Origin of the sequence: Sinimarinibacterium arenosum (genome assembly GCF_005047655.1) — a bacterium.
Classification (GTDB): Bacteria; Pseudomonadota; Gammaproteobacteria; order Nevskiales; family Nevskiaceae; genus Solimonas.
Genome location: NZ_SUKF01000002.1, coordinates 552,273 through 606,152, shown reverse-complemented (window position 1 = coordinate 606,152; position 53,880 = coordinate 552,273). Strand labels below are relative to the sequence as shown.

The 53,880-nt window shown below is 63.2% G+C and carries 51 protein-coding genes (1 of these 51 cut by a window edge); 28 read left to right on the top strand and 23 right to left on the bottom strand.

What is annotated here, in order from left to right; genetic code table 11:
* Positions 1-118: 118 nt before the first annotated feature.
* Together E4T66_RS06315 and E4T66_RS06310 are read right to left on the bottom strand one after the other, a co-directional pair.
* Positions 119-685, bottom strand: coding sequence for a hypothetical protein (locus tag E4T66_RS06315; protein WP_136848042.1), 567 nt, complete (start codon positions 683-685; stop codon positions 119-121).
* Positions 686-791: 106 nt separating this feature from the next.
* On the bottom strand, positions 792-2,225 hold the full coding sequence (locus E4T66_RS06310) for an aminotransferase-like domain-containing protein (protein WP_136848041.1): 1,434 nt from the start codon (positions 2,223-2,225) through the stop codon (positions 792-794).
* Between the two features lie 68 nt (positions 2,226-2,293).
* Between E4T66_RS06310 and E4T66_RS06305 the strand changes: the two genes are divergently transcribed.
* The gene (locus E4T66_RS06305; RefSeq protein WP_136848040.1) at positions 2,294-2,911 is read left to right on the top strand and encodes a LysE family translocator; all 618 of its coding nucleotides are present in this window, start codon (positions 2,294-2,296) and stop codon (positions 2,909-2,911) included.
* Positions 2,912-3,095: 184 nt separating this feature from the next.
* On the opposite strand, the gene E4T66_RS06300 is transcribed toward E4T66_RS06305, so the two are convergent.
* The gene (locus E4T66_RS06300) at positions 3,096-3,689 is read right to left on the bottom strand and encodes a TetR-like C-terminal domain-containing protein (RefSeq protein WP_136848039.1); all 594 of its coding nucleotides are present in this window, start codon (positions 3,687-3,689) and stop codon (positions 3,096-3,098) included.
* 123 nt (positions 3,690-3,812) lie between these two features.
* On the opposite strand from E4T66_RS06300, the gene E4T66_RS06295 reads away from it, so the two are divergent.
* Positions 3,813-5,309, top strand: a complete 1,497-nt coding sequence (locus E4T66_RS06295) for an OmpP1/FadL family transporter (RefSeq protein WP_136848038.1) — start codon at positions 3,813-3,815, stop codon at positions 5,307-5,309.
* 148 nt (positions 5,310-5,457) lie between these two features.
* On the top strand, positions 5,458-6,537 hold the full coding sequence (locus tag E4T66_RS06290; protein WP_136848037.1) for a TPM domain-containing protein: 1,080 nt from the start codon (positions 5,458-5,460) through the stop codon (positions 6,535-6,537).
* Positions 6,538-6,586: 49 nt separating this feature from the next.
* Here the strand turns inward: E4T66_RS06290 and E4T66_RS06285 are convergent, their stop codons facing one another.
* A complete protein-coding gene (locus tag E4T66_RS06285; RefSeq protein WP_136848036.1) occupies positions 6,587-7,528 on the bottom strand; it encodes a DMT family transporter in 942 nt (313 codons plus the stop codon).
* A gap of 85 nt (positions 7,529-7,613) precedes the next feature.
* On the opposite strand from E4T66_RS06285, the gene E4T66_RS06280 reads away from it, so the two are divergent.
* Complete coding sequence (locus E4T66_RS06280) at positions 7,614-8,528, top strand: LysR family transcriptional regulator (RefSeq protein ID WP_136848035.1); 915 nt, start codon at positions 7,614-7,616, stop codon at positions 8,526-8,528.
* 16 nt (positions 8,529-8,544) lie between these two features.
* On the opposite strand, the gene E4T66_RS06275 is transcribed toward E4T66_RS06280, so the two are convergent.
* Together E4T66_RS06275 and E4T66_RS06270 are read right to left on the bottom strand one after the other, a co-directional pair.
* Complete coding sequence (locus tag E4T66_RS06275; protein ID WP_136848034.1) at positions 8,545-9,327, bottom strand: hypothetical protein; 783 nt, start codon at positions 9,325-9,327, stop codon at positions 8,545-8,547.
* Positions 9,328-9,464: 137 nt separating this feature from the next.
* The gene (locus tag E4T66_RS06270) at positions 9,465-10,208 is read right to left on the bottom strand and encodes an SDR family oxidoreductase (protein WP_136848033.1); all 744 of its coding nucleotides are present in this window, start codon (positions 10,206-10,208) and stop codon (positions 9,465-9,467) included.
* Between the two features lie 97 nt (positions 10,209-10,305).
* Here E4T66_RS06270 and E4T66_RS06265 point away from each other — a divergent pair, with 97 nt between their 5' ends.
* Positions 10,306-11,232: an AraC family transcriptional regulator gene (locus E4T66_RS06265; RefSeq protein WP_136848032.1), complete on the top strand. Its 927-nt coding sequence runs from the start codon at positions 10,306-10,308 to the stop codon at positions 11,230-11,232.
* A 23-nt stretch (positions 11,233-11,255) separates the two neighbouring features.
* On the opposite strand, the gene E4T66_RS06260 is transcribed toward E4T66_RS06265, so the two are convergent.
* Complete coding sequence (locus E4T66_RS06260) at positions 11,256-11,522, bottom strand: DksA/TraR family C4-type zinc finger protein (protein WP_136848031.1); 267 nt, start codon at positions 11,520-11,522, stop codon at positions 11,256-11,258.
* Between the two features lie 145 nt (positions 11,523-11,667).
* Between E4T66_RS06260 and E4T66_RS06255 the strand changes: the two genes are divergently transcribed.
* Entirely contained in the window at positions 11,668-12,324 is a 657-nt protein-coding gene (locus E4T66_RS06255; protein ID WP_169577502.1) for a DUF305 domain-containing protein, read from the top strand.
* Positions 12,325-12,390: 66 nt separating this feature from the next.
* Positions 12,391-13,806 carry an LVIVD repeat-containing protein gene (locus E4T66_RS06250; protein ID WP_136848029.1) on the top strand — a complete coding sequence of 472 codons (1,416 nt, stop codon included), beginning with the start codon at positions 12,391-12,393 and terminating at the stop codon, positions 13,804-13,806.
* Between the two features lie 113 nt (positions 13,807-13,919).
* Here E4T66_RS06250 and E4T66_RS06245 read toward each other — a convergent pair whose 3' ends face one another.
* From E4T66_RS06245 to E4T66_RS06230, 5 genes are all read right to left on the bottom strand, one after another.
* Positions 13,920-14,579 (bottom strand): DsbA family oxidoreductase, encoded by a 660-nt coding sequence (locus E4T66_RS06245; protein ID WP_136848028.1) that lies wholly within the window; start codon positions 14,577-14,579, stop codon positions 13,920-13,922.
* 100 nt (positions 14,580-14,679) lie between these two features.
* The gene (locus E4T66_RS06240; RefSeq protein ID WP_136848027.1) at positions 14,680-15,093 is read right to left on the bottom strand and encodes a GFA family protein; all 414 of its coding nucleotides are present in this window, start codon (positions 15,091-15,093) and stop codon (positions 14,680-14,682) included.
* 137 nt (positions 15,094-15,230) lie between these two features.
* Positions 15,231-15,635 (bottom strand): MOSC domain-containing protein, encoded by a 405-nt coding sequence (locus E4T66_RS06235; RefSeq protein WP_136848026.1) that lies wholly within the window; start codon positions 15,633-15,635, stop codon positions 15,231-15,233.
* Positions 15,636-15,687: 52 nt separating this feature from the next.
* Complete coding sequence (locus tag E4T66_RS21840; protein WP_367396748.1) at positions 15,688-16,113, bottom strand: putative iron-sulfur cluster-binding metallochaperone; 426 nt, start codon at positions 16,111-16,113, stop codon at positions 15,688-15,690.
* A gap of 240 nt (positions 16,114-16,353) precedes the next feature.
* A complete protein-coding gene (locus E4T66_RS06230; protein ID WP_211242778.1) occupies positions 16,354-17,376 on the bottom strand; it encodes an AraC family transcriptional regulator in 1,023 nt (340 codons plus the stop codon).
* 137 nt (positions 17,377-17,513) lie between these two features.
* On the opposite strand from E4T66_RS06230, the gene E4T66_RS06225 reads away from it, so the two are divergent.
* Positions 17,514-18,431, top strand: a complete 918-nt coding sequence (locus E4T66_RS06225; protein WP_136848025.1) for a fatty acid desaturase family protein — start codon at positions 17,514-17,516, stop codon at positions 18,429-18,431.
* Positions 18,432-18,551: 120 nt separating this feature from the next.
* Here E4T66_RS06225 and stpA read toward each other — a convergent pair whose 3' ends face one another.
* Positions 18,552-19,820, bottom strand: coding sequence for a glucosylglycerol 3-phosphatase (gene stpA, locus E4T66_RS06220; protein WP_211242777.1), 1,269 nt, complete (start codon positions 19,818-19,820; stop codon positions 18,552-18,554).
* Positions 19,821-19,969: 149 nt separating this feature from the next.
* On the opposite strand from stpA, the gene E4T66_RS06215 reads away from it, so the two are divergent.
* From E4T66_RS06215 to E4T66_RS06185, 7 genes are all read left to right on the top strand, one after another.
* A complete protein-coding gene (locus E4T66_RS06215; RefSeq protein WP_136848023.1) occupies positions 19,970-20,356 on the top strand; it encodes a DUF488 domain-containing protein in 387 nt (128 codons plus the stop codon).
* Positions 20,357-20,708: 352 nt separating this feature from the next.
* Positions 20,709-21,221, top strand: a complete 513-nt coding sequence (locus E4T66_RS06210) for a YeeE/YedE thiosulfate transporter family protein (RefSeq protein WP_169577500.1) — start codon at positions 20,709-20,711, stop codon at positions 21,219-21,221.
* A complete protein-coding gene (locus E4T66_RS06205) occupies positions 21,212-22,081 on the top strand; it encodes a DUF6691 family protein (RefSeq protein WP_136848021.1) in 870 nt (289 codons plus the stop codon). The genes E4T66_RS06210 and E4T66_RS06205 overlap by 10 nt, the downstream gene beginning before the upstream one ends.
* Positions 22,075-24,273 (top strand): molybdopterin-containing oxidoreductase family protein, encoded by a 2,199-nt coding sequence (locus E4T66_RS06200; RefSeq protein ID WP_136848020.1) that lies wholly within the window; start codon positions 22,075-22,077, stop codon positions 24,271-24,273. The genes E4T66_RS06205 and E4T66_RS06200 overlap by 7 nt, the downstream gene beginning before the upstream one ends.
* A gap of 1 nt (position 24,274) precedes the next feature.
* The gene (locus E4T66_RS06195) at positions 24,275-24,817 is read left to right on the top strand and encodes a 4Fe-4S dicluster domain-containing protein (RefSeq protein ID WP_136848019.1); all 543 of its coding nucleotides are present in this window, start codon (positions 24,275-24,277) and stop codon (positions 24,815-24,817) included.
* A 9-nt stretch (positions 24,818-24,826) separates the two neighbouring features.
* A complete protein-coding gene (nrfD, locus tag E4T66_RS06190) occupies positions 24,827-25,822 on the top strand; it encodes an NrfD/PsrC family molybdoenzyme membrane anchor subunit (RefSeq protein WP_136848018.1) in 996 nt (331 codons plus the stop codon).
* Between the two features lie 22 nt (positions 25,823-25,844).
* Positions 25,845-26,510, top strand: a complete 666-nt coding sequence (locus tag E4T66_RS06185; RefSeq protein WP_136848017.1) for a rhodanese-like domain-containing protein — start codon at positions 25,845-25,847, stop codon at positions 26,508-26,510.
* Between the two features lie 43 nt (positions 26,511-26,553).
* On the opposite strand, the gene E4T66_RS06180 is transcribed toward E4T66_RS06185, so the two are convergent.
* Complete coding sequence (locus E4T66_RS06180) at positions 26,554-28,188, bottom strand: hypothetical protein (RefSeq protein ID WP_211242776.1); 1,635 nt, start codon at positions 28,186-28,188, stop codon at positions 26,554-26,556.
* A 257-nt stretch (positions 28,189-28,445) separates the two neighbouring features.
* Here E4T66_RS06180 and E4T66_RS06175 point away from each other — a divergent pair, with 257 nt between their 5' ends.
* From E4T66_RS06175 to E4T66_RS06165, 3 genes are all read left to right on the top strand, one after another.
* The gene (locus tag E4T66_RS06175) at positions 28,446-29,936 is read left to right on the top strand and encodes a flavin-containing monooxygenase (protein WP_136848015.1); all 1,491 of its coding nucleotides are present in this window, start codon (positions 28,446-28,448) and stop codon (positions 29,934-29,936) included.
* Positions 29,937-30,021: 85 nt separating this feature from the next.
* Positions 30,022-31,191: a serine hydrolase domain-containing protein gene (locus E4T66_RS06170; RefSeq protein ID WP_136848014.1), complete on the top strand. Its 1,170-nt coding sequence runs from the start codon at positions 30,022-30,024 to the stop codon at positions 31,189-31,191.
* A gap of 251 nt (positions 31,192-31,442) precedes the next feature.
* The gene (locus E4T66_RS06165; protein WP_136848013.1) at positions 31,443-32,849 is read left to right on the top strand and encodes an alkaline phosphatase family protein; all 1,407 of its coding nucleotides are present in this window, start codon (positions 31,443-31,445) and stop codon (positions 32,847-32,849) included.
* Between the two features lie 105 nt (positions 32,850-32,954).
* Here E4T66_RS06165 and amrA read toward each other — a convergent pair whose 3' ends face one another.
* A complete protein-coding gene (amrA, locus tag E4T66_RS06160) occupies positions 32,955-33,530 on the bottom strand; it encodes an AmmeMemoRadiSam system protein A (RefSeq protein ID WP_136848012.1) in 576 nt (191 codons plus the stop codon).
* Between the two features lie 4 nt (positions 33,531-33,534).
* On the bottom strand, positions 33,535-34,308 hold the full coding sequence (gene amrB, locus E4T66_RS06155) for an AmmeMemoRadiSam system protein B (protein WP_211242775.1): 774 nt from the start codon (positions 34,306-34,308) through the stop codon (positions 33,535-33,537).
* Positions 34,309-34,366: 58 nt separating this feature from the next.
* On the opposite strand from amrB, the gene amrS reads away from it, so the two are divergent.
* Complete coding sequence (gene amrS, locus E4T66_RS06150) at positions 34,367-35,440, top strand: AmmeMemoRadiSam system radical SAM enzyme (protein WP_136848010.1); 1,074 nt, start codon at positions 34,367-34,369, stop codon at positions 35,438-35,440.
* 41 nt (positions 35,441-35,481) lie between these two features.
* Here amrS and E4T66_RS21315 read toward each other — a convergent pair whose 3' ends face one another.
* The 3 genes from E4T66_RS21315 to E4T66_RS21775 all read right to left on the bottom strand — a co-directional run bounded on the left by E4T66_RS21315 (position 35,482) and on the right by E4T66_RS21775 (position 37,132).
* Positions 35,482-35,646, bottom strand: a complete 165-nt coding sequence (locus tag E4T66_RS21315; protein ID WP_169577499.1) for a hypothetical protein — start codon at positions 35,644-35,646, stop codon at positions 35,482-35,484.
* A 68-nt stretch (positions 35,647-35,714) separates the two neighbouring features.
* A complete protein-coding gene (locus E4T66_RS21530; RefSeq protein ID WP_211242774.1) occupies positions 35,715-36,200 on the bottom strand; it encodes a hypothetical protein in 486 nt (161 codons plus the stop codon).
* 797 nt (positions 36,201-36,997) lie between these two features.
* Positions 36,998-37,132, bottom strand: a complete 135-nt coding sequence (locus E4T66_RS21775) for a hypothetical protein (RefSeq protein WP_282706987.1) — start codon at positions 37,130-37,132, stop codon at positions 36,998-37,000.
* 214 nt (positions 37,133-37,346) lie between these two features.
* Here E4T66_RS21775 and E4T66_RS06135 point away from each other — a divergent pair, with 214 nt between their 5' ends.
* From E4T66_RS06135 to E4T66_RS06115, 5 genes are read left to right on the top strand one after another with little or no spacing between them, the layout of a single operon-like run.
* On the top strand, positions 37,347-37,784 hold the full coding sequence (locus E4T66_RS06135; protein ID WP_136848007.1) for an acetone carboxylase subunit gamma: 438 nt from the start codon (positions 37,347-37,349) through the stop codon (positions 37,782-37,784).
* The gene (locus E4T66_RS06130; protein ID WP_136848006.1) at positions 37,781-39,910 is read left to right on the top strand and encodes a hydantoinase/oxoprolinase family protein; all 2,130 of its coding nucleotides are present in this window, start codon (positions 37,781-37,783) and stop codon (positions 39,908-39,910) included. The genes E4T66_RS06135 and E4T66_RS06130 overlap by 4 nt, the downstream gene beginning before the upstream one ends.
* An 11-nt stretch (positions 39,911-39,921) precedes the next feature.
* Positions 39,922-42,183, top strand: a complete 2,262-nt coding sequence (locus E4T66_RS06125; protein ID WP_136848005.1) for a hydantoinase B/oxoprolinase family protein — start codon at positions 39,922-39,924, stop codon at positions 42,181-42,183.
* Positions 42,184-42,237: 54 nt separating this feature from the next.
* The gene (locus E4T66_RS06120) at positions 42,238-44,226 is read left to right on the top strand and encodes a hydantoinase/oxoprolinase family protein (RefSeq protein WP_136848083.1); all 1,989 of its coding nucleotides are present in this window, start codon (positions 42,238-42,240) and stop codon (positions 44,224-44,226) included.
* A gap of 47 nt (positions 44,227-44,273) precedes the next feature.
* Positions 44,274-45,113 carry a hypothetical protein gene (locus tag E4T66_RS06115; protein WP_136848004.1) on the top strand — a complete coding sequence of 280 codons (840 nt, stop codon included), beginning with the start codon at positions 44,274-44,276 and terminating at the stop codon, positions 45,111-45,113.
* 155 nt (positions 45,114-45,268) lie between these two features.
* Here the strand turns inward: E4T66_RS06115 and E4T66_RS06110 are convergent, their stop codons facing one another.
* From E4T66_RS06110 to E4T66_RS06095, 4 genes are all read right to left on the bottom strand, one after another.
* Positions 45,269-45,796 (bottom strand): REP-associated tyrosine transposase, encoded by a 528-nt coding sequence (locus E4T66_RS06110; RefSeq protein ID WP_136848003.1) that lies wholly within the window; start codon positions 45,794-45,796, stop codon positions 45,269-45,271.
* A 153-nt stretch (positions 45,797-45,949) separates the two neighbouring features.
* The gene (locus E4T66_RS06105; RefSeq protein WP_136848002.1) at positions 45,950-46,222 is read right to left on the bottom strand and encodes a DUF4242 domain-containing protein; all 273 of its coding nucleotides are present in this window, start codon (positions 46,220-46,222) and stop codon (positions 45,950-45,952) included.
* 196 nt (positions 46,223-46,418) lie between these two features.
* Positions 46,419-47,231 (bottom strand): class I SAM-dependent methyltransferase, encoded by an 813-nt coding sequence (locus E4T66_RS06100; protein ID WP_136848001.1) that lies wholly within the window; start codon positions 47,229-47,231, stop codon positions 46,419-46,421.
* Between the two features lie 282 nt (positions 47,232-47,513).
* Positions 47,514-48,455 carry a LysR family transcriptional regulator gene (locus E4T66_RS06095; protein WP_136848000.1) on the bottom strand — a complete coding sequence of 314 codons (942 nt, stop codon included), beginning with the start codon at positions 48,453-48,455 and terminating at the stop codon, positions 47,514-47,516.
* 137 nt (positions 48,456-48,592) lie between these two features.
* Between E4T66_RS06095 and aceE the strand changes: the two genes are divergently transcribed.
* From aceE to E4T66_RS06075, 4 genes are all read left to right on the top strand, one after another.
* A complete protein-coding gene (gene aceE / locus E4T66_RS06090) occupies positions 48,593-51,256 on the top strand; it encodes a pyruvate dehydrogenase (acetyl-transferring), homodimeric type (RefSeq protein WP_136847999.1) in 2,664 nt (887 codons plus the stop codon).
* A 3-nt stretch (positions 51,257-51,259) separates the two neighbouring features.
* Positions 51,260-52,963 carry a dihydrolipoyllysine-residue acetyltransferase gene (gene aceF, locus E4T66_RS06085; RefSeq protein WP_136847998.1) on the top strand — a complete coding sequence of 568 codons (1,704 nt, stop codon included), beginning with the start codon at positions 51,260-51,262 and terminating at the stop codon, positions 52,961-52,963.
* Between the two features lie 41 nt (positions 52,964-53,004).
* Positions 53,005-53,445 carry an acyl-CoA thioesterase gene (locus E4T66_RS06080; protein ID WP_136847997.1) on the top strand — a complete coding sequence of 147 codons (441 nt, stop codon included), beginning with the start codon at positions 53,005-53,007 and terminating at the stop codon, positions 53,443-53,445.
* Between the two features lie 130 nt (positions 53,446-53,575).
* Positions 53,576-53,880: the 5' portion of a fumarate reductase cytochrome b subunit gene (locus tag E4T66_RS06075; protein WP_211242773.1), read on the top strand. 466 nt of this gene lie beyond the right edge of the window; the window shows 305 of its 771 coding nt (coding positions 1-305); it begins with the start codon at positions 53,576-53,578; its stop codon lies beyond the right edge, outside the window.

Here is a 53,880-nt window from a genome sequence, read left to right as displayed (position 1 = left end):
ATCTCCAGCACCAGCGCGCTTTTGCGCTTGGCCGTCCACCGCTTGATCTCTTCGTCCATCACCTTGCCCATGCTTAACTCCTTTCAAAGTATCGCCTGAGCAGATTTTCAGTGGGTCATTACACGACATCGCCGGTCTGCCTCAGCGTCTTGAGGGCGCTCAGTGCGTCAGTTTTCCAGCGGATGACGAGAATCAGCAGTTCACCTTTCAGTGAGCGGTAGACCGTATCGGGATCTTTGGTGTTGCCGGTCCGGTCCGCCCAATCGTTCGGAAAGTAATTGCCGAACTGCAGCGTTCCGGCGCGATCTGCAATGACGGAGTGACTGTCGCGCGAGGCGCTGATGAGTTCACCGTCATTGCCGATCCGGCTCCAGACCTGGACTGCCGGCGAGACCCAGACGTCCAGCGGCTTCGAGGCCCAGGTGCGGCCGCAGATGAACCAGCTGACGGCGTCGTCGGGTGCGAGCCTGACGCCGCTGTCCAGCCACGGTGCGGCATTGGCGGGCAGGTCGATCCAGCGCGCTTCGGCAATGAGCCCGGCCGGTGCCTGATCCAGTAGCGCCTGCATCTGTTGCCTGAACCGTTTGCAGTCTGGTGCGGATTCAATGTGCCCGGCGCGGCGGCGGCGCCATGTCTCGACGAAGCGTCGACCTGCGACGGACAGCTCGGTCAGTGCACCGGCCATGAATGGCTCCCCCGTTGGTTTGCGGGGGATCATCCATCAAATGCCTGGCGTTTCCAAAATCGGGGGCGGTTCAGCGCACCCTCACGGCCGGGGCGCTGGCTGTCTGCTATGCAGTACGCGCCAGTTTTCCCAGCCGTCGGAACGCGCCTTCGATGCGCGGGGTGATGCGATGACCGCAGTTGAGCCGAAGTGAATCGCCGAAGGCACCACGGCTGCTGAACAGGGGGCCGGGTGCGAACTCCACGCCTTCCGTCGCAGCGCGCCGGTACAGGTCGAGCGTGTCGGCGCCTTCCGGTAATTGCACCCACAGCAGAAAGCCGCCGCTGGGCTGGACGATGCGGGTGCCGTCCGGAAACGATTCGAGAATGCAGCGCATCGCCTGTTGCACCTGCTGTTCGCAGGCGGCGCGCAGACGCCGCAGGTGACGGTCATAGAGACTGCCATCCAGCACGTCGGCCAGTGCCTCCTGCATCAGCGGTGCGGTGCTGACCGAGGCGGCGAACTTGAGCGCGCGCACGCGTTCGGTGTGTTTGCCGGCGGCGATGAAGCCGACACGGGCGCCCGGTGCCAGCGTCTTCGAGAAGGCGCTGACCAGCATGACTTCACCGTGCGGGTCGAAGTGCCGTAGCGGCAGCGGACGGCGCTCGGTGTATTGCAGCTCGCCGTAGAGATCGTCTTCGATCAAGGCCACGTTGCGGCGGCGGCACAGTTCCACCAGCGCCGCCTTGTCCGCGTCCGGCATCGTCGCGCCCAGCGGATTGCTGTGCGTGGGGCACAGCAGGCAGGCTTTGATCGTGCGTCCGGTCGGGCTGGTCAGCACGCGCTCCAGCGCCTCCACCGACAGGCCGCTGCGTGGATGTGTCGGGATTTCGCAGGCTTTCAGATTCAGGGTTTCGAGCAGCTGCAGGAAGCCGAAGTAACACGGCGACTCGACGGCGACGGCGTCGCCGGGCGCGCACACCGCATGCAGCGCGAGCTGCAGCGCTTCCATGCCGCCGTTGGTGATCAGCAATTCCGATACGTCGATGGCGGTGCTGCTGCGCAGGTAGCGCGCGACGATCCACCGGCGCAGTCGCAGGGAGCCTTCCAGCGTGCCGTAGCCGGAGATCAGGCGCGGTGTGGTTCTGGCCAGGCGCGCGGTGGCACGTTGCAGGGACTGCGTCGGTAACAGCTCCGGGTCCGGGAACGCCGCGCCCAGCGGCACCGCGTCTGGCGCGCGTGTGGATGCGGCCGAGAACATCTGCGCGATGATGTCGCTGACCTTGACCGAACGCATACGTGCGGGCGGACGGCTGATCGGCGGCTCCGGTGTCGTCAAGCGTGGCAGGCGTGCGAAGTAGCCCGAACGCGGGCGGGCTTCCACCAGCTCGCGGAATTCCAGCGCGCGCAGGGCGCCGACTGCGGTTGCGATGCTGACGTTGCGCTGGGCTGCGAGCTCGCGCACGGACGGCAGGCGACTGCCGGCCGCAATGCGGCCGCTGTGGATCAGGCCGGCGATGTCGTCGGCGATGCGTTGGTAGGCCGGAATCATGGCGCTCATCTGTACCGATCAAAATTCCATTTCATTGTATCTGTGCTGATCGGGGCGTGGTGGGTAGATTGCGCCGCATGAACACCGAATTGTCTCTCGATACGACCTGGCAGGCGCTGGCGTTGCTCGCCTTCAGCTCGGCAATCACTCCTGGGCCGAACAACCTGATGCTGCTGGCGTCCGGCGCGCGCTTCGGTCTGCGACGGACGCTGCCGCATCTGGCCGGCGTGATCTTTGGCACTGCGAGTCTGATCGCGTTGAACATCGCTGGTTTGGGCGCCCTGATGCTGGCGTGGCCGGCCGCCATTCCCGTGCTGAAAGTCATCGGCGCTAGCTATCTGTGCTATCTGGCGTGGCGGCTGACGCGCGCCGCGCCCACGGCGACCACGCAGGGCGGTGTGTCTGGCGATGCTCGACCGATCGCGTTCACGCAGGCGGCGAGTTTCCAGTTGGTCAATCCCAAGGTCTGGATGATGGGGCTGGCTGCGGCAACCACGATCGGCAGTGTCGACACCGCGCGCGCCGCGTTCGGTGTGGCGCTGTTCATGGCGGTGGCAATGCCATGCATCCTGCTCTGGGCGACGTTCGGCGTGGTGATGCTGCGCGTGCTCAGGACCCAGCGCGCGCATGCCGTCTTCAACGTGACGATCTGCGTGATGCTGATCGCGACCGCGGGACTGATGATGCTGGCATGAATTTGTGGCGTAGCCGGATGAAGCAGCGCGCTCGCGACTTGCGACGGGTCTCGTGATCTCGCGTCGTCCGCAGTGCCGGTCGGGTCGATGTGCCCGGCGCGGCGGCGACGCCATGCCTCCAGAAAGAGTCAGCCTGAGACGGACAGTTCAGTCAGTGCGGGCCGGAGGCTCGATCCTGTCGGCCTCACGACGCGCCAATCAGACGGTCCAGCATCGGCTCCAGCAAGGTTTCCACGCTCCGGCCATGCACGAGCTGTCGCCCCATGTGCAAGCTCACAATGCCATGGACACCGGCCCACAGCAGTTGCGCCAATAGGTCGGCGTCGCCGTCAGCGTCACCACGTTGCACGGCTTGGGCGGCGATGCCGGCCACATGCTCGAGCAGGGATTGGCGAACGGCGAGCAGCTCAGGGAACTGATCGGGCGACGATTCCTCCAGCGAGAAGATCAGTTCGTATTCCGCCGGGTGCTCCAACGCAAAGCGGACCATTGCGCGCGCCAGCAGGCGCAGGCGATCCGTCGGTCGGCGGCGCGGTTTGTCGGCCGCAGTGACGAAGGCAACGAAGCGCTGCGAGCTCAAGGTTCGCAGGGCAAGCAGCAGCGCGGCCTTGTTGTCGAAGAAACGGTACGGATAGGTGTGACTCAGGCCGCCGCGGTCCGCCAGCTTCCGGAATGTGACCGCCGCCAGGCCTTCCTCCAGATACAGATCCAGCGCCAGTTGGGTGAGCCGGGCAGCTGCCGATTGCTCTGTCTGTTTGGAGTGTCGTGGACGTGGCATAGGCCGTCATGATAGTTTCGTTAACACTGTAAAGAAATCAGTTTCACCGGTGGCTGTGCTGTGGCGACGAAGATTGTGGACACTCAATGGGGTAACGGTCAGGGGTTGACGCGGCGCCGATGGGTGAGACTGCTGGCGACCCTCATGGTGACCTTGAGCGCCGAATCGGGGCAGGCCTTCAATGGCTTGTCGATGCCGGGACTGGGCGTCAATCAGGTTGGGATGGCGGGTGCGGGAACGGCGCTGCTCAGTGACAGCGCGGCGACGCTGCGCAACCCCGCCGCCGGTGCCTTCCTGCAATCGGGCAGCACCTGGGACCTGCTTCTGGGCTTGCCCACAGCCGGTTACTCAGCGTCCGCAACGGCGGATGATTCGAGGTTTTCGCTGTTTGAATTTCGCCCCGGAACGTATCGCTCGGTCTACATGGCCGCCGCCGCGCCAACGCTTTCCAGCATCCGGCGCGTGTCCGATCGGTGGGCTTGGGGCCTGGGGCTTTACGGGGCCGGTCTCGGGAGTACGTTGATTGACGGCTCCGCCAATATCGGACGCGGCATTCCTACATTGTCGTCCGAGTGCCAGGGGGATTTTGCCGGCGGAATGGCGCTGACCCCGACCAGCGGCTCCAGCCAATGCGGACTGGGGACGGAGAACGCGGGCATTCAGGCAACACAGGTCATCAGCAGTGCGTATCTGAGCTTTCGCCCGTGGTCGTGGATGGCGGTTGGGGCCGCTCCGCTGGTTGTCACGGAGCAGTTGCGGATTCGAGGCCTGTCCGCTTTTGCGCCGTACGCGGTCGAGGAAGATCGCGTCACCGATCGCGGCTATGAATTTTCGTGGGGCCTCGGATACCGGCTCGGGCTGCACCTGCGCCCGATTGATGAGCTGGATTTTGGCATGTCGTATCAACCCCGCGTGCAGATGACGACGTTGGAGCGTTACCGTGGCGTGATCCAGGGCGGCAATCTCGACGTTCCGAGCAACCTGAACTTTGGATTGCATCTGAAGCTGTCGCCGAACCAGAGCGTGATGGTCGACCTCGACGAGATTCACTACAGCGAGGTGCAGGTCCTGCGCTCGTCGCCGGACCTGCAGGAATTCGTCAATCGCTGTCTGTTGCCGCGGTTGATTCGGTTGAGCGTTGCGGGCCAGGAGGACAGTGCGTACTGCCTGGGCGGCAGCCAGGGGCCGGGATTCGGCTGGGGTGACACCACAATCTTCAAGATCGGCTACGAGATGCGCGCGGACCGCTGGAGCTGGCGCGCCGGTTACAGCGCCGGGGGTTCCCCGGTCCGCATTCCGGATGCGGTGATGACGACGCTGGTCCCGGCCGTAGTCGACAAGCACCTCGCCGTGGGTGCCTCGTGGGCGTATTCGCCGCGCCTGAATATCGGCTTGGCGCTTTCCTATGCCATCCAGGGACATGAACGGGTGCGTAACGGCCTGAGCAATATCCAGCTGGAGACGTCGGGCGTTTCCGGGATTGTCGGTGCGCTGCTGGGCGACGGTGCACTGCTTCAGGCGGATGTCGGCCGGGATGCGTCAGATCAGACGGTCGACATCTACATGGACACCTGGGAGCTGCAGCTGGGGCTGAGCTGGACACTTCCGGGCGCTCGTTGACGCGGCGTTCGACACGCGAAATGTGCGTGCGCGCCTGAGCACGCGGTGCGCGGCGGATGTTGGCCATCGCCGCCCCAAGCCTGTGTATCCCCTTCGTTCGCTCGGTGCCACAATCGGTGACTCAAGTGCATTTGTCGGGAGAGTGCTGATGCGCGCGCTGCGATACTGGGCCCTCACCGTGGTTGTGATGCTCGCGGTGCCCGTGGCCGCTCTGGCCTATGAGATTCCGGAGTTCACCCCGAACGTGGTTGACCCCAGCGGCTTTCTGACGCCGTCGGAGCAGGAAGCGGTCAATGCGGAGCTGCAGCGGATTCGCGAGTCCAGCCATATCTGGGGGGCGGTTTTCATCGTCGGAACGCTGGATGGCGAGCCGATCGAGAACGTTGCAGTGCAGGCGTTCGAGAAATGGCAGCTCGGGCAGAAGGATGTCGATAACGGTCTGCTGCTGGTCCTGGCCATCGATGACCGCAAGTCGCGATTTGAAGTCGGCTACGGCCTGGAAGGCAGCATCACGGACGTGGCGGCGCTGCACGCGCTGGACGACTATCTGGCGCCGAAAATGCGTGGCGGCGATACCGAGGGTGCGATCGTCGATGCGTTTGGTTTTCTCTCGCGCATTGTCGAGCAGGATCCCGATGCGGTGCGCGAGCTGGAACAGGCCGACGCAGGCGATCCGTTCTACTGGCGACTCGGGCTGATTGCCTGGGGTGTACTGCTGATTGCGATCTGGTTCGGTTTTCCGATTCGCAACCGCTGGGTCGCGCATCAGCGTGCGCGACTGCAGGCGATTGACCCATCGCTGTCGATTGATGACGAGGAGATCGTCAAGACTTCGGGCCCGAAGCCGCGTTGGAAGGGCAGTCTGTTCGTGCAGGCGTTCCTGTCGATCAATCCGGGCGTCTTCGTGTTTCTGCTGGCGGCGCTGTCGATCGTGGGATTCGTCGTCGCCATCATTTCGATTCCGGCGTTGATGGTGCTGGTCGCCTACTTCTCAGGGCGGCGTTATGCGTCGCCGGAAATCTATCGGCAGTTTCTCGAAAAGTTGGCGCGGCGGCGTGCCGAGATGATTCGCATCGGGCACCTGAAGGAAAAGTCCCCCGGCGTGTTCGAGTACACGCCGGCGTATCACGCCAGCCAGCGCTCATCGTCTTCGTCAGGAAGCTCGAGTTCGTCCTCGTCCTCCGGCGGCGGGCGCTCCGGGGGCGGCGGCGCCAGTTCGAGCTGGTAGGCCCGGGGCGACCGGGCCTGCCAGGATGACTGCTGTGACGTGAGCGGCGCTAGCCGGGCTCGCCACAGCGCACTGCTGTGGTCATCCCTTGTTTGCGGGCGCCCGGCATTCGCGGCGTCCAGCCACTCGCCACCAGCACGCCGCCGAGGACCAGCACCAGCCCCGCGAACTGTTCCGGGTGCGGCCAGGTGCCCATCGCGAGATTGATCAGTAACGTGAACACCGGCACCAGGTTGAAGGCGATCGCGGCACGATGCGGACCCAGCGCGTGGACGCCGTGCAGCCAGAAGATATACGCCAGCACGGTGCCGCACAGCGCCATGTAGAGCAGGATGCTCCACGCCTGCGGACTCTGGGTGCTGATCAGCGTCACCGAATCGTCGCGCCACAGTGCGATGGCAATCAGCGCGAGGGCACCCGCGGAAATGCTCCACCGCGCCTGCTGCGAAGCCGGCACATGCGCGGCATGGCGCTTGAGCAGCACGCTGTACAGGCTCCAGGTCAGGCACGCGGTCAGCATCCACAGGTCACCGATGGCGACATGCACGGCGCTTAGATGGCCGCCGGTGATCACCAGCGTGACGCCGGCAAAGGCAATGCCGATGCCGGCCAGCTGACGCAGCGGCAGCGGCGTGCGCAGTAGCCAGGACGACAGCAGTGCGGTCAGTAGCGGCGACAGCGACATGATCAGCGCGGCGTTGAGTGCCGAGGTGGTCTGCAGCGCCGTGAAGAAAGCGTAGTTGAAGCCGAACACACCGAGCAGACCCAACAGGCCCAGATGCAGCATGGTGGTGGGTGACAGCTGTGATTCCGGCCGTCGCCGCCATGCGCGCATCAGCAGCAACAGCAGGACCGCGATGCCGAAGCGCTCGCCGGCCGCCGTCAGCGGCGGTAGCTGCGATGCGATGGCGTGACCGGCGTTGAAGTTGCTGCCCCAGAAAAAGGTCGCAGCGACCACGAGAGCCCAGACGGTGGTTTCATTGCGTGCCATGAGCGGCCTCCAGAAATGATGGGGGCAGCTTATAGATTTCATATATGCTCAGTAAGCCACAAAAGTGGAGGGTGTATTTCCATATATGAAATCAAAACCATCCCTCGATGATCTGCAGCTGTTCCATCAAGTGGTGCAGCTCGGCAGCCTGAGTGCGGCGTCCGCAACCATCGGCGTGCCCATCGCCACGCTGAGCCGACGGCTGCAGGCATTGGAACGTACGCTCGGGTGTCGCCTGCTGGAACGCAGCGCCCACCACTTCGCCCTGACCGAAGCGGGGCAGCAGTACTTCGCAGCCTGCGGTCCGCTGCTGGAGGATCTGGTGGCGGTGACGGCCAACCTGGACGACGCCCGCACCAGTCTCGGTGGCTCGTTGCGGATCACCGCGCCGGTGAATCTGACGCAGCAATGGATGGGGCCGTGCTATTTCGACTTCATGCGGCGCTACCCCGGTGTGCGCCTGCAACTGCAGGTCTCCAATCACTACGAGGACATGATCGAGCAACAGCTGGACGCCGCGATCCGCGTGGGCGAGCCGCAGGACAGCCGCCAGTGGATTGCGCGTCCCATCGGTCAGACCCGGCTGGCCTTGTGCGCTGCGCCGGCGTATCTGCAGCAGTCGTCGCCGCTTGTGCACCCACGAGATCTGGTGGCGCACTCGCTGGTGGTGGCAAGCCCCATGAGCCGCTGGAACCTGACGCATCGGACGTCCGGCGAGCAGTGCATGATTCAGCCGCAACCGTATTTCCAGAGCAACGATATCCAGGTCGCGCTGGATGCCGCTCATACCGGATTCGGCATCGTGCTGGTGCCGGACTACTACTTTCTGGCGCCGTCACCGACGCGGCGTGAGTTGGTGCCGGTGCTGCCGGACTGGTACGGGCAGCCGCGACCGATCTACTTGATGTACCGCGACCGCAACGTCATGTCAGCGCGCCTGCGCGCGTTTGTCGATCACGTGGTGGAGTGGATGGCCCGATACGGGCCACCCGTCGTCTAGCCGGACGCCAGAAGGCTCAGCGCGCGTACTTCACCAGATAGTCACTGATGGCCTTGAGTTCATCCGCGGTCGGAACCTGTACGCACACTGGAAAGCCGCTGTCGGAGGTCGTGATGTGACGGGCCATCGTCGGCATTACGGCGGCCCATTCCTCGGCCGTGTGCAGGCGCGTATTCGGTACTGCATGGCACAGCGAGCAGTAGGCCTGCATCGTTTGCGCGCCTGCTGACCTCGGATCCGGCAGCGTCTGGTCGCCAGGGCTCGCCGGGGTCCAGCCGCTGAACATCCAGTCGAGGCCGCGCATGCCCTGCAGGAACTGGTAGTTCGACTGCCAGTGCGTCTGCAGCGCCGTGTTCAGCGCTGCGGGATCGTTCGCTGCCGCATGCAGTCCGACGAGGTCTTCGCGCATCTTGCCGAGCCGGGCCTGCATCGCCTTCAGGTAGTCGTCGGAGCGGATCTGTCCGGGGAATGCCAGGCCGGACCAGGTGCCGCTGACCACGCGGCAGCCTTCGGCGCCGCCGGACTTGCCGACGACCATGCCCAGCGATGCCGCCATGTAGTCCTGCATCTCCTTCCAGTGCTGCTCCATTGCGCCCTGACGCTGCGCCTCACCCTGTGCGTCGCGTACGGTATTGAGCTGGCTCTGCAATTCATCGAGCCGGCCGTCCAGATCGGTCAGCACGGTTTTGGCTTTCAGGGCGGGCGGCGCGGATGGCGCGCTGCTCGCTGCCTGTGTCGTCAGCGGCAACACGAGGGCGGACAGCAGAACCAGCGAGCGGCGTAGCGTGGCGTTGAACATGGTCGGTATTTCCGGCGTGGACGAGCTGGACCGAAGACTGAAAGAAGGCGGCCATGGCCGCATTGACCCGAGTCAACCACTGCCTCGCACGCCGGTTGCGTTCAGGACGTGGCAGACCGACCGCTACGACCCAGCTCTTATCCAGCCTGCGCCAAAGCAACCGCGTCGGCGCCCGCCGGATATCGGAGTTGTTCCAGACCATCGGTGGCGGCGCGCCAGATCGCGTCCGCGACATCGGATTCGGTGGTGACTGCATCGGGCTGCGTGAACGCTGCCAGTACGGATTGCGCGTAATCCGCATAGGCCGCGGGAATCAGGCCTTCGAGGCGCGGGCCCGAGTTCTGCGAAAAGCGCGTGCTGGGCCCATAACCGGGCTCGACCAGCTTGGCGCGCACGTCAAAGCTTGCGAGCTCGTGTGCGAGCGAGGCGGTCAAGCCCTCGATCGCCATCTTGCTCGCGGTGTACACCGCGACTAGCGGCATCGGGGCCAGCGTCGCGCTGGAGGTGACGTTGACGACGACGCCCGATCGCCGCGCGCGGAACTGCGGGATGACGGCCCGCGTCATCGCGATCGTGCCGAAGGTATTGGTCTCGAAAACCCCGCGGATCGTGGCCATCGACGTTGCCTCGAGTGCGCCCAGCAGTCCGATCCCCGCGTTGTTGACGAGCACATCGATCGCGCCGCTGGCGGCGATCGCGGCGTCGATGCTCTCGGCGCGCGTCACATCCAGCGGCAATACCCGGATCCGCTCCGAGCATGGCAGCAGGTTGGGATTGGGCGTACGCATCGTTGCAATGACGTTCCAGCCCTGTGCATGAAAGTGGCGCGCGGTTTCCAGACCGTAGCCGGATGAGCAGCCGGTGATCAGGACGGTTTTCATGGTGTTCTCCAAGCGTGGGGGTGATGTGACCAAGATAGCGAGCCGGGATTGGACCAACTACAATAAAAAGTCCTTATTATTTTATAAATGGTCCAAAATGCTCGATCCGCTCTCCGATGTCATTGCCCTGCTCCAGCCGAGCGCGGTGTACGCCAAGAGCATCAGCGGTGCCGGGCGCTGGGGTGTGCGCTACACGCCGTTTGATCAGCCGAGCTTCTGCGTCGTGCTGGAGGGCAGCTGCCGTCTGGCGGTCGAGGGCGAGGACGCCGTGGTGCTGGCGGCGGGGGATTTCGTGCTGCTGCCGGCGACGCCGGGCTTCACGCTGTCCGGATTCGAGCCGGCGACGCCGGTGCTGATCGATCCGAGGATCAATACGGTCACGACAGGCGAGGTCCGTCACGGCACGCCGGATGGGCCGCCCGATCTACGCATGCTCGGCGGATATTTCGAATTCGAGTCACCCGATGCGGCCCTGCTGGTGTCGTTGCTGCCGGCGCTGGTCCATGTGCGCAATGCCGAACGTCTTTCCGTGCTGGTCCGGCTGATCAGCGAGGAATCGAAGCAGCAGCGGGCCGGCCGCGAGCTGGTGCTGACGCGCCTGGTGGAGGTGCTGCTGGTCGAGGCCTTGCGGGTGGCGCCGGCGGACGGTGCGCCGCCGGGATTGCTGCGCGGACTGGCTGACCCTCGCATCGCGCTGGCGTTGCGCAACATCCATCAATACCCGGACCGACCGTGGACAATTGCGGCACTGGCAGGTACCGCGGCGCTATCACGCTCGGCGTTTTTCGAGCGGTTTGCACAAATGGTGGGCCTGCCGCCGATGGAATACCTGCAGGCCTGGCGCATCGCGGTCGCCAAGCGACTGCTGCGGCGCAATGATCTCGGCCTGTCCGAGATCGCCGAGCGCGTCGGCTACGCATCAACCAGTGCGTTCAGTACCGCGTTCAGCCGCTGCGTCGGCCAGCCGCCGAGCCGATATGCGCGCCAGATCGCCAGCGCGGCACAGCACAGGGCTGCGGTCTAAGGGGATGCGGCGGCGGTCGGAATTCAGCGCAGCTGGCTGTCCTTGCTGCCGCGCCGGTTGTAGCCACTGAAGGAGCGGGTCTTGCCGTCGTGCGCGTCCTGGCAGTGGACGCACAGGCGCACGCCGGGAATCGCCTGTCGGCGGCCTTCGGGGATTTCGTCGTCGCACTCGGCGCAATGCGTCAGGCTCGGGCCTGCGGGCAGGGTGCTGCGGGCACGTGCAATCGCGTCCTTGACCGTCGCGTCGATCTGCTCCTGAACCGCTCCGTCCTGTGCCCAGCCCGTTGCCATGGCGTTCGTCCGCGTTGAATCCCGACTGAAAAGCAATTAAGTCGCGAACCGGCGCGAACTTCAAGAGGTCCGGCTGCGTGTCGCCAGGGCCAATGCCAACGACACTGCTGAACGTATGATGCCGGCGGGGGGATCAATTAACTTGATGCGCACGATAGCAATCATCGTCGGTGTGTCGGTGGCGGCCGCGCTGCTCTCGGTCGTATACCTGCAGCATCGCAGCCTGACGGACATGCGGGGGAGGCTCGACTTGCTCGAGCCCGGCGCGGTCGACGAGGGTTTCGCGCAATCGATGGCTCTGCATCACCAGCAGGCGATCACCATGGCGCAACTGATGCTGGATGGGCGTCCGACACGACTGTCCTTGCTGGCGCGCCGCATCCAGGGGGCGCAGGCCCTGGAACTCGGTGAAATGCGCGGTTGGCTGCAGGCCTGGGGAAAACCGCTGCTGCCAAATTCGCGCAGCATGGGCTGGATGCTGCTCGGCGATCGTTCGCCCGATGCGGCGCTGGTGCAGTACCTGCTGGATTGCGAAAAGTCCGAAACCGGCATGCCGGGTCTGGCGACCAACGCCGAACTCAATCGCCTGCGGACTTCTTCCGGCGATGAACGCGATCGTCTGTTTCTCCAGATGATGCTCGACCACCATCAGGGCGGCATCCCGATGGCCCGGTTCGCTGCGGACAATGCGAAAATTGCGGTGGTTCGTCGACTGGCAGCGAGGATCGTGCTGGATCAGTCCGAAGAGATTGCATCGATGCGGCTGTTGATGCAGGCGGCGGATCTCCGGCCGGTCAACTGAGTCGGCGGACGGTGGGTCGGGCCGAAAAATATTCTTAGAGTGATCAGCGTGAGTGGGGAGCAAGACATGAAGATGAAAATGGCAGGGCCGGTGTTTGGTCTGGTGCTGGCGACGCTGACGGCCTGCGGTGGTGGATCGTCGCCGGCGACGACGCCGAACCAGGTCGGTGGGGCAACGCCCAAAGCGGCCTGCGGTGCTGGATCGAGACCGGAAACCGGGATGCAGGGCCGTGTCAGCCGCGAGGAGCATGACAGTGGTCGCGCGGCGGAGGGCTATACCTGCAACACCGAGCTGGTGGGGACATACGCGGTCGAAAACGCCATCGGCACTGTCGGCGGATTCAAGGTGCAGCGCTACATCGACAAGAATGGCCGCGAGTGTGCGTATTACGACACCACGCTGCTGTATCCGACCAACGCGCTGGACGCGGCTGCGGGCGTCAACGTGATCGACATGAGCGATCCGACGACGCCGGTACTGGCGACGCAGCTGATCACGCCTGCAATGCTGACTCCGCATGAATCGGTGGTGTTGTCGCAGGAGGCCGGTGTGTTGGCAGCCGTGGCAGGCAATCCGGGGTTCTATCCGGGCGTGGTCGATGTCTATGATCTGGCCGACGATTGCCGCAATCCGCAGCTGCGTTCGTCAGCGCTCGTCGGCTTCCTTGGGCACGAAAGCGGAATGGCGCCGGATGGCAAGACGTTCTATTCCGCATCGCCCGGAACGCCCACGTTGACCGCAGTGGATATTTCAAATCCGCTGTTACCAATTCCGCTTTGGACCGGCAATTACACCTCGCACGGTTTGTCGATCAGCAACGACGGCAATCGCGCGTATGTCGCGGCCGGCAACAGCTACGGTGTATTGATCCTCGATGTCTCCGAGATCCAGGCACGCAAGCCGAATCCGCAGGTGCGCGAAGTGGGCAATATCACCTGGGAAAACATGACCATTCCGCAGAACGCGATTCCGTTCACGCGCAACGGCAAGCCCTACCTGGTCGAGATCGATGAGTATTCATCGAACAGCGCGGGTGGCAGCGTGGCGGCGAACGGTTCGGTCGTGGGCGCGGGACGCATCATCGACATCAGTGATGAAACCCGTCCGGTGGTGGTTTCTGATCTGCGGCTTGAAGTCCACGAGCCGGAAAATCGCGATCTGATTGCCAACGATCCGGGAGCCCAGCTGCCGATCCAGGGCTATGCCGGGCACTACTGCAACATCCCGACGCGCGTCGATCCGGACATCGTCGCCTGCAGCATGATCATCTCCGGACTGCGGATCTTTGATATCCGCGATCCGGCCAAGCCGCGTGAGGTGGCGTACTTCAACGCGCCGGTGAGTCCGCGGATCACGCCTGTCTTCGAGGCCAGCAACTGGGCGATGTCGAGCCCGGCATTCGTGCCGGAACGCAAGGAGATCTGGTACACGGACGGTTACAGCGGTTTCTATGCCGTGCGCGTCACCAACGGCGTCTGGTAGAGCATTGAACCGGGACTGCGGCGGCTGCAAGCCGGCCGTCGCGGTCCGCGTTTCTCCGCTTTCCGCAGGCGTGCTGCGTCAGTGCACTCTTCGGCAGCCAGCGGATCGCGCCACTAACACCAGCTGGCCGAGCCGGCCGCCGGTGAGCGCAGCAGCTCCCTGATGTTGGCTTCGATGACGCCATAGCCGACGTTGCCGTACAGCTTCTGGCGGCCTTCGTTGAGGATGAATGTGGGACTGCCCTGAATCAGCAGCGTCTGCTGGTCACGGCGGTCCCCTTCGAGGTCGGCGTGCGCGCGCCCGCTGTCGATCACGGCGCGAACGGCATCTACCGATACGCCGACGCTCTGCAGAACCTCTTCCAGCGCGGTGCGCTGGCTGATGTCGACGCAGCGCTCAAAAAAGGCCAGGCGCAGCGCATGCAGGACGGCCCGGCATTGGCGCGTGTCGACACGTTGAACCGCCTTCAGCACGAGGTGCGCTGGTGTCGATGAGGTGGGCTGGTTGAGTTGCCAGATATCCGGGTGGATCTTGATGTGGCTGAACTCGGCGACGGCTTCGCGCAGGTGATTCGCATAGCCGGCGTAACCACCGCGCGCGCCCCATCCGGATTCGATCTTGTACGCGGTGTCGCCAAAGATGGAACAGAACCGGTAGTCGATGGAGACTTCATCGGGAAAGCGCGCCGCGACTTCGTCGACGCGCGCTTGCGAGATATACGCCCAGACACAAAGGACGTCGGAGTAGTAGGTGAGCGCGATGTTCTTGGTCATTGCCCTAGTCTAATAAAGACGCCATTTCTTGTGCCGCTCGACGCGAACGCGGCTCCATGGCTCGTGATGGCAAAGGGCGTGGATCGGGACGCCGGGAAAACTAGCCTGACGGAAATTTCTCGAACTCGGGAATGTCTTCAAGCCCGGCATCCCAGTCAGCCTTGCTGGCACAGAAGATATGTGCGGTCGGGCGCATGCCGGGGCTGCTGTCGAGCGATCCCGCGGGCACGACCAGCAATGGCCCCTTACGCTGCGCAGTCGGCAACGCGGAACCGCAGTTGACGCAGAAGCTCCTCGCATGGCGTGTTGCCGGCAGGACGAAGGTTCGGACATTGTCGAATCCTGAAAGCCAGTTGATCTGGGCCGTCGTCGAGAACAGATTGGCTGCCTGCGCTGAGCCCGTATCTTTGCGGCAATGGTCGCAATGGCACAGGAAGAAACTCTGGAACTCTCCGCTGACGTCATAGCGCACTTTCCCGCACAGGCAGGACCCGGTGTGATGCGTGGTATTCATGAACTCCTCCTGATCGGAAGCGGACAGTGTCATCTGTCGCACCAGTGTCAGTATTCAGATCGGGTTTCGCGGATTAGAACACTGCAACTGAGTGAGACGGGAGGGTGAACAGTGAGTGCAGGGCGATGAACTCGGCGCTATGGCGTGCCGGGTGTGACCGTATCCCCGATCCGGATGACGCCGCCGCGAATGATGCGCGCGCGCAAGCCGCCCTTGTGCACGAAGAACCGCACGACCTCGAGATGAGTTCTGCGGGCGAAGGTGGCGCAGGGTTCGCACAGCTCTAGGCCTTCCAGCTCGACCTCACCAATTCTGAAACGCGTGCCGCAAAGCGCGTTCAGATCAACTCCCACCGTCACGAGATTGCGTCGTGGCTCGTCCGGCGTCAGTGGCAGGCCGGATGCGCTGGAAAATGCCTGAATGTTTTCCAGCTCGATCAACGTCAGTTGATTCTCCGGCGTCTGCCGATGGCTCGGATCCGCATAGCTGTCTCCACGCAGACCGCAGTCAGCGATGGCTTCGACCTCGTTTAGCGGAACCATCGGCGCGCTGCAGCGGGGTGAAATGAAAATTTGATGGATCACTCGGTGCGTCTCATGTCCGGGGAAAGTCAGCCAGGCAACATTGGCCAGACGGATTCCTGACTTCGCATGCGCAGCGATGCTGCTTCGTTTCCGCGATGACGAATTCGCGTATGCGAGGGTTGACCGCGGCCTCAGCTCGGGTCACGCCGTAGCAGTAGCACACCAGGGCGGTCATCGACTGATTCTTTACGCCGACATCGGATCGAACGCCGGCCACATCAATGACCGAACCGTCCTGCCCGAAGTAGACGACGTCACAGTGCGGATCCGAACAGAAGTAGTACCGCTGGGCTTTCTCCTGCCAAAGCCACGGCGCTTTGATGTGATGCTTGATCGTGGATGACGACACCTGAGCGGATTCGTGTCCGCTTACCGGGCAGGGGAGCTTCTTCGGGGCGGCGATGCCTGGGTCTGATGCAGAGCAACAATCGGACATGGGGTTTGTGCCTTTATCGCACGCACTCGCGAAACGCCGCATGCCAAACGCGGTGCGTGCAGTGGTGGTCGGGTGCCGTCGCGCATCCGGCTGCGTTCATCTGGCGATCGCTCCCGTCCCGTCGACATCGGTACGAAATGAAAATCCAGTTCATGGTGCCAAAAAGCCAAAACCTGTGCTGGATGAGCGGCGGCCCGCTTGTGCGGGGCCTCTCGGATCGAGATCGTGCGGTGAGCGGGTTCAGGTCCTGTGTTCTTTGCGGTACTCGCCCGGTGACTGTTCGAACCAGCGCCGGAAGGCGCGGGTGAAACTGGCGGTATCGGCGTATCCGAGCTGCAGCGCCAGTTCGTCGATTTTCATGTCCGTACCCTGCAGCAGCTGGACCGCCAGCTGCTTGCGCTCCGCGTCAACGATGGTGCGGAAAGTGGTGCCTTCTTCTTCGAGTTTGCGCCGCAGGCTGCGCGGTGCCATTGCAAGGTGCTGGGCCACGTCTTCCAGCGAGGCGACGAGTCCGAGTGGACCCAGGATCAATTGCCGGATCTGGCCACTCGCGCCACTCACCTGGCGCCGCAGCAACTGCGTGCGGCACTGATCTTCGAGCAGACGCACCAGGTGGGCGTCGTACATCGGCAGTGGGATTTCGGCGTCCGCACGCCGCAGGATGATGGCGTTGCGCGGACACTCGTAGGTCGGCGCGATGCCGCACAAGGCCTTGATGCGCTCGGCATACTCCGGCGCCGGTCCCTGGTATTCCAGGCGCTGGACGGTGATGCCGGACAGGCTGAGTTCCTTGAGTAGATTGATTGCCGTTGCGGAGTCGCGTTCCAGCAGGAACCGACGCAGATGATGGGGAATACCGCCGGGGTCCATGCTGACGCCGAATACCTCCGCGTCCATAAACACGTCGAAGCGACAGTACGCGGTGCTGAGCGGCAGGTAGCGCATCGCGTATTGCATGGCCTCGCGCAGGTTACGGCTGGTGCGCATCGCAAAGCCGAAGAGGCCGAAGGTGGCGACGTTGTACTGCATGCCCAGATCGAAGCCCGGCGCAGGCACGTCCGGCAGCGCCAGGATCAGGTTTTCGACCAGCCGCATTTCCTGGGTGCGCTCGATCAGTGCATCTGGATCACGCAACTGCGCTTCGCTGACCCCAGTTCCGAGCAGGCAGGTGTCGACATCGACGCCGTGACGCGCCGCGAAGTTCACCATCACCTGTGCGATGGCGACAGGATGCAGAATCGTGCTCTGCGCCTGCGTTCCCAATCTCAAATCTCCTCGTTGTGGCGTCGTGCCTAGGATCCGGGCTGGCCGAAAAAGCGCTGATTCAGGCCGACAATGCTCTGCCTTGCTCCGCGTCGCGCTCCTATATTGCAGGCTGACGCGAACGTTTCGGAGTCCCGATGCAGCAGGATTTGAGTGTGCTGAACAAGCAGGCCATTGCCACCTCCAAAGAGTATACGGGGGAGCTGGCTTGGCTGACGGTTGTTCTGGTGGCGTTCGTGATGATCGCCTTCATCGCCAATCTGTGGCTGTTCGCGGCCGGACAGATGCCGCTGTGGGCAGCGACCGCAATTTATGCGGTGCTGACCTACATGTCGTACACCCCGCTGCACGAGGCGGCGCACGGCAATATTCACGGCAAGCATGATCATCTGCAGTGGTTGAACAATCTGTGCGGATACCTCGTCGCGCCATTGATCTCGGTGCCGTTCTCGACGCACCGGGTTGAGCACTTCACCCATCACCGTTACACCAACCAGCCCGACAAGGATCCGGACTTTGTCGTCAGCGGTATGCGGCGCGGCTTCCTGGCGTTTGTCGTGACCGGCCTGCAGTTCCTGTGGACACAGAACGTGTTCCTGTTTCGCGACTACTGGGCCACGGCGCCGTTTCGGGAACGTGCCGCCTATATCGCGGAAGTGTCGGTTTCGATCGGCTGGCGCGTGGCCTTTCTGGCTCTGGTCCCCAGCGCAGCCACGGTCTTCATGTTGATCATCGGCTATCTGATCGGGGCTTTCTTCACGGCTTACTGGTTTGCCTATCGCCCGCACCATCCGTACTCGGAGGCGGCGCGCTATCGCAACACCAGCAGCCTGATCATGCCGACGTGGATGAAGCCGCTGGAGTGGTTCTGGCTGGGGCAGAATCTGCACTCGGTTCATCACCTGTTTCCACGTGTGCCGTTCTACCGTTATCACGCGCTGCATCGGCGCATCGAGCCGATCCTTCGCGCCCACGGCACGCCGGTGCTCGGCATCTTCAGCCGGCAGGAAATTGCGCCGGCAGAGGCCAAGGCGACTCCACACCTGGTGTCGTAGCGATCAACCGTTTCAAAAAAAGCCCGGACGGGATGACCCTCCGGGCTTTTTCTGGTGTTTGCGCTGCGGGGTCGCGATCAGGCGCAGGCCGCCACGGGCCTGCAGTGATACGCCGGAGCCCTATCGCTGATCGGCCAGACGGCAGAAGAAGTCCACGTATTGGCGATGCCCTTCTGGAAAGATCACATCCAGTGTCAGCGGGTCATCCGCATCCGTGGTGCCTCGCAGGGCATTCCAGACTGACAAATCCGGGCGTTCGGCGTGGCGCTGCAGATGGTCTCGATCGACCCCGGGACGACGTACCTCGCCGCCGCTGCTGTCGATGTAGACCACGACGTTGTCGGTATCGAAGCGCCGGCCCAGCTGCTGCACCAGCGTCAGGAAGCCGCGATCGCTGCCGCCACGCTGATAGTGCGTGCCGTCGTGGTCGTTCTGCGGATAGGACGTGACGGTATCGCCGACGCCGACGATGCGCGGCATCAGCGCGGGATCGAAGTGGTCCTGCGCCAGTTGTAGCAGTGCATCGAGCTCGCGCGGGGACTGGCGCGCGTTGAAGTGCTCGCCCAGCGGGTAGCGGCCGCAGCGCTGATGGTAGTAGTGATTCAGGATTACCAGCACGCCGACTTCCTTGATCGCGCCCTTGAGCATGAACTGGAAATCGGTGGTGCCGGCGTTGTCGCCTTCGCTGTACTTGACGCGCTCATCCCCGTTGTCGTCGCGGCCCAGATTGGGTGCGTAGTGAATGAAGAAGGAATCGCCCAATCCGCTGGCGGCCGCGTGCTGCAGCAGTTCCCCCATGAACACGCTTGCGGCCTGCTGTAGTGAAATCCAGCTGTGCGGTCGATCCTGAAAGTGCTGATGCAGGCGGTTGATGTTGAGCGTGGGAGACGCCGGATTGTCGAGGACGCAACTTTCGATCATCGCTGCGATCGCGTCTGCGCTCAGTGAATAAGGGGCAACGGCAAGCAGGTCGCGGAGAAACTGGCGCGCACGCTGTGGCACCGAGTGCAGGAACGCGAGTTCTTCGTCGGTGACGCCGGGGTGTGAGACGCGGCCGTGCCGGTCCTGCAGCTGCACGCCTCCGGCTGCCAGTCCTGGAAGATAGAAGCCCTGTTCGCGCACATGCTCCGGCGTGTCGAAGGCCTGCTCGACGATGGCATTCACGCCGCGGCTGCCGATGTGCTCGCCGTTGGTCAGCACATAGAAGTGTCCGGCGAGGCGGTGCGTGGCCTCGATGTAGCGGCGGTCGAGCCGACGGGTCAGCGGGTCGCGCACCAGCTCCATGCAGACACCATCGAGATCCTGGATGAGCAGCAGGTTTTCGGTGTTGCAGAGGGACTGCAGCAGCGTTGCGTGATCGAGCGAGTACGCGTGAGATTTCAAATCCATGGAGGGCATGGTAACGCCGTGGTCCGAATGGATACGCCGGCCGTGGAGTGCTGTGGTGTCTGTCGAAAGCCCGCACGTCTGTTCGCATTGGTATTTGGGGCAGGCAGAATTGTGATCGGCTGTCATGGCTGCAGCGAGGAGATCACACAATGTCCATTCGCGTCGTACGCTTGGGAACACCACGGCATCCGCAGGAGGGATTGCGCATCGGCACCGTGCGTCGACCACCACGCGGAGTGCCTCGAGAACAGATTGCAGGCCGTGATTTCTATGACGTCTGGCTGCCCACGCTCGCGCCAAGTGCAGAGCTGGTGAAGCAGGCGCAAGCGGCGGAGACGTCGGCGGAGTGGGCGCGGTTCGCCAGGCATTATCGACGCGAGATGAGCGCGCCCGACGCCAGTCGGGTGCTTGATCTGCTGGCTGCCCTGTCGCCGACGACATCGTTCGCCGTCGGGTGCTACTGCGAGGACGAGGAGCGCTGCCATCGCAGTGTGCTGCGAGAGCTGCTGATCGAACGGGGTGCGGTGTTCGACTGATGCGAGGGCGACGCCCCGGCGTCCCGATCCGCGGATCACGCGCGGACGGGGGTTGTCTCGCCCTGCTCTGATCGTCTCTATCTGATTGATTTCTGGTGCAGTGTCGGCAGCGCCCAGGCCGCCGTTCAGTTGCTCGCGTGCCTCTGCCGGGCAGGGGCGCGGGATTGATCTATGACAATGCCGGCCCGGGATGCCGGTGCGAAGATCGCTCCGCACTATGCGGTACTCGGTGTCGTATATGCGGGGAGGGGAGGGGTCTTCACCTGCTCTATCGCTGGGCTGCGCCGAGGCTGGATTGGTCGCGAAAATCGCGGTCATTTGAGACCGACGAAAAGATTTGCGGAGGAGCGCTGTGAATCTGCGAGATCGTTTTCCCCCGGTGCTTGCGGGCATCGTGATCGGCATTTCGATGCTGCTGACGTTTGTTGTGGCCGGTCGCGGGATCGGCGTCAGCGGCACGATGACGCGTCTGGTGGCGACGGTGCAGCACTGGTTTTTGCCGGAGCTGACCGAAAAGAGCGCCTACTTCGGGCCGTATTTCGCGAACGGTGCCGTTCCGCTCAATGACTACTTGAGCTATCTGATGGTCGGCTTGCTGGCCGGCGCATTCGCCGGGTCGTTCTTCAGCGGCGATTTCCGGTTTGAAGTGCAGCGTGGTCCGCGCATCTCCAGAAACGGGCGGCTGTTGCTGGCACTGGTTGGCGGCGTCATCGCCGGCTTTGCGGCGCGTCTGGCACGCGGCTGCACCAGCGGACAGGGCTTGGTTGGCGGCGCCGAGTTGTCCGTCGGATCCTGGGCCTTCCTGATTTGCATCTTCATCGGCGGCTTCGGCACCGCCTGGTTTGTGAGAAAGCAATGGATATGATCGCGCCGCTGGTCAAAACCGGTGTGATCTCCGAGGCCATGAACCTGTGGCTGGCGGTGCCCATCGGTTTCATCTTTGGTCTGGGCCTGTATTTCGCCGGATTCACCGACAGTCGCCGCATTGCACGCGCGTTCTATCTGAAGGACGTGGGCGTGCCGGTGGTGATGTTCTCCGCCATCGTCACCGGAATGATCGGTCTGTGGCTGCTGAGCCTGATCGGTGTGATCGACACTTCGAAGATGTACTTTCTGCCGACCTTCCTGATGCCGATGGCGATCGGCGGTGTGTTGTTCGGCGTGGGCATGGCGATCGGCGGCTTCTGCCCCGGCACAGCGGCGGCCTCGATCGCGACCGGCCGCGTCGATGCAATGATCTTCGTGGTCGGCTTTCTCGGCGGATCCATTCTTTTCGGTGACCTGTTCCCGGTCTGGGGCGATTTTTATAACAGCGACTATCGCGGTGTGTACCGTCTCGATCAGCTGCTTGGACTGAATCTCGGCACCGTGGTACTGCTGCTGGTGGCGGCTTCGGTTGGCGGCAGTCTGCTGATGCGTTTCGGGCAACACTATTTCTGGCCGTCGCCGCAGACCGAGGGCGTGGCGATGCGGCGTGCACTGCGGTACGAAGCGCCGGTCGTTGTTCTGGCGCTGGCGGTTGCAACGGTCATGGCGTTCTTCCCGACCGCGAGCTTCCTGAAGGAGGCCGAAGCGTCGTGGTACATCATCCAGAAGGCCGACACACCGGCTCCTGCCGCGACGCCCGCGACAGAGATGCCCGCGACGACGGAGACAGCGCCAGCCAGTGCGGCTCCCGTCGAGCCGGCGCGGAAGCGTGCACACAAGGGAGAGGAAGGATGCTGAGCACCGGCCTGAATCGGCGCGAGTTCATCAAGATATCCGCGTTACTCGGGCTCGGCGGAAGCGTGCCGATGCTTGGCGGCTGTACCCCGCGTCCGCTGCCGGGCGAGGGCGAGGTCAGCCGCGTCCCGACCTTTTGCGACATGTGCTTCTGGAAGTGTGCCGGCTTCGCACACACCGAAGATGGGCAGCCGTGGAAGATCATCGGCAACGACGTCGACCTGCACAGCGAAGGACGTCTGTGCACCCGCGGCACCGCGGGAATGGGCAGCTATCAGGACCCGGACCGGCTGAAGCGCCCGCTGCTGCGTGAGACCGGCGCCGATGGGGTGCAGACATTCCGCGAAGTCTCGTGGGATGAAGCGCTGAATTTCATTGCGGACCGACTCAAGTCGATCGCGCAGCGTCACGGCGCCGATCGCACGGCACTGCTGAATCACGGCTACGGTGCGGCACATTTCCAGCATCTGATGAAGGCTTACGGCAGCGGCAGCATCGCCGAGCCGGCGTTCGCACAGTGCCGTGGACCGCGCGATGTCGGATTCGAGTTGACCTTCGGTGAGAGCGTTGGATCGCCCGAGCGGACCGATATGGAGCACTCGCGCTGCATCGTGCTGATCGGCTCGCATATCGGTGAAAACCTGCACAACGGCCAGGTGCAGACCCTGGCAGAGGCGATGCGACGCGATGCCACGCTGATCACGGTCGATCCGCGGTTCTCGGTGCCGGCCGGCAAGTCCAAATACTGGCTGCCGATCAAGCCCGGAACCGACATCGCCCTGCTGCTGGCATGGATGCATGTGCTGATCGACGAAGACCTGTACGACCGGGATTACATCAATCGCTACGCCACCGGCTTCGAGCAGCTCAAGCAGCATGTCGCGCGCTACTCGCCTGAATGGGTCTATCTCGAAACCGGGATCGATCCGGACACGATCCGCAAGACCGCTCGCGAGATGGCCGCAGCCGCGCCGGCCACGCTGATTCATCCGGGACGCCACACGGCCTGGTACGGTGACGACACGCAGCGTTCGCGCGCCATCGCCATGCTCAACGCACTGCTCGGCAGCTGGGGGCGGCAGGGCGGGCTGTACATGAAGGAAAGCGTGTCGCTGCCGAAGTATCCGCTGCCTGCGTATCCCGCTCCCAAGAGCGACTTCCGTGCGGCGCATGGCAATCGCTTCCCGTTCGCCAACGCCGGCGTGACCAACGCCATCGTCGAAGCGTCGATCGGGGCCGATGCGCACTACAAGGCCTGGCTGGTCTACGGCACCAATCTGCCGATGACGATCCCCGGCATCCGCCCGCAGCTGCAGGCGGCGATCGACTCGCTGGAGCTGGTGGTGGTGGTCGACACCATGCCGTCGGAAATCACTGGCTATGCCGATGTGGTGCTGCCCGAATGCACCTATCTCGAGCGCTACGACGATCTGCGCAACAGCGGCGAGCGCCATCCATCGCTGGCGCTGCGCATGCCGGTGTTCGAGCCCAGCTATGACAGCAAGCCGGGCTGGTGGATGGCCAAGCAGCTGGGCCTGCGTCTCGGCCTGGAAAAGTATTTCCCCTGGGAAGATTACGCCGAGGTGATCGACTGGCAGCTCAAGCAGGTCGGTTCGTCACTGGACGAGATGAAGAAGATCGGGGTGAAGAACTTTCCGCGCACGCGGCCGAAGTATTTCGCGCCGAAGCAGGAGGTGAGTTTCCCTACGCCCAGCGGAAAGATCGAGTTGTATTCGCAGCAACTGGCGGACAAGGGCTTCGACCCCATCCCCGAGTACACCCGGCCGGAACAACCGCCGCAGGGTTTCTATCATCTGAACTACGGACGCATGCCGGCACATACTTTCGGCAAGACCACCAACAATCACCTGCTGTTTCAGCTGGCGCCCGAAAACACGCTGTGGGTCAATCCGCTGGTGGCGAGCGAGCGTGGACTGGAGAACGGTGAGTACGTGCGTCTGTCGAATCCCGAGGGGATCGTCAGCAACAAGATCCGTGTGCGCGTGACCGAACGCATACGTCCGGATTCGGTCTTCATGGCGCATGGCTTCGGGCATCGTTCTCGACGGCTGCGTCTGACCCACGATCTGGGCGCGGACGATTCGGAGCTGATGACCAACGTCAAGATCGATCCGCTGATGGGCGGCACCGGCATGCGCGGAAATTTCGTCACCATCATCAAGGAGACCGTCTGACATGGCTCGCTATGGGATGGTCATCGACACCAAGCTGTGCATCGGCTGCGCCGACTGCGTGGTGGCGTGCAAGACTGAAAACAAGGTGCCCGAGGGTCTCAATCGCGACTGGGTGGTCGAGGCGACGCAGGGCACGTATCCGAATCTGGAAACCGAGTTCCGTTCCGAGCGCTGCAACCACTGCTCCAATGCGACCTGTGTGACGATGTGCCCGACCGGCGCCAGTCATCACTGGAAGGGCACCAACATCGTGCTGGTTGATCCGAACAAATGCACCGGCTGCAAGGCCTGCATCTCGGCATGCCCCTACGATGCGCGCCTGATCATGCATCCCGAGGGCTATATCGATAAGTGCACGTTCTGCCATCACCGCGTCGAGAAGGGCATGGACCCGGCCTGCGTCTCTGCCTGTCCGACCAAGTGCATGCACTTCGGCCTGCTCGACGATCCGAACAGCGAGGTCAGCCAGCTGCTGCGGACGCGCAAGCACAAGGTGCTGGCGCCGGAAACCGGCAACGATCCCAATGTCTACTACCTGATCTGAGGCGCGGCCATGCTCGAGGAAATTCTGATCACCGCGCGCAGCAATCCGCACATAGATCCGGTGCTGGAAGTCTGGAACTGGCAGATCTCGGTCTACCTGTTCTTCGGCGGCCTGACTGCCGGCATCATGTTCTTCTCGGCCTTGATGCAGGTATTGAACAAGGACAGGGAGGCGCCGTTCGCGGCAAACGGACTGGCGCTGCTCGGGCCTATCGTGCTGTCGCTGGGCATGACCACGCTGTTCCTGGATCTGTCGCACAAACTCTTTGTGTGGCGCTTCTACACCACGTTCCAGCCGACCTCGCCGATGTCGTACGGCGCGTGGATTCTGGTGCTGTTTTATCCGGTCAGCGTGCTGCAGATTCTGTCGACCCTGCGCAAGGGGTACCCAATGGTGGTGTCGTACACCGAACGCGTTCCGCTGTTGCCGCAGCTGCTGAACCTGATGGAGACCTACCGGCGCCCGATTGCGTGGATGGCACTGCCGATCGCCGTGGGTCTGGGCGTCTACACCGGCATCCTGCTCAGTGCCTTCAGCGCGCGGCCGTTCTGGAACACCGGCTTGCTGGGGCCCTTGTTCCTGGTCTCCGGGCTTTCGACAGGCGCGGCACTGACGGCGCTGATTGCACGCCAGCACAGCGAGCGGCAGCTGTTTACCCGGATCGACATTGGTCTGATCGTCGCGGAAATGCTGGTGGTGGCGCTGATGCTGATCAACCTCAGTACCGGTGCGCGTCCGCAGTTGGAGGCGGCCGAAAAGCTGCTCGGCGGCAGCTACACCATGGTGTTCTGGGGCGCCTTCGTTGCCGTGGGTCTGCTGATTCCGCTGCTGCTGGAAACCTTCGAGCTGCGCGGCCTGATGCGCAGCGCCGCGGTGCTCGCGCCGGTGCTGGTGCTGGCGGGCGGTTACGCACTCCGCGTGATTGCCGTCGATCTGGGGCAGGAGACGACCTGGATCAACTACGAATCCGAATTCAATCCGCAGCTGCTCGAGCGGCTGCGCTGATCTGCCCGTGGAGGCCGAAGCCATGTTCAAGAATGTATGCAAGCGCTTGCCGCTGAGTCTGCTCGCTGCGCTGAGCGTCACCGCCTGCGGCGACCGCGCGCCCAGCGCGCAGGGGCAGAGCTTCGATCAGGTGGCCCAGGCCGTCGCACGCAAGGATGATCGTGTCACCGCCGAAGACCTCGCGCGCTGGATCATCGAAGGCAAGAAGGACTTCGCCTTGATCGATGTGCGCTCCGCTGAGGATTTTTCCACCGGCCATATCGAGGGCGCACGCAATCTTTCAGTCAGCGAGCTGGTCATGCCGGAGACGCTGAAGTCGCTGCCGAAGGATCGGCGCCTCGTGATCTATTCGCAGGGGTCCGAAGTCGCGGCGCAGGCGGCGGTGTTGTTGCGTCTGGCGGGCGGACATGACGCCAGCCTGTTGCTGGGCGGCTACAACTACTGGAGCGAGCATGTGCTGAATCCGGACGTGCAGCCGGTGTTGGCCGACGGTGAGTTCCCGCGTGTCTCCGAGCAGCATGCGATTGCCTGCCACTTTGTTGGGGGTGGGCAGATCGCGCAGGCTTCGCCGGTTGCTGCGCCAGCGCCTGCAGCGGCGCCGGTCGAAGCGCCGGTTCCGGCGTACACGCCGCCGGTGAAGCAGCAAGAAAGGCAGCGGAATAAGCCGGCAGCGTCTGAAGGTTGCTGAACTCACGGCTGTCTTTGGCCACGCCAGAATCGCGATATATCGCTTAGCGGGCCGTCAATGATTCCGGCGGTAGTGGCGCCGCCAGAATGCGTTCAATTTCTTTCCGCGAAAACGGACGCACAGCGTCAGTCACCGGTGGCGTCGCGGCGCCATCGAGCCGCGTCCAGGCGTCAGCTGGGAGCCCGTCCTGCAGCGGCGGCAGCGCCGGCTTGAATTGCCACCGTTCGCCATCCTTGCGTAGCAGACCCTGGCCCAGGCCGAGTGCGATCGATGAGCGGTGGCACGAGGCGCAGCTGCGTGCGGCACCGGTCGTGTGCGGTTCCAGCGCAGCAAAGCGCCGCAGGAAAAGCGGCTGTTCCCAGGCCGGATGGGTCACGTCCATGATCATGCCCGGAACGACGACCACGATCTTGCCGTCGGCATCAACGCCAAGTGGCGGCAAGGCATTGCGCGTGTCGGCGCGCTGTTCATTCCAGCGCCCGGGCGTCATTTTTCCGAGCATATGGTCGTACTGCTGTTCCGATTCGTCATAGCTGAGGTGGCAGCCGTAGCATTGCGGCGCCCAGTTGGCGTGGCAGCTGGAGCAGTCCAGCCGCGCATGCTGCTTCGCCAGCGGATGGTCCTCGGCGCGATACGGCGGAATCGGCAAGACGCCCTGGCCGTCCTTGCGGTGCAGTCGTGCGCCTCCAGCGCTGTCGAGCTCGATGTTCCACAACGGCGTGCCGTTGGTGCTCAGCGCAAAGCGGGTCCGTGCATCGGTCTTGAACGGAACTTGCACCCGCAGCTTGCGGTAGGCCGCAGGCCACTGTTCAGCCGTGATGCTGCGGGTGATCTGATGGCAGTCGACGCAGCGGATGTCGATGGTCTTGTGTGCACCGGTTGACGGTGACGCGGCGCCGAGCCCCATCACGTCTCTGGCGGTATGGCAGTCGATGCAGGCCATGCCGCCGGCATGGTGGCGGTCCGCGCTGAGGATCTCGACCGTGCGTCCGTCTTCAAGCTGCGCGGGCGGGTGTTGTTGGTCTGCGCCTTCTGGCGGCGGAATGATCTCGGCCAGGCCGGCGTAGCTCAGCGAGATCCGCCCTGAACGTGAATGGCAGCCGAAGCAGCGCGCGTCGCTGACCGTTGCGGTCAGGGCCGGATGCGATGACTTCGACTGCTGATTGATATGGCACGCAAGGCAGCCGCCCCCACGATCATGCGTCGCATCCAGTTGATGAACTGTCTTGTTCTGTCCCAGATGGCAGCTGGCGCACTGCTTGCGCAACAGGCTGTCGGCCGGAGACTGCGCCAGCTCGCTGAGCGTGTTGTGTCCGGGATTGTGTGCAGGCTCGCCGAAAGTCTTGCGCGTGGTTGCGATCAGGCGGGCCCCGGTATGCATCAGACTCTTCGTGACCGCAGCGACCTCTTCGACATGGCAGCCGCCGCAGGCGCGCGCCGCAGTGTCGAGATTGCCGGGGAAGGCGATCAGCCCGGTGTGCGCCTGCGCTTGTGTCGTGCCCTCGGCGTTGCCCGCGTGGCACTGCGTGCACTGCTCCGCGATGGCGGCGTGCGCAGTGGAGAAGCCGGACTTCTGGGCGACATGACAGCTCGTGCAGTTCTGTGCCGCGGCGCATGGCAGCGCACTGATGCACAACAGCATCAGCATCAGGCCGGAGATTTTTTTCAGGATCAGCATTGCGGGTGCAGCATACGTCGACTTCACATGGCGGCACATAGGCAGCTGCAGATCGCGGTCTGTGAAGCGTGCGCGCGGCGGGGCGCACGAAATCGGAGGGTGGCGTATCAGTGCTCCGAAGCGGCGCAGTACCTGGGTAAACTCGATTACGGCCACATGCGACTATCTTTCGCTTCTGTCTCAAAATGTCATGTTCCACATCGACTGGCAGCGACATACTTAGACGATGTGGCACACAGAAATGAGGAGAATCAGGCGTGCAATCTGACTACGACGTACTCATCGTCGGCGCGGGACTGTCTGGCATCGGCATGGCTTGCCATCTGGCCATCGACTGCCCAGGCAAGCGTGTCGCCATTCTCGAACGGCGCAAGGCGATCGGCGGAACCTGGGATCTGTTCCGCTATCCGGGCATCCGTTCCGATTCGGACATGTTCACGTTCGGCTACAAGTTCCGCCCCTGGCACGCGCTCAAGGTACTGGCGGATGGCGAATCGATCCGCAACTACGTACGCGATACCGCGCGCGAGTACGGCGTCGAACAGAAGATCCAGTTCGGGCTGAAGATCACTGGCGCGGACTGGTCCAGCGAGCTTCAGCACTGGACAGTGACAGCGCTCGAAGAAGAAACCGGCAAGACGCGCACTTTCACCAGCAACTATCTGGTCAGTTGCACCGGCTACTACAACTACGACAAGGGCTACCTTCCGGAATTTCCGGGGGTCGAGCGCTTCAAGGGGCGGTGCATTCATCCACAGCACTGGCCGGAGAACCTGGACTATCGCGGCAAGCGCGTGGTGGTGATCGGCAGTGGTGCGACGGCGGTCACGCTGGTTCCGGCCATGGCTGCGGATGCTGCGCACGTGACCATGTTGCAGCGTTCGCCCAGCTATGTTTTTTCGGTGCCGGGCAGCGATAAATCTTTGAAGGCGCTGATCCGATTCCTGCCGGAGCACTGGGTCTACAGCTTTGCGCGCCGACGCAATATGTTTCTGCAGCGGACCTTGTTCAAGGCTGCAAAGCGTTGGCCGGACAAAGTGCGTTCGTGGCTGTTGAATAATGTTCGCAAGCAGGTTGGCGAGAGCGTGGACATGCGCCACTTCACGCCGGCCTACAAGCCCTGGGATGAGCGTCTGTGTGCGGTGCCGGATGCTGACTTGTTCAAGGTCATTAAGGCGGGCAAGGCGTCCGTGGTGACGGATCACATCGAAACATTCACCGAAAAAGGCATCCTGCTGACGTCAGGGCAGGAGCTGGAAGCTGACATCATCGTCACTGCGACGGGGCTGCAGATCCAGGTATTTGGCGGGGTCGATCTGCGAGTCGACGGCCAATTGCAAAAGACTGGTGAGTTGATGACCTATAAAGGCACCTTGATGCAGGACGTGCCCAACATGGCCTGGATCATTGGTTACACCAATGCATCGTGGACGCTGAAGGCGGACATCGCTTCGGAATACTTCTGCCGCCTGCTCAACTTTATGGATCAGCACGGCTACGCTGTGGCCACGGCGCGAGCGCCGTCGGGTGAGGTGCAGCAGGCCGAGTCGATTATGGGCTCGCTCAGCTCCGGTTATGTCAGGCGCGGAGACTCGGTGTTGCCACGTCAAGGACGCAATCTGCCCTGGCGCGTCCTTAATAATTACGTTCGTGACCGACCGATGTTGCTGGAGCAGCCGATCGACGACGGTCTGCTCGAATTCAAGCGTCCGGCAGCGGTGAGTCAGCCCACCGCAAAAGCGGCCTGAACGACACAGGCGATTTTCCGGCCCCGCCTGCTGTGGCTTCTTGCCGCAGCGGTGGGTTCGGGTGCATCAGCGAGGAGAACACAGCATGACGATCAAACAGGCGCTGGATAGCGTGTTGCAGCGTGCGGTCGGCGCCAACGGGGTGCCCGGTGTCGTGGCCATGGTCACGGACCGCAATGGCACCCTGTACGAAGGCGCGTTCGGTGAGCGCGTTGTGGGAGCCGGCGCGTCGATGGACGCCGACACGGTGGGCCTGATTGCGTCGATGACCAAGGCGCTGACTTCGGTTGCGGCAATGCAGCTGGTCGAGCAGGGCAAGCTGGATCTCGACAGCCCGGCATCCACCTGGCTGCCGGAACTGGCGGACGTGAAGGTCATCGAAGGCTTCGATGCCGACGGCAAGCCGCAGCTGCGCGCGCCGAAGCAGCCGGTGACGCTGCGTCATCTGCTGACCCACACTGCCGGCTTCAGCTACGAGTTTCTCAGCGAAGACGTGCAGCGCTTTCAGGCCGCCACCGGGGCGCCGGGCTTCATCACCTGCGCGCTGGACAGCATCCGTCTGCCGCTGTTGTTCGATCCGGGCGAGCAATGGTCCTACGGCGTCAGCACCGACTGGGTCGGCCGTCTGGTTGAGGCTGCGAGCGGCCAGAGGCTGGGTGAGTACCTGAGTGAGAACGTGCTCGGGCCACTCGGCATGAACGACACGGCGTTCAAGTTGCGCGATGACATGCGTGCGCGACTGGCAACGATTCACGCGCGCCTGCCGGATGGCGGACTGGCACCGCTGGAGCTGGAAGTGCCGCAGGAGCCGGAGTTCGACATGGGCGGCGGCGGGCTTTACGGCACCGTGGGTGACTACCTCAAGTTTGTGCGCATGCTGCTCAATGGCGGCTCACTCGACGGCCAGCAGATCCTGAAGCCCGAGACGGTCGAGCAGATGTCGAGCAATCAGATCGGCGATCTGGATGTGCCGTCGCTCAAGAGCGCAAACCCGATGTTCACCAACGACATGCCGATGCCGCCCGGCATCCCGCATAAATGGGGACTTGGATTCCTGATCAACACCAAGCCACTGCCGACGGGCCGCTCCGCTGGCAGCCTGATGTGGGCCGGTCTGGCCAACTCCTACTACTGGATCGACCCCAGTTCAGGCATTGCCGGCGTGCTGATGACGCAGATCCTGCCGTTTGCCGATATCAAGGCGCTGCCGCTGTTCCTGGAGTTCGAGGCGACGGTCTATCAGCAGACCCGCTGAGGCCGACCAAGAAGCCGGGCGCGCCGAAGCCGCCCGGCTTCTTTGCATCAGGCGCTGTGGTTCCCGCTGATTCGGACCACGCGTTGATTGCGCCATGTCAGGTATTTCACCGATGACTTCGTGCGAAGGCGCCTGCATGTCGAGACGATGCCGGATGACGCTTCCCTGCGCCATGGGGATGTCCGACTTCGAGGGCGTGTAACACGGACTGCCTAATCTTGAGGGTTCACCAACCTTCTGGAAGTGCAGTCGTGGCCTCGCAAGATTCGAAAAAAACCGTCGATCCCATCCGTCGCAAACTGTTGGCTGGCATTGCTGCGTCGGCGGGTGTTGCGGGACTGGCGGCCTGTGACAGCTCCGGCTCCGCCGAGAGCGAAAAGGCGTCGGTTCTGCCGAACCCGGAAGACTCCGGCATTGATCACATCGTGGTGCTGATGATGGAGAACCGCTCGTTCGATCACTACTTCAGCTGGGTGCCCGGTGCGGACGTAATGCGCCCGAACCTTACGCTGCTCGACAGCGACGGCAATGCCCAGAGTACCTACGATCTGGCGCCCGACTTCCAAGGCTGTGCAAACGCCGATCCTTCACACAGCTACAACGGCGGGCGGACCCATCTCAACGACGGCAAGATGGATGGCTTCCTGCTGACCCAGCCGGTCGGCGACCGTTTCCCGATCGGCTACTACACCGCCGACAGCCTGCCGTTCTTCAAGGGCGTGGTCGAGAACTGGACGCTGTGCGATCGCTACTTCAGCGGCATCCTTGGTCCGACCCAGCCGAACCGCTACTACATGCATGCCGGCCAGACCGACAAGATCACCAACGACATCACCTTCTTTTCGCAGGCCACGGTATGGGATGCGTTGAAGAGTGTGGGGCGCACGGGCCGCTATTACTACGGCGATCTCGCCGGCTGGGCGCTGGTCAGCCTGGAGTTCGGCGGGCACAACCCCGGCGTCGAGAACATCCTGCCGTTCGATCGCTTTCTGACGGATGCCAAGAACGGCGATCTGGCGGACGTCACGTACATTGACCCGTCGATGCTCGGAGAAGGCGCGGGAACGTCCAACGACGATCATCCGATGGCGGACATCCGCAAGGGTCAGGTGCTGATGAACACCGTCTATGACGCCCTGCGCACCAGTCCTAAGTGGGAGAAGACGCTGTTCATCATCAACTACGACGAGTGGGGCGGGTTCTATGACCACGTAGTGCCGCCGCTCGCGCCGGTCAGCTACGAAGAATTCAAAGCAACCGGAAACGACGGCCGCCTCGGCTTCCGCGTGCCCTGCGTCGTGCTCGGACCGCGGGCACGTCGGGGTCATATCGAAAAGCGCCAGCTGGACCCGAATTCGATCCTGAACATGATTGCGTGGCGCTTCGGTTTTGCACCATTGGGTGCGCGCGGCACGACCTCGATGAACTTCGCGGAAGTGCTGGACTTCAGCTCTCCGCCCAACACGGATGCCCCGGCGTTCGATGTGCCGGACGATGCATCGTATGGACTGGCGTGTTCGGCGCAGCTGTCAGCGGCGCAGACGAGCTTTTCGAAGGAGCGTTATGCCGAGGTGCAGAAGCGCCACGTCGAGCATCTCGAAGAGTGGCAGCAGCTGGTGCAGGCCGCGCTGGACGCCGGCTACACGCCACCGAAGTAATCCGCTGCATTCCGGAACGACCGGGTGGGCAGATCACAGCCTGCTCACCCGGTGGCTGGCCTCGGGGAATCAAGGTCAAGGATGGGATCGCCGGATACCGCAGGGTCACTCCGCGCCAAAAGCCTCGACGGTGTAGCGCAGGTAGCTGGCGCCCGGGTCGTAGTGTGCCGGCAGGCCGGCCTTGAGCCGCAGCTGCTGCAGAAATGCGGCAGGACTGGGGATCTGCTCCCAGACCTGGGGCAGAAAGGTGCTGCGTCGAGAACCCTGTTGCAGCACGATGCCGTCGATGCCCGGCCGCAACGCGGCCAGCAAGGCCGACTCACTGTCGGCATCAATCGGCGTCGACGGCGAGAGCACCGAGATATGGATGTCGAGGCTCGCGAATTCGGCGTCCTGCAGCGGCGGAAAGCGCGGGTCGTTGAAGGCGGCGGCCCAGGCGTTGTGGGCCACACTTTCGATCAGCGGGTATCGCGCTTCGAGTTCGCCGATGCAGCCGCGCAGCCGTGCTTCACGGTGCAGCGTCACGAAGCTGGCGCGGGGTATCAACAACGCCGCGTCGGTCGGAGTGGGTCTTTCGAGCAAGGGTCCACCCGCGTCGAGCCCGTGACGGATGCTGGCGCGCGCATGCTGCAGCAGCGTGCGGCGCTGTTCGATCGTGTATTCGTGCGCGGATTCGGTCATGTGTTCAGGCGACGACAAAGCTGCCATAGCCCACCACGCGGCTGTAGTCGCCGCCGGTATCGCCGGAGTTGCGCACGTCCAGCCGTGCCACGCGCCAGTGGCGGCCGGCGGCATAGCGCAGAAAACCATTCAGCGCCATCGCGCCGCAGGCTTCGTTTCCGTCCAAATCGGTTGCGAGTGACTCGATGCGCGCGACCGTGTGGCGGTCAATGCGCCGCGCTGTTGCATCGTCGTGGAAGTGCGAAAGATCGGTGCTGACGACGACCAGCGTATCGGCGTCGATGGCGGCGTCGAGAAAAGACTCGACCGCCTGTGGCGATGCAGCGCCAATGACCGCGGGAACCAGCAGGAATTCCGGCAGCAGTACCTGCAGGAAGGGAAGCTGTACCTCGAGACAATGTTCAAGCGCATGGGCGTCGTCGCGCAGGACAACATCCGGCAGTGTCGCCAGACGGCCGATCAGATCCGTGTCGAGCGTCGTGCTGCCCAACGGCGTGTCGAAATGCTCGACACTCGGCAGCGCGATGCCACGAAAGGCGACACGATGTGCCGGGCCGATCAGGACAACGCGGGAGTAGCGGTGGCCGCGCAGCAGGGCATATGCCGTGGCAGCGACGGCAGCCGAATGGCGGTAGCCGGCATGCGGAACGATCAGTGCATGCGGTGCGATGCCCGTCGGAGCGTCCGCCGCAGACAGATAGCCGTCTACTTCCTGCCGCAACGCTTCGGGAGCGGCGGGGTAGAACAGTCCGGCAACGGCGGGTGATCGTGTTTCCATGACTCGAAAAATGCGGCTGCTTTCTTGAGTTGCAAGGACCCGTCCACATTTATAGCCCATGGACATCAATACGGTACCCGGCCGCTACTGGCAGCTGCTACCCGATGGCCGTCTGCAGTGTGACCTTTGCCCGCGCGAATGCCGACTGCACGAAGGCCAGCGCGGGTTGTGCTTCGTGCGTGGCCGTGAGCAGGATCAGATGTGGCTGTATTCCTACGGCCGCTCCAGTGGTTTCTGTGTCGATCCGATCGAGAAGAAACCGCTGAATCATTTCCTGCCCGGCTCCAGCGTGCTGTCGTTCGGTACCGCCGGCTGCAACCTGGCCTGCAAGTTCTGTCAGAACTGGGACATCTCCAAGGCGCGGCAGACCGATCTGATGTCCGGCCGCGCCAGCCCCGAGCAGCTTGCGCAGACGGCCCAGCGTCTCGGTTGCCGCAGCATCGCCTTCACCTACAACGATCCGGTGATCTTTCTCGAATACGCGGTGGATTGTGCCGACGCCGCGCGCGAACTCGGCATCCGTCCGGTTGCCGTCACCGCCGGTTACATCAGCCCGGATGCGCGCCGCGAGTTCTACGCGCACATGGACGCCGCGAACGTGGACCTCAAGGCGTTCAACGAACGTTTCTACAAACACGTCTGCGGCGCGGAACTCGGCGCGGTGCTCGACACGCTGCAGTACATCAAGCACGACACCAATGTCTGGCTCGAAATCACCACGCTTCTGATTCCGGGGCAGAACGACAGTGATGCGGAGCTGGAGAGCCAGTGCCGCTGGATCGCCGACAAGCTCGGCCCCGACGTGCCGCTGCACTTCACCGCGTTTCATCCCGACTACAAGATGCGCGATGCGTCACCGACCCCGCCGTCGACGCTCGCCCGTGCCCGCAAGATCGCGATGGAGCACGGACTGCACTACGTCTACACCGGCAACGTGCATGACCGTGAAGGTGGCAGCACCTACTGCCCGCAATGCCAAGCGCTGCTGATCGAACGCGACGCCTACGAAATCGGCGAATACGGACTCACCGACGACGGCTGCTGCAATCACTGCAATCACCGCATCCCTGGCGTGTTCGACGGCCCGGCCGGGACCTGGGGTGCACGGCGGATGCCGGTCAGGATCGAGTAGACGTTGAAACGTTTTCGGCTTTGCCTTAGTGCGTTGTCACTTTAGGTGGTGCATTCGTCTTTAGAAAGCGTGGGGTGCGCCAGCGCATCGATAGCCGTCGGCGGCTGATGAATGTTTTCGTTTGGCACGTGCGTGCGTCGCTCCAGCGGGGCGACGGTGAAGAAGAAGGTGCCGCCGGATATCCATGCACGAGCGTATCGGTGCATTGTGTTCGCTTCTTCGTCCGAACCGGTTTTGCGACGGGTATATCAGTGATCCGCCCCACGTGGGTCCTTTACTCGGGGTGGAAACCTTCGTCTCTCAGCCATCTGCAGAAGTTCGCCTTGGCGGTATCGGTGCGGTTGCGCTCATAAATCATTTTCAATTCGTATGCGCGAGCCGACCGCCGAGCACTCGTCAGCACCATGCCGAATTCGCCGTCAGCGGTTTTCAAGTAATCCGGATTGGCAGCTCGCTTCAATACCCGAAGGTCGGCTTCGTACTGCTCCGGGGTCAGTGACTGCTCGGTTATCAACGCGTGGTCTAGATCCTCTGGCATCCGAGGATGAAGTCCGCAAATTGGTCCGCTACAAGCCTCGTCTTTCGGGCGGACGCAAAATTGCGTGTCCGCCGCGCAAGTGACGCCACTACAAAGCGCGATCCACAAAAGGCATGAGATGCGCATGGGTATGGCAAGACGGCGAAGGCCAGCCCGCTCCTGCCAGAGCGGATTCGCGCTGCGTAATCCTCCGGCAGTGTCATTCCAGATGATCAAGTTCATAGTCTTGAATGTAGTTCTCAGCGCATCGAGGCATTGCCTTTGCTTTCCGTCTGAACCAATTTCGTGAAAGGCGGATCAGTGATCCGCGCTGCGCGGACTCGAGCGAATTGGGATTGTGTTGGCTTGCTATCCGTATAGCCCTCGTGACCGGTAGATCAGGGATTCTCCGTATGTCGACTTCAGGGTGCCACCGATGTTAAGCCGCTATAAAAGACCCATGCCGACGATGCGCTGGCCGGAGATATACGCACCCACTGAGCTAAGCGCTCATACTGAATCACGACATCACCAAAACTAAGCGAACGGACTATGTCCGCAGAAACGGAGGGTTCTGAGAAAACAGACAGCTCCGCGACCGCGACGTAAAGCACGGTTCTTCCGCTGTTTATGGGAACACTAGGGTGTGATTTGGGTGGGGGGGTATTGCTTTGAGTGGTTGGTGCGCTGAAGTTGTAGCTCGGTCTGCCGGCACCTATGTGACAAGTCTTGTTGGCAGCAATGCAAGTGTTTCCGCAGGGAATGCCCTTTTTGCAGTTTTTAGCAAAGGCACCCGATGAGAGTAGTGCCGAGCCAATGCATACCGCGACAGTCAGGGCCTTGGCAATGGGTGCGCACGGCTTGTTCTGGGCGCGGTCCGAAGATGGGTCAGTGTGTGGCGTTGCTGCCATGAAACCTCCCTGCGCTTGTGATTCATGAGCCGTGCTTCGCGGTTTTCCGACGAAGCCGTGCGTCTGCGCTTTTCCGCATTACACGCCTGATCTTCAAGATGGGCAAGCGTGGAAGGGAGTGCACTGCGCCTAAGGAGCGAGCGGTTCGTGATTTTCGGCGGATGGTCGTTTCGCGCTGTCGGCGCGCACCAGCTGCGTAGCAAGTTTCATCATGTGTGTCACCGAGGAGGTCGTGGCCGCGGTCTCGCGATAGATCAGGCTCATGCGGGCTTTCGGGCGCGGGCCGCTTTGTGAGGGCCGGTTTGTCTACCGCCTTGGGGAAGTCCACCTGCTAACACTTCCGCGATCGCTGCGGCATCCCTGATGGGCACTAGTGCGTTGACAGCCCTTTTGGGTGGGGACGATTGCAAGGGCGCCTCTAGACTGTTCCGAACCCAATAGATGCGTCCATGCCAGGCGCCCAGGTGAGGAGCGGCAGATGAAGGTCCTAATTACCGAAAACCTAAGAATCGATCTGGAAAAGGAGCTCTGGGAGTGTCGCCACTGCGACGCCGCCCTGGTTTCCGCGCGCGACAACTACAAGCGCGGCCTGCTGGTGTACGACCGCGATCCCCGGGAGATCCACAAGCCGCTCCTCGATCCGTCCAAGTACAAGCTCACCTACTCCCCCGATCCGCAGTGGTGCCGGATCCTGGAGTACTACTGCCCTCAGTGCGGCAGCATGATCGAGACGGAGTACCTGCCACCGGGGCACCCGCCGGTGCGGGACATCGATCTCGACATCGATGCCTTGAAGGCGCAGTGGCGCAGCCGCGACGAAGTGCTCGAAGCGCCCGTCGGCACTGATCCTCCCAGGCGCCTCCACGATCACGATCATGCCCATGGTCACGGGCACGATCATGGGGCGCGGAAATGAAGCGCGTCTCCGTCGACATCGGCGGCACCTTCACGGACTGCTTCGTGGCCTGGGGTGGGCGCTACATCGAAAGCAAGGCACTGACGACGCACCACAACCTGGCTCTGGGCTTCAACGAGGCCTTGTCAAACGCCTGCCGCGAGCTTGGCATCACCGAGCGGGATCTGCTGTCCCAGCTGGATTCGGTCCGCTATGCAACCACCCTGGGCACCAACGCGCTGATCGAGCGCAAGGGGCCGCGGGTGGCCTTGCTCACCACGGCGGGGTTCCGCTCGTCGGTTCCGCTGGCGCGTGCGAAGGGATATGGCGTGGGCCTGGACCACAAACGCCAGATGGACGTCCCGAACGCGCAGCGGCCGGATCCCATCGTGCCGATCCCCATGATCGCCGAAGTGCGCGAGCGCATTGATTACGACGGCGACATCGTCATGGAGCTGGACGAGGACAACCTCCGGCACCAGCTCCGCGACCTCGTCAATCGCGGCGCGGAGGCGCTCGTCGTGGTCTGCGCCAACAGCGTCGTCAACCCCGTTCACGAACTGCGCATTCGCGAGATATTCCTGGAGGACTATCCCTCTCACCTGCTGGGCGCCATCCCGATGCTGCTCAGCCACCAGGTGGCCGGGCGCAAGGGCGAGTACGTGCGCGCCATGTCCACCATCATCGACGCCTACCTGCATCAGGTGATGTACCACGGCCTGGGGACCCTGGAGCTCAATCTGCGGGAAGCGGGCTACGACAAGCCGATGCTGGTCAATCACAACTCGGGCGGCATGGCGCAGCTCAATTCGACCGATGCACTGCAGACCGTGCACTCGGGTCCGGTGTCGGGCATCGCCGCAAGCGAGCACCTGGCGCTGCAGACCGAGCTTGGCAACATCGTCGCTACCGACATGGGCGGCACCAGCTTCGACATCGGCATCGTCGTCGAAGGCGGCGTCAAGCACTACGACTTCAATCCGGTCATCGAGCGCTGGATGGTCAGCGTGCCGATGGTGCACCTGGTCACGCTCGGTGCCGGCGGCGGCTCGATCTGCCGCTACGACCGCATGTTCAAGACCGTGCAGGTCGGCCCTGACAGCGCCGGCTCCGACCCCGGCCCCGCGTGCTACGACCGCGGCGGCATGAATCCGACGGCCACCGACGCCGATCTGCTGCTTGGCTATCTCGATCCCAAGAACTACGCCAACGGCTACATCCCGCTCAATCCGCGCCGCTCCAAGCAGGCGTTCGGGGATCTGTGCGATGCGCTCGATCTGGACCCCGTCGGCATCGCCAAGCTGGTCAAGCAGACCGTCGACGGCAACATGGCCAACGGCATCGCCCGCGAGCTGCGCACGCGCGGCTACGACCCGCAGAACTTCACGACGCTGGCCTACGGCGGCAACGGCCCTCTCCACGCCTGCGGCATTGCCCGCGCGCTGGGCGTCAAGACCATCCTGGCGCCGCCGTTCGCCTCGGTGTTCTCCGCGGTCGGTGCGGGCAACATGGACCAGATGCACATCCACGAGATGAGCACCTGGACCACGCTGTTCGACGCCAACCGGCGCAAGTTCTTCACCGACTACCCGCGCTTCAACCGCATCGTCGAGGACCTGGAGCGGCGCGGCCGCGAGGATCTGATGCGGCAGGGTTTCGCCGACGAGCAGATCCGCTACCGGCTGGAGCTGGACATGCGCTACGGCAACCAGCGCGTCGAGACGGCGGTGGTCACCGACCTCAACCGCGTCAGCTCGCCGGAGGACGTACTCAAGCTGATCGATCTGTTCCACACGCGTTACGGCGAGCGCTTCGGCAAGGGTAGCCAGACGCCGGAAGCCGGTGTGCGCATCAACACGATCCGTGTCTGCTCCTTCGTGCAGCATCCCGGCATCGCATTCACGGGCATCAAGCCCAATGGCAAGGCACTGCCGCCGCCGACGCCGGTCGGCACGCGCGTCTGCCACTTCGTCGGTCATGACCAGGGCCTGGACACGCGCGTCTACGACGATGCGGCGCTTGCGCCCGGCACCACGATCGAAGGGCCGGCCATCGTCGTCACGCGTGCGACGACCTATCTGGTCGAACCAGGCTGGCGCTACCAGGCGGCGGCCCAGAACGCCGTCTGGTTCACTCAGACAAATTGAAGGAGAACACCATGGACGACATCCAGCCGAACGCCGAGCAGCAGGCGCTGATCGAGAAGTTCCTCGACGAGAACAAGCTGTTCCTGGCGCCCGACCCGATGATCATGGAAAACCACCGCATCGAGCCGCGCTCGGCGGTCGAGGAGGAATTGCTCGGCAGCGGCCGCGTTGACGCGCACAAGATCAACGAGGTGCGCGGCCTGATCATTGCGGCGCTCGACGAAAGCCACACGATGATCGAGCAGATGGGCGTCGCTCCGGGCGCGAAGTGGGGCGACATGACCACGGCGATCTTCACCGCCGCCGGCGATCTGTCGATGATCGCGCCGCACGGCGTCGGCGGCTTCGCCGCCGCGGTGTTCTATCCGATCAAGTTCATCAACAAGTACTGGGTCAACGAGCCCACCGTCGGCGTGCGCGACGGCGACGGCTTCATCCACAACGACGCCCGCTACGGCGGCATCCACAACACCGACCAGTCGATGATGATGCCGGTGTTCTGGAAGGGAAAGCTGGTCTGCTGGCTGTCGGCGACGATCCACGAGGGCGAGAACGGTTCGTGCGAGCCCGGCGGCATGCCGGCCGCGGCCGAGAGCAAGTTCGATGAAGGCCTGAAGATGCCGCCGTTCCGCGTCGCCGAGAACGGCGAACTCAAGCGTGACCTGGTGACCTTCCTGCAGAACTCGGTGCGTGATCCCAAGCTGCAGCTCGAGGACATGAAGGTGCGCCTGCATTCGGTGCTGCGCCTGCGCGAGCGCATCCTCAAGGTGCTCGAGGAGCACGGCGAGGAGGCGCTGATCGTGACGCTGCGCCAGCACATCGAGGACGTGGTCGAGGAAGTGCACCGCCGCATCCGCGAGCTGCCGGACGGCACCATGAGGACGGTGAGCTTCGCCGACTCGACGCTGCGCGAGAGCGCCATGCTCAAGCTCACCATGGCGTTGACGGTCAAGGGCGACCGCATGATCGTCGACATGCGCGGCAGTTCGCCGGAGCTGCTGAACCGCTCGATCAACGCCTGCCAGGCGTCGTTCAAGACCATGCTGTTCACCGGCTTCATGCAGAACATCTGGCCCGACCTGCCGTTCACCATGGCGGTGTTCACGCCGTTCGACTTCATCTTCGACAAGAACTCGCTGATCAATGGCTCCTTCGACACGCCGCAGGCGATGAGCCTGATCCCGCTGTTCAAGACCATGACCATCGCCTGCATTCCCATGGCGAAGTTCAACTACTCGCTGCCGCACCGCTACACCGCGATCGTCGCGCCACAGTACGACCAGCCGGCTTCGCTGATCTACGGCGGCCTGACCCAGCACTGCGAATACACCGGCAACTTCTGCGCAGACATCAACGGCATGGGGCAGGGGGGGCGCTCGCATCGCGACGGCGAGCACTCGATCTCGCCGCCGTTCGCAGCCCACTGCGACCTCGGCGAGATCGAGCTGATGGAGGAGGACTTGCCCATGGTCCGGCTGGGGGCCTTCACCATGGCGCGGGATCGGGTCGGCTTCGGCAAGCACCGCAGTGGACTGGGCTACGAGCAGATTCATACCTACCGGCGTTCCGGACTGTGGGGTTTCATGACCGGCTGCTCAGGTTCGCTCTTCTCGTCGTCGCAGCCGCTGTTCGGAGGCTATGCCTCCCCGGCGTATCCGATGTGCAAGATCAAGAACATCAACATCTTCGACGAGCTGAAGAAGAATCCCGGGAAATTCAGTTTCGACATGATCGAGCTGATGAACACGCAGCCCTTCGAGGGCGCGAGCTATTCCACCCATACCATGGGCATGACCTTCGAGCTGGCTGCTCCGGGCGAGCTGTACATGATGTGCCAGGGTGCCGGCGGCGGTTACGGAGATGTGCTGCTGCGTGATCCGGCCCTGGTGATGAAGGATCTGGAAGAGAATTTCATCTCCGACGAGACGGCCCGCGACATCTACAAGGTCGTCTTCGATGCCGCGACCGAGGTCGTCGATGAAGAGGCGACGGCGCGACGGCGCGCCGAAGAGCGTGAGGCGCGCAAGGCTCGCGGGGTTCCGTTCGACGAGTTCGTCAAGACCTGGGTCACGCCGGAGCCACCGGCCCATCTGCCCTATATGGGCTGCTGGGATGACCCGTCGGAAGTCTATGGGATCTACGCGGGGCAGCGCGTGAAGATGCAGGGCCCGGACCTGACGAGCCAGTTCATGCTCAACCCCAAGGACGTGCGCATCGCCGAGCTCGAAGCCGAGCTGGCGACGTACCGCCAGGGGCAGGCGGGCGGCAAATAGGCAGGGGCGAGACGGAGATCTACAGACATGAATACCCAAAGAACAGCGGCGCTGATGGTTCCTGCAGGTGGCGACGGAAATCTCGAGGAAGCCGCAGAAAATGTCCCCGGAACGCTCCCAGGTGCGGTCGCGGCTGCAGCGGGGAAACTGATCAACATCGACAACGGCGGTACGCTGACCGACATCTGCGTTATCGACGGCGATCGCGTCTGGAGCACCAAGACCGTCACCACGCCGCACGATCTGTCCAAGTGCCTGATCGACGGTCTGACGAAGGCCTCGCGCGCGATCTACGGCGAGGACGACCTGATGGCGTTGCTGCTGTCGACGGAATACATCCGCTATTCCACCACCCAGGGCACCAATGCCCTGGTGGAGCGAAAAGGCCCGCGCCTGGGCCTGATCCTGGGGGGCACGCTCGAGGCTGCGGCGTTGCAGGCATCGGCGCAACAGAGCGGACTGCTGGCGAGCCTGGTCGGGGCGCGCATCGAAACGCTCGATCCGGCGCTGGAGGGCGAAGCGCTGGAAGCGGCCGCAGTGCGCATGGTCAACAGCCTTTGCTCCGCGGGCGCGAATCGCATCGTCGTTGCCTTCGGCGGCTCCGCCTGCAGCAGCAGCGAGACGAACCTGAAGAAAATCCTGCTGCGCAAATTCCCGCCGCATCTGCTGGGCGTCATCCCGATCCTCTATTCGCACGAGGTCGTCGATGATGCCGACGATGCGCGCCGGACCTGGACGGCGCTGTTCAATGCCTTTCTGCATCCGGCGATGGAGCGCTTCCTTTACAACGCCGAGCACAAGCTGCGCCAGTACCGCACCCGCAACCCCTTGCTGATCTTCCGCAACGACGGCCACTCGGCCCGGGTCGCGCGCACCATCGCGCTCAAGACCTACAGCTCCGGTCCGCGCGGCGGCGCCGAGGGCAGCAAGGCCCTGGCCGCCCACTATGGCTTCCGGCGCCTGCTGTCGATGGATGTCGGCGGGACCACCACCGACATCGGCCTGGTCGAGGATGGCGTGGTGCGTGCGCATCGGCGCGGCAAGATGGAAGGCATCGAGACCTCGTTCCCGCTGTGCGACGTCGTCAGCGCCGGTGTCGGCGGCAGTTCGATCATCAGGGCCGAGGGCAAGGGGATCAAGGTCGGTCCGGAGAGCGTCGGCAGCGCGCCCGGCCCAGCCTGCTTCGGGCTGGGCGGCAAGGAGGCCACGATGACGGACGCCTTCCTGCTGACGGGCCTGCTCGATCCCGCCTCCTACTTTGGCGGCGAGCTCAAGATCGACGTCGAGCGGGCACGTGCGGCCATCACCGAGAAGGTCGCCGTGCCGCTGGGCCTGACGCCCGAGCAGGCGGCCCAGGCGATGGAGAAGGCCTGGGTGAGCAAGATCGCCGCCAGCCTGAAGGACTACGCCCCGATCACGCGGGATACGGTGCTGGCCGCTTTCGGCGGCGCCGGGCCCTTCGTAGCGTGCAAGGTGGCCGAGGCGCTCGACATCGGACGCGTCATCATTCCCGGCTTGGCAGCGGTGTTCTCCGCCTTCGGCATCGGCTTCTCCGACATCGCCCACGCCTTCGAGGCGCCGCTGCCCAGCAACGATGCCACCGGGCTGCAGGCTTGCCGCGAACAACTGCTGTTGCAGGCGCGCCGCGCCATGTTCGGCGAGGGTGTCGAACTGGAGCAGTGCCGCATCGAAGAGTCGTTGCGGGTGATCGATGCCGAGGGCGAGCACCATATCGCGCTGGGCGCTGACCAGCTTGCCATCCCGGCTCAGGCTCGCGTCAGCCTGATGCTGCAGGCGGTGAAGCCGATCAGCCATGCCAAGCTGGCGGGCGAGTTCGGCAAGGCCAGCCAGGACGCGGTCAGCACTGCGAAGCGCCGCACGCTGGCCGGCGACTTGCCGCTGTACCGCGTGGAGGACCAGCCGGCCGGTGCCACCGCGGCGGGGCCCGCGGTGCTGGAGGACGCCTTCTTCACCTGCCGCATCGAGGAGAGCTGGCGCTTCGAGATCAACCAGGCCGGCGACATCCTGCTCAGCCGCCACTGAGGAAATGACAGTGAAGTGCTTCCTGTGAGCGAGTGGGGCACGCGCCAATGGGCATGCTGACCGAACGTCTCGTCACCGACGACGGAGGTCTCTGGCTGGACTTCCGCGCCTATGCTGCCCGCCTGCTGGCGGCGGGCAGCGTGCCCTGGCTGGATGCGGATGCGGCCACCGGCTGGATGCGCAAGGCCCAGGCCCTGCTCAAGTCGAATGTCGTGAGTCTTCCGGTTGCGGAAGTCGCAGAGGCCTGGTTGCGCGCCAACGCGGGACTGGTCGCCGCGATGGGTGCGAAAAGGCGCACCGACTATCCGCTGAAGACCTTGCTGGCCGACGAAGCCCTGCGCGCGCATCTCCAGTCGCTGGCGACCTTCCTGCGTTCCAGCTTCGGCAGCCAGCCCTTGGTGCTGGCATTGCCGTCGCCGCGCCACTGGGTGGCAGTGGCCCATGCGCAGGCGCGCCCCGGTGACGCGGTGGAGGTGGATGCAGATGCCGTAGACGACGCTGCGGTATACATCGCCGACTTTCTCCGCAGCTTCGCCGACTGCGGGCTGGACGGCGTCCTGCTCGAAGAGGGCAGGGAGCCTGCACCGTCCCTGGCCGAAGCGCTGCCGCTGTACCAGCCCGTGTTCAACGTCGCCTCGCACTATCGCTGGGATACCGGCCTGCTGCTGCCGGCGAACGTGTCGGCTGAGGTCGGAGAGGGACTGGATTTCCTGGTGGCGTCCGCGCCGGTGACGGGCGTCACGCCGGGTCTCCGGGTTCCCGAGAGCTTCTGGGAAGACGGCGTTGTGGCGCCGTGCCCGGAGCGCGGATTCCGCTTTGCCGAAATACCGGTCGGAGCCCATCCGGAAAGCGTCCTCGACCGTCTCGCCGGGCTGCGCGGAACGTAATCAGAGATCTGCAGAAATCCATGGTGATGGGAGGCGAGTTGCTCTGGACTCCGCGGCCCGAGTTTGCAGCGAACTCGACAGGCGCATACGCGTGGAGAAATCAGCATCGCCCAGCGGCGTAGGGCGGATTAGCGCAGCGTAATCCGCCGGTTGTGTCACTCCAGATGATCCAGTTCGAGATTAGGCGTCCCACCCCAGTCGGCGGGACAAATGCCTGACTCAACATGGCGATGAAATGTCGAATGCGGCCAATCCCGCGCACATCGGACATAGCCATGTTTGACCGGGTTGTAGTGAACGTAGTCGACGTGTTGGCGCCAGTCTTGCTCGTCGCGGATCACATGCTCCCAGAAGCGGCGCTGCCAGATGCCGCGTTCGCCTTTGGCGGCAAGTCGTGGGGAGAGGTGCTCTGTTTGCGGAATGGATCGGCTGAATGCCGTCTTGATCAGACGCCTGCGCGTGGAGAAATCAGCGTCGCCCGGCGGCAAGGTCCAAACGGTATGGAAGTGATCCGGCAGGATCACGATTGCATCGATGGCGAAGGGACGCCGCTGCCTGACCGTCCTGAATGCCGCTCGCAGCGCATCGATGTACTCGGTCAGCAGGCGTCTGCGTCGTTCCAGCAGAGCAACGGTGAAGAAGAAAGCTCCACCTGGCACCCAGGCGCGAGCGTATCGGGGCATAGGCTTGGCCTCCGAACCGGTTTCTCGACAGGCGGATCAGTGATCCGCCCTACGTGCTGGTTCGGAGCGGAAACGTGCAAGTTCACCCTACCCCGCGCCTCCGCTTCACTCCACTGCGGTGCGGGGTAGGGTGAAATCCGGTTTTGGGCGGTGCTAGTCCGCCGTTGTGGGATCAATGATTGACGTGACTTGAGAAACGCGGTTTGCGGGGAAGCCACCTTGCTTGGCGTGCTCCCTGACAAGTTCCTCGTTCGGGGCGATATATACGCAGTAGATTTTGTCGCCCGTTACATAGCTTTCAAGCCATTGCACTTGAGGCCCCAATTTACTGAGAACTCCACATGACGTTTGCGAGATCGCTTTTAACTCTTGCCCTGTAAGATTTCCTGCTCCTGGAATCTCGCGCTCGATGACGAACTTTGGCATGACAACCTCCACTTCATAGGTGCAACAGGGACGACTGAGTCACCGCACAAGGTCTGCGTCCAAGAGACCTTGCTTTGTCGCTCCCAACGCTTCCGGTAAGGTGCGCTTGAAGCGATAGCCGCTTTTGCTATGACGAAAGTGGGTAGCGAGTAGACGTCACCTGCAATAGATTGCCAGAGGGCAACATCCAGCCCCATCACACATCAACGATGACAATGTGCGCTTGAATCTTGCCTTCAACGGCGCCCGCCCCGAACGCCTGCGCAATTGCATTGGCTGCGACGTTTGTGGCGTCGAGCAGTCGCGTGGGATCACGTGCCTCGATCTCATTGCGCAGCGGCGTTCCCTGGCAATATGCAACGGCGGGAATGTGGGCGGAATGTGCCCGGCTTCGCGCTTCCACGGTTACGATCTGTGGCGCCTGTGGAAATCCCGCAGCCGCGATGTCTTGTTCAATGGCGTGAAGGTTGTAATAGCCGTGAGGCGTGCGGTCCAGGAAGCGTGGCGGGTCCTCTGGGAAGACTTGTTCCAGAGCCGTTGTGATGCAATCTGCAAATTCGTTTTCTGCGATTCGATCCCACACGCTGAAGATGAACGTGCCGCCCGGACGCAACACTCGACGTGCTTCGGCAAAGGCAGCGGCTTTGTCCGGGAAGAACATCGCTCCGAACTGACAAACGACGACGTCAAAGTCGGCCTCCTGGAATGGCAACGCCATCGCATTTGCTTGCTGCCACTCAACGGGCTGAGCCGTCCCAATTGAAGCAGCTTTATCAAGCATGGCCTGATTTAAGTCTGTTGCAACAATGGAAGTGCCCGGATTCAGTGCGGCCGCCAGCGAGCGGGTTGCCACGCCAGTGCCGGCGGCCACTTCAAGTAGACGGGTCACTGCTCTCGACTTGACCCGCTCTCCAACGTCCGCTGCGTAGGGTTCAAAGATCAGCGGAACCAGATGCGATTCGTAGAGCATTGCAACGGAGCCCGAAAACACTGTGTCGGTATCGGCCATGGTGGATATGCCTCCGTGCGTTCTAACTCCAGATCAACTTTATAAAGCGACGAATAGTCGATGAAAGACGATGCGCCAGCTTCGGATTGGTGTCGCTCAGCGTCGATCGGACATTGTCCGAAGTTGGAACGATGTAAGGCGCTTCTGCCATGAAACCTCACTGCGCCTGTGATTTATGAGCTGCGCTTGGCTTGTCTTTTTTGGCAAAGCAGCATTCAGTGCTTCTGGCCATTACACGCCTGATTTTCAAGATGGGCAAGCGTGGGAGGGAGTGCACTGCGACTAAGAAGCGAGCGGTTCGTGGTTTTCGGCGGACGGTCGTTTCGCGCTATCGGCGCGCACCAGCTGCGTAGCAAGTTTGATCATGTGCGTCACCGAGGAGGTCGTGGTAGCAGTCTCGCGATAGATCAGGCTCATGCGGGCTTTCGGGCGCGGGCCGCTGATCGGGCGGTAGGTGACGCCGTCGGTATGCACCTGCTGCATCGATGCGGGGACCAGCGAAACGCCGAGGCCGGCAGCGACGAGGTTGACGATCGACGTGACCTGCAGGGTTTCCTGCACGATGCGCGGGCTGAAACCAACCTTGCGACAGACGGCGATGATGTCGTCGTAGAGGCCGGAACCGACCGAACGCGGAAACAGCACGAACGGCTCAAGCGATAGCGACAGCAGGGGCAGCCGTTGGCGTTTGGCGAGCGCGTGTCCGCTGGGCAGGGCGATGACGACATCCTCGTCGAAAAGATTGCGGACCTGCAGACCGTCGTTGTCGCCCAGCAGGGGGCGCACGAAAGCGATGTCGATCTGATCGTCGCGTACGGCCTGTGCCAGTACCGGCGTGCTGTTCTCCTGCAGGCTCAGTGCGACATTCGGATAGAGCTTGCGGAACTCGCGGATCACGCGCGGGATGAACGGATGAAATGGTGCCGAATTGATCATGCCGACGCGGATGCGGCCGAGTTCGCCGCGGGCCACGCGGCGGGCACGGTCGGTGGCGCGCTCGGCGTCGTCAATGATCGTCCGTGCGTCTTGCTGGAAACTGCGCCCGGCATCGGTCAGCTCGACGCCGCGGGGCAGGCGCCGGAACAGCGGTGTGCCGATTTCCTTTTCAAGTTGCTGGATCTGCTGTGACAGCGGCGGCTGGCCGATGCCCAGCCGTTCTGCGGCACGGGTGAAGTGCAGCTCTTCGGCGACTGCGAGGAAGTAGCGCAGATGACGCAGTTCCATCGGTATATTTAATAAGTATGAATAGGCGTAGTTCCATATATTGGACGTATGTGTGGCGTCGCGTCTACAGTGCGCTGAAAGATGCATTACGCTGACTCGACGTCCTGCGATTCGTCGTGCGGCGCGAGGAGAACCCCATGACAAATCTGAATACCCCCGATCTCGATCCGACCGAAACCAAGGAATGGCTGGACGCGCTGCAGGCCGTGCTGCAACGTGAAGGCCCCGAGCGCGCGCATTACCTGCTGGAAGTGCTGACGGAGCAGGCGCGGCGCAGCGGCACCTATGTGCCGTACTCGGCGAATACCGCCTACATCAATACGATTCCGCCGCATCTGGAAGAGCGTTCGCCGGGTGATCACGCGCTGGAGTGGCGCATCCGCTCGTTCGCGCGCTGGAATTCGATGGCGATGGTGGTGGCGGCCAATCGCGAGCACGCCGGCATCGGGGGGCATATCGCCAGCTTTGCGTCGTCGGCGACGCTGTACGACGTCGGCTTCAATCATTTCTGGAAAGGCGTCGACCACCCGCAAGGTCAGGATCTGATCTATGTGCAGGGTCATGTGGCGCCGGGCATCTACGCACGCGCGTTTCTCGAAGGCCGGCTGAGCGAGGAACAGCTGCTGCGTTTCCGCATGGAAGCGCTGAAGCCTGGCTTGCCGAGTTACCCGCATCCCTGGCTGTTGCCCGACTTCTGGCAGTTCGCGACGGTGTCGATGGGACTGGGGCCGATCCAGGCCATCTATCAGGCACGCCTGATGAAGTACCTGGAAAATCGCGGGCTGGCCAAGACCGAGGGCCGCAAAGTCTGGTGCTTCTGCGGTGACGGCGAGATGGATGAGCCGGAGTCGCTGGGCGCGATGGACATCGCCGCCCGCGAGAAGCTCGACAACCTGATCTTCGTGGTGAACTGCAACTTGCAGCGGCTCGACGGACCGGTGCGCGGCAACGGCAAGATCATCCAGGAACTGGAAGGCACGTTCCGCGGCGCCGGCTGGAACGTGATCAAGCTGATCTGGGGTTCGTCGTGGGACGCGCTGATCGCGCAGGACACCTCGGGCAAGCTGATCCAGGCGTTCAATGAAACCGTCGACGGCGAGTATCAGAACTACAAGGCCAAGGGTGGCAAGTACACACGCGAGCATTTCTTCGGCAAGTATCCGGAGCTGGAGCGGCTGGTCAGCTCGATGTCGGACGAAGACATCGCGCGGCTGAACCGTGGCGGACATGACCCGCACAAGATCTACGCTGCGTATGCCGCCGCGAGCAAGCACACCGGGTCGCCGACGGTAATCCTGGCCAAGACGGTCAAGGGCTACGGCATGGGCGAGGCCGGTGAAGGCCAGAACATCACGCATCAGCAGAAGAAGATGGGTGAGGATGCGCTCAAGGCATTCCGTGATCGTTTCCAGATTCCGATCTCCGACGAGGAGATCGCGAAGACGCCGTTCTACCGGCCGGCCGACGATTCGCCGGAGATCCAATATCTGAAGGAACGGCGCAAGGCGCTGGGTGGGCCGCTGCCGGAACGGCGTCCGGTCAACGAGGTGCTGGAGATTCCTCCGCTGGCTTCGTTCGACAAGCAGCTCGCCGGCACCGGTGAGCGCGAGATCAGCACGACAATGGCGTTCGTGCAGATGCTGCAGTCACTGTGCCGCGACAAGGCCATCGGCAAGCGCGTGGTGCCGATCGTGCCGGACGAGGCACGGACCTTCGGCATGGAGGCGATGTTCCGTTCGCTGGGCATCTATTCGGTGGTGGGGCAGAAGTACAAGCCGGAGGACGCCGATCAGCTGGCGTTCTACAAGGAAGACATCAAGGGCCAGATTCTCGAGGAAGGCATCACCGAGGCCGGCGCAATGTCGAGCTGGATCGCTGCGGCGACCGCGTATGCGAATCACGGCGTGGGCCTGATCCCGTTCTACATCTTCTATTCGATGTTCGGTTTCCAGCGCATCGGCGATCTGTGCTGGGCTGCCGGCGACATGCGCTCGCGCGGCTTCCTGCTTGGCGCCACGGCGGGGCGGACCTCGCTCAACGGCGAAGGCCTGCAGCATGAGGACGGCCACAGTCACATCTTCAGCGCGACGATTCCGAATTGCCGCAGCTATGACCCGGCCTATGCCTACGAGCTGGCGGTCATCATCCAGCACGGCATGAAGGAAATGTACGTCGATCACAAGGACGTCTACTACTACCTGTCGGTCTACAACGAGAACTACGCGCACCCGCCGATGCCGGCCGGTGTCGAAGGCGGCATCATCAAGGGCATGTATCTGCTGCGCTCGGAAGAGCAGCCGGCCAAGGCGCACGTGCAGCTGATCGGCTCCGGCGGCATCCTGCAGGAAGTGGTGGCCGCGGCGGAGTTGTTGAAGGCCGAGTGGGATGTGACCTCGGATGTCTGGAGTGTGCCGAGCTTCACCGAGCTGGCACGCGATGGTCAGGAAGTCGAACGCTGGAATCTGTTGCACCCGACCGAGGCGCCGCGCAAGTCGTACGTGCAGGAATGCCTGGGCGGCATGACCGGTCCGGTCATTGCCAGTACCGACTGGGTTCGCGCCTATCCCGAGCAGATCCGGCCCTACGTGCCGTTGCCGTATCACGTGCTCGGCACCGACGGCTTCGGGCGTTCTGACAACCGTCCGGCCCTGCGTGATTTCTTCGGCATCGATCGCCGCTGGATCGTCGTGCGCAGTCTGGCTGCACTGGCCGAACAGAAGCTGTGCTTGGCGGAAAAAGTCTCGCAGGCGATCAAGATCTACGGCATCAAGCCGGATCGCATCGCTCCGTGGAAGAGCTAAGCCATGGCGAACACGATGGATGTGAAGGTTCCGGATATCGGCAACTACGCCGACGTGCCGGTGATCGAGGTGCTGGTCGCCGAGGGCGAATCGGTCGAGGCCGAACAGCCGCTGATCGTGCTGGAGTCGGACAAGGCGACGCTGGAAGTGCCGGCGCCGGCCGCAGGCGTGGTGCACGGCATCAAGATCAAAGTCGGTGACAAGGTTTCTGAAGGGCACGCCGTCTGCACGCTGGAGCTGGCCGGCGAAGCGGAGGCTGCTCCGGCCGAGCCGGCGCGTCCTGCGGCGGCGCCCGCAGCGGTTGCTGAAGCGCCCACTCCGGCGCCCGAAGCCCCGGCGGCTGCAACGCCGCCAGTGTCGGCGCCCGCCGCTGCGCCGGCGAGCGGAGCGACATCGACGCTGGACGTGCGTGTGCCTGATATCGGCAACTACAGCGATGTGCCGGTGATTGAAGTGCTGGTCGCCGACGGCGACGCGGTCGAGGCCGAACAGCCGCTGATCGTGCTGGAGTCGGACAAGGCGACGCTGGAAGTGCCGGCGCCGGCTGCAGGCATCGTGCGCGGGCTCAAGGTCAAGGCCGGCGACAAGCTGTCAGAAGGAAACCCGATCTGCAGCCTGGAGACGACAGCCACCGCAGACGCGACGCCTGCAGCACCCGCGCCAGCCGCAGCGCCGCCGGTGGCCGCCGCAGCCAAGCCGAGTACGGAATCCCAGCCGTGGCCAGTGCCGGGTACGCCACCGCTGGTGGATACGCAGCCGATTGCGCCACCGCCCAAGCCGGCCGGACCGGAACAGGTGCCGTATGCCGGCCCGGCGACGCGCAAGTTCGCGCGTGAGCTGGGTGTGGATCTGGCCCAGGTGCCCGGGACTGGACCGCGCGGCCGCATCCTGGTCGAGGACGTGCAGACCTTCGTCAAGAACCGCATGACGCAGCCGGCGACTACCACCAGCGCTGCTGCGGGTGGTTCGGGCATTCCGCCGATTCCGGCGATCGACTTCTCCAAATTCGGACCGATCGAGTCCAAGCCGCTGGCGCGCATCCGCAAGTTGTCCGCGCAGTTCCTGCATCGCTCGTGGGTCAACGTGCCGCATGTGACGCAGACCGACGAGGCGGACATCACCGAGCTGGAAGCCTTCCGCAAGTCAATGTCGCAGGAGCTGGTCGCCAGTGGCGGCCCGAAGCTGACCGTGTTGCCGTTCCTGATCAAGGCGGTCGCGGTGGCGATGAGGACCTATCCGGAATTCAATGCCTCGCTGGCGCCGGACGGCGAAAGCCTGATCATGAAGGGCTACTGCAATATTGGCTTTGCCGCCGACACGCCCAATGGTCTGGTCGTGCCGGTGATCAAGGACGTCTGGAACAAGGGCATCGCACAGCTGGCTGAGGAATCGGCGGCGCTGGCAAAGAAGGCACGCGACGGCAAGCTCAAGCCCGACGAGATGCAGGGCGGCTGTTTCTCGATCTCCAGCCTCGGCGGCATCGGCGGCAGCTTCTTCACGCCGATCGTCAACGCGCCGGAGGTCGGCATCCTCGGCGTGTCCAAGGCGCAGATGAAGCCGGTGTGGGACGGCAGCGCGTTCCAGCCGCGGCTGATGTGCCCGCTGTCGCTGTCCTACGACCATCGCGTGATCGACGGCGCCTACGCAGCGCGTTTCATCGTGCATCTGGGCCAGCTGATCGGCGATCTGCGGCGTTTGGCGTTGTAATTGCTTGTCCGGGCAGACGCTAAACCACCGATGGGATGGACATGGATCTGCCGCGACACCAGCTGACAATGACCGTATTGATGACGCCGGATATGGTGAACTTCTCCGGCAACATCCACGGCGGTCATATCCTGAAGCAGCTGGATCAGGTGGCCTACGCCTGCGCCAGCCGCTACGCCAACAGCTACGTGGTGACGCTGTCGGTCGACCGCGTGATGTTCCGTCAGCCGGTGCATGTCGGTGAGTTGCTGACTTTTCTGGCCTCGGTCAACTACACCGGGCGGACATCGATGGAGGTCGGCATCAAGGTGGTGGCAGAGCACATCCGCAAAGGCATCGCGCGCCACGTCAACAGCTGCTTCTTCACGATGGTTGCCGTCAATGAAGACGGCGAGCCGCAGCCGGTGCCGCCGCTGACGCCGCAGACGCCGGACGAAATCCGGCGCTTCGAGCAGGGTGCCGCGCGTCGCGCACAGCGCTGAACGACACAACACGTAGTATCCCCAGTTTCGGTTCGTGAGCGGCACCGGTTAGGCTTGGCCCTGGCGGCGGGCGTAGGCCGGCCGGCTGTGGACTCAGTCGACGACCGATAAGCGGGGGAGACGGTAGACGATGCACAGAAAGGCGGAACTTGCCGTGCCCGCTGCGATGGCAGTGCGGCCGCGCTCCAGCCGGATGCCGGCACAGCTCGATGTGCTGCAAAGCGCCACTGGCGTGGTGCTGGCGCTGTTCATGTGGGGGCACATGTTCTTTGTCGCCTCGATTCTGGTGAGCAAGGATTTCATGTGGGCGGTAACCCGCATGTTCGAGGGCTATTTCTTTTTCGGGCGATCCTACCCCGGAGTCGTCTCGACGCTGGTTGGCGGCATCCTGCTGCTGTTTGTTGCCCATGCAGCGCTGGCAATGCGCAAGTTTCC

Excerpts from the sequence above, each read along its gene's own strand:
- E4T66_RS06315 (WP_136848042.1), bottom strand. The coding sequence starts at position 685 with ATGGCCGGTGCACTGACCGAGCTGTCCGTCGCAGGTCGACGCTTCGTC.
- E4T66_RS06310 (WP_136848041.1), bottom strand. The coding sequence starts at position 2,225 with ATGAGCGCCATGATTCCGGCCTACCAACGCATCGCCGACGACATCGCC.
- E4T66_RS06305 (WP_136848040.1), top strand. The coding sequence starts at position 2,294 with ATGAACACCGAATTGTCTCTCGATACGACCTGGCAGGCGCTGGCGTTG.
- E4T66_RS06300 (WP_136848039.1), bottom strand. The coding sequence starts at position 3,689 with ATGCCACGTCCACGACACTCCAAACAGACAGAGCAATCGGCAGCTGCC.
- E4T66_RS06290 (WP_136848037.1), top strand. The coding sequence starts at position 5,458 with ATGCGCGCGCTGCGATACTGGGCCCTCACCGTGGTTGTGATGCTCGCG.
- E4T66_RS06285 (WP_136848036.1), bottom strand. The coding sequence starts at position 7,528 with ATGGCACGCAATGAAACCACCGTCTGGGCTCTCGTGGTCGCTGCGACC.
- E4T66_RS06280 (WP_136848035.1), top strand. The coding sequence starts at position 7,614 with ATGAAATCAAAACCATCCCTCGATGATCTGCAGCTGTTCCATCAAGTG.
- E4T66_RS06275 (WP_136848034.1), bottom strand. The coding sequence starts at position 9,327 with ATGTTCAACGCCACGCTACGCCGCTCGCTGGTTCTGCTGTCCGCCCTC.
- E4T66_RS06270 (WP_136848033.1), bottom strand. The coding sequence starts at position 10,208 with ATGAAAACCGTCCTGATCACCGGCTGCTCATCCGGCTACGGTCTGGAA.
- E4T66_RS06265 (WP_136848032.1), top strand. The coding sequence starts at position 10,306 with ATGCTCGATCCGCTCTCCGATGTCATTGCCCTGCTCCAGCCGAGCGCG.
- E4T66_RS06260 (WP_136848031.1), bottom strand. The coding sequence starts at position 11,522 with ATGGCAACGGGCTGGGCACAGGACGGAGCGGTTCAGGAGCAGATCGAC.
- E4T66_RS06255 (WP_169577502.1), top strand. The coding sequence starts at position 11,668 with ATGCGCACGATAGCAATCATCGTCGGTGTGTCGGTGGCGGCCGCGCTG.
- E4T66_RS06250 (WP_136848029.1), top strand. The coding sequence starts at position 12,391 with ATGAAGATGAAAATGGCAGGGCCGGTGTTTGGTCTGGTGCTGGCGACG.
- E4T66_RS06245 (WP_136848028.1), bottom strand. The coding sequence starts at position 14,579 with ATGACCAAGAACATCGCGCTCACCTACTACTCCGACGTCCTTTGTGTC.
- E4T66_RS06240 (WP_136848027.1), bottom strand. The coding sequence starts at position 15,093 with ATGAATACCACGCATCACACCGGGTCCTGCCTGTGCGGGAAAGTGCGC.
- E4T66_RS06235 (WP_136848026.1), bottom strand. The coding sequence starts at position 15,635 with ATGGTTCCGCTAAACGAGGTCGAAGCCATCGCTGACTGCGGTCTGCGT.
- E4T66_RS21840 (WP_367396748.1), bottom strand. The coding sequence starts at position 16,113 with ATGTCCGATTGTTGCTCTGCATCAGACCCAGGCATCGCCGCCCCGAAG.
- E4T66_RS06225 (WP_136848025.1), top strand. The coding sequence starts at position 17,514 with ATGCAGCAGGATTTGAGTGTGCTGAACAAGCAGGCCATTGCCACCTCC.
- stpA (WP_211242777.1), bottom strand. The coding sequence starts at position 19,820 with ATGGATTTGAAATCTCACGCGTACTCGCTCGATCACGCAACGCTGCTG.
- E4T66_RS06215 (WP_136848023.1), top strand. The coding sequence starts at position 19,970 with ATGTCCATTCGCGTCGTACGCTTGGGAACACCACGGCATCCGCAGGAG.
- E4T66_RS06205 (WP_136848021.1), top strand. The coding sequence starts at position 21,212 with ATGGATATGATCGCGCCGCTGGTCAAAACCGGTGTGATCTCCGAGGCC.
- E4T66_RS06200 (WP_136848020.1), top strand. The coding sequence starts at position 22,075 with ATGCTGAGCACCGGCCTGAATCGGCGCGAGTTCATCAAGATATCCGCG.
- E4T66_RS06195 (WP_136848019.1), top strand. The coding sequence starts at position 24,275 with ATGGCTCGCTATGGGATGGTCATCGACACCAAGCTGTGCATCGGCTGC.
- nrfD (WP_136848018.1), top strand. The coding sequence starts at position 24,827 with ATGCTCGAGGAAATTCTGATCACCGCGCGCAGCAATCCGCACATAGAT.
- E4T66_RS06185 (WP_136848017.1), top strand. The coding sequence starts at position 25,845 with ATGTTCAAGAATGTATGCAAGCGCTTGCCGCTGAGTCTGCTCGCTGCG.
- E4T66_RS06180 (WP_211242776.1), bottom strand. The coding sequence starts at position 28,188 with ATGCTGATCCTGAAAAAAATCTCCGGCCTGATGCTGATGCTGTTGTGC.
- E4T66_RS06170 (WP_136848014.1), top strand. The coding sequence starts at position 30,022 with ATGACGATCAAACAGGCGCTGGATAGCGTGTTGCAGCGTGCGGTCGGC.
- amrA (WP_136848012.1), bottom strand. The coding sequence starts at position 33,530 with ATGACCGAATCCGCGCACGAATACACGATCGAACAGCGCCGCACGCTG.
- amrB (WP_211242775.1), bottom strand. The coding sequence starts at position 34,308 with ATGGAAACACGATCACCCGCCGTTGCCGGACTGTTCTACCCCGCCGCT.
- amrS (WP_136848010.1), top strand. The coding sequence starts at position 34,367 with ATGGACATCAATACGGTACCCGGCCGCTACTGGCAGCTGCTACCCGAT.
- E4T66_RS21315 (WP_169577499.1), bottom strand. The coding sequence starts at position 35,646 with ATGCACCGATACGCTCGTGCATGGATATCCGGCGGCACCTTCTTCTTC.
- E4T66_RS21530 (WP_211242774.1), bottom strand. The coding sequence starts at position 36,200 with ATGAACTTGATCATCTGGAATGACACTGCCGGAGGATTACGCAGCGCG.
- E4T66_RS21775 (WP_282706987.1), bottom strand. The coding sequence starts at position 37,132 with ATGAGCCTGATCTATCGCGAGACCGCGGCCACGACCTCCTCGGTGACA.
- E4T66_RS06135 (WP_136848007.1), top strand. The coding sequence starts at position 37,347 with ATGAAGGTCCTAATTACCGAAAACCTAAGAATCGATCTGGAAAAGGAG.
- E4T66_RS06130 (WP_136848006.1), top strand. The coding sequence starts at position 37,781 with ATGAAGCGCGTCTCCGTCGACATCGGCGGCACCTTCACGGACTGCTTC.
- E4T66_RS06125 (WP_136848005.1), top strand. The coding sequence starts at position 39,922 with ATGGACGACATCCAGCCGAACGCCGAGCAGCAGGCGCTGATCGAGAAG.
- E4T66_RS06120 (WP_136848083.1), top strand. The coding sequence starts at position 42,238 with ATGGTTCCTGCAGGTGGCGACGGAAATCTCGAGGAAGCCGCAGAAAAT.
- E4T66_RS06115 (WP_136848004.1), top strand. The coding sequence starts at position 44,274 with ATGGGCATGCTGACCGAACGTCTCGTCACCGACGACGGAGGTCTCTGG.
- E4T66_RS06110 (WP_136848003.1), bottom strand. The coding sequence starts at position 45,796 with ATGCCCCGATACGCTCGCGCCTGGGTGCCAGGTGGAGCTTTCTTCTTC.
- E4T66_RS06105 (WP_136848002.1), bottom strand. The coding sequence starts at position 46,222 with ATGCCAAAGTTCGTCATCGAGCGCGAGATTCCAGGAGCAGGAAATCTT.
- E4T66_RS06100 (WP_136848001.1), bottom strand. The coding sequence starts at position 47,231 with ATGGCCGATACCGACACAGTGTTTTCGGGCTCCGTTGCAATGCTCTAC.
- E4T66_RS06095 (WP_136848000.1), bottom strand. The coding sequence starts at position 48,455 with ATGGAACTGCGTCATCTGCGCTACTTCCTCGCAGTCGCCGAAGAGCTG.
- aceE (WP_136847999.1), top strand. The coding sequence starts at position 48,593 with ATGACAAATCTGAATACCCCCGATCTCGATCCGACCGAAACCAAGGAA.
- aceF (WP_136847998.1), top strand. The coding sequence starts at position 51,260 with ATGGCGAACACGATGGATGTGAAGGTTCCGGATATCGGCAACTACGCC.
- E4T66_RS06080 (WP_136847997.1), top strand. The coding sequence starts at position 53,005 with ATGGATCTGCCGCGACACCAGCTGACAATGACCGTATTGATGACGCCG.